Source organism: Desulforhopalus sp., from assembly GCA_030247675.1.
In the GTDB taxonomy this organism is placed as follows: domain Bacteria; phylum Desulfobacterota; class Desulfobulbia; order Desulfobulbales; family Desulfocapsaceae; genus Desulforhopalus_A.
Window position 1 is genome coordinate 230,687 of sequence record JAOTRX010000005.1, and the last position, 57,671, is coordinate 288,357.

Annotated in this window: 48 protein-coding genes (2 of these 48 running past the window's edge); 26 read left to right on the forward strand and 22 right to left on the reverse strand. The window is 44.1% G+C overall.

What is annotated here, in order from left to right:
* The 3 genes from OEL83_12545 to OEL83_12555 all read right to left on the reverse strand — a co-directional run.
* Positions 1-471, reverse strand: partial view of a trypsin-like peptidase domain-containing protein gene (locus tag OEL83_12545; GenBank protein ID MDK9707869.1) — the beginning only. Its footprint begins 621 nt before the window's first position; the window shows 471 of its 1,092 coding nt (coding positions 1-471); its start codon is at positions 469-471; its stop codon lies beyond the left edge, outside the window.
* Positions 472-513: 42 nt separating this feature from the next.
* Positions 514-1,896 (reverse strand): magnesium transporter, encoded by a 1,383-nt coding sequence (mgtE, locus tag OEL83_12550; GenBank protein ID MDK9707870.1) that lies wholly within the window; start codon positions 1,894-1,896, stop codon positions 514-516.
* A 234-nt stretch (positions 1,897-2,130) separates the two neighbouring features.
* Entirely contained in the window at positions 2,131-2,331 is a 201-nt protein-coding gene (locus tag OEL83_12555) for a DUF2065 domain-containing protein (protein MDK9707871.1), read from the reverse strand.
* 194 nt (positions 2,332-2,525) lie between these two features.
* Here OEL83_12555 and purM point away from each other — a divergent pair, with 194 nt between their 5' ends.
* Complete coding sequence (gene purM / locus OEL83_12560) at positions 2,526-3,581, forward strand: phosphoribosylformylglycinamidine cyclo-ligase (GenBank protein ID MDK9707872.1); 1,056 nt, start codon at positions 2,526-2,528, stop codon at positions 3,579-3,581.
* Positions 3,582-3,654: 73 nt separating this feature from the next.
* Here purM and OEL83_12565 read toward each other — a convergent pair whose 3' ends face one another.
* Positions 3,655-4,173 carry a MogA/MoaB family molybdenum cofactor biosynthesis protein gene (locus OEL83_12565; GenBank protein MDK9707873.1) on the reverse strand — a complete coding sequence of 173 codons (519 nt, stop codon included), beginning with the start codon at positions 4,171-4,173 and terminating at the stop codon, positions 3,655-3,657.
* Between the two features lie 15 nt (positions 4,174-4,188).
* Positions 4,189-6,252: an elongation factor G gene (fusA, locus tag OEL83_12570; GenBank protein MDK9707874.1), complete on the reverse strand. Its 2,064-nt coding sequence runs from the start codon at positions 6,250-6,252 to the stop codon at positions 4,189-4,191.
* 275 nt (positions 6,253-6,527) lie between these two features.
* On the opposite strand from fusA, the gene murJ reads away from it, so the two are divergent.
* Entirely contained in the window at positions 6,528-8,120 is a 1,593-nt protein-coding gene (murJ, locus tag OEL83_12575; GenBank protein ID MDK9707875.1) for a murein biosynthesis integral membrane protein MurJ, read from the forward strand.
* A gap of 27 nt (positions 8,121-8,147) precedes the next feature.
* Here the strand turns inward: murJ and OEL83_12580 are convergent, their stop codons facing one another.
* Genes OEL83_12580 through OEL83_12590 form a run of 3 tightly spaced genes read right to left on the reverse strand, consistent with a single transcriptional unit; the run spans position 8,148 to position 11,860 of the window.
* Entirely contained in the window at positions 8,148-8,459 is a 312-nt protein-coding gene (locus tag OEL83_12580) for a phasin family protein (GenBank protein ID MDK9707876.1), read from the reverse strand.
* Positions 8,460-8,487: 28 nt separating this feature from the next.
* On the reverse strand, positions 8,488-9,477 hold the full coding sequence (locus tag OEL83_12585) for a tRNA-dihydrouridine synthase family protein (GenBank protein ID MDK9707877.1): 990 nt from the start codon (positions 9,475-9,477) through the stop codon (positions 8,488-8,490).
* On the reverse strand, positions 9,470-11,860 hold the full coding sequence (locus OEL83_12590) for a cyclic nucleotide-binding domain-containing protein (protein MDK9707878.1): 2,391 nt from the start codon (positions 11,858-11,860) through the stop codon (positions 9,470-9,472). Before OEL83_12590 ends, OEL83_12585 begins: the two co-directional genes overlap by 8 nt.
* A gap of 325 nt (positions 11,861-12,185) precedes the next feature.
* Between OEL83_12590 and OEL83_12595 the strand changes: the two genes are divergently transcribed.
* The 13 genes from OEL83_12595 to OEL83_12655 all read left to right on the forward strand — a co-directional run bounded on the left by OEL83_12595 (position 12,186) and on the right by OEL83_12655 (position 24,377).
* Positions 12,186-12,944 carry an SH3 domain-containing protein gene (locus OEL83_12595; protein ID MDK9707879.1) on the forward strand — a complete coding sequence of 253 codons (759 nt, stop codon included), beginning with the start codon at positions 12,186-12,188 and terminating at the stop codon, positions 12,942-12,944.
* A 284-nt stretch (positions 12,945-13,228) separates the two neighbouring features.
* Positions 13,229-14,464 carry a beta-ketoacyl-[acyl-carrier-protein] synthase family protein gene (locus OEL83_12600; GenBank protein ID MDK9707880.1) on the forward strand — a complete coding sequence of 412 codons (1,236 nt, stop codon included), beginning with the start codon at positions 13,229-13,231 and terminating at the stop codon, positions 14,462-14,464.
* 156 nt (positions 14,465-14,620) lie between these two features.
* Positions 14,621-14,872 (forward strand): acyl carrier protein, encoded by a 252-nt coding sequence (locus tag OEL83_12605; GenBank protein MDK9707881.1) that lies wholly within the window; start codon positions 14,621-14,623, stop codon positions 14,870-14,872.
* 4 nt (positions 14,873-14,876) lie between these two features.
* The gene (locus tag OEL83_12610) at positions 14,877-16,268 is read left to right on the forward strand and encodes an FAD-dependent oxidoreductase (protein MDK9707882.1); all 1,392 of its coding nucleotides are present in this window, start codon (positions 14,877-14,879) and stop codon (positions 16,266-16,268) included.
* A 37-nt stretch (positions 16,269-16,305) separates the two neighbouring features.
* Positions 16,306-17,709 carry an FAD-dependent oxidoreductase gene (locus OEL83_12615; GenBank protein MDK9707883.1) on the forward strand — a complete coding sequence of 468 codons (1,404 nt, stop codon included), beginning with the start codon at positions 16,306-16,308 and terminating at the stop codon, positions 17,707-17,709.
* A gap of 9 nt (positions 17,710-17,718) precedes the next feature.
* Positions 17,719-18,459 carry a beta-ketoacyl-ACP reductase gene (locus OEL83_12620; protein ID MDK9707884.1) on the forward strand — a complete coding sequence of 247 codons (741 nt, stop codon included), beginning with the start codon at positions 17,719-17,721 and terminating at the stop codon, positions 18,457-18,459.
* A 2-nt stretch (positions 18,460-18,461) separates the two neighbouring features.
* Positions 18,462-18,899 (forward strand): beta-hydroxyacyl-ACP dehydratase, encoded by a 438-nt coding sequence (locus OEL83_12625; GenBank protein MDK9707885.1) that lies wholly within the window; start codon positions 18,462-18,464, stop codon positions 18,897-18,899.
* 219 nt (positions 18,900-19,118) lie between these two features.
* A complete protein-coding gene (tolQ, locus tag OEL83_12630; GenBank protein ID MDK9707886.1) occupies positions 19,119-19,820 on the forward strand; it encodes a protein TolQ in 702 nt (233 codons plus the stop codon).
* Positions 19,821-19,825: 5 nt separating this feature from the next.
* A complete protein-coding gene (tolR, locus tag OEL83_12635) occupies positions 19,826-20,242 on the forward strand; it encodes a protein TolR (GenBank protein MDK9707887.1) in 417 nt (138 codons plus the stop codon).
* A gap of 31 nt (positions 20,243-20,273) precedes the next feature.
* Complete coding sequence (locus tag OEL83_12640; protein ID MDK9707888.1) at positions 20,274-21,179, forward strand: TonB C-terminal domain-containing protein; 906 nt, start codon at positions 20,274-20,276, stop codon at positions 21,177-21,179.
* Between the two features lie 31 nt (positions 21,180-21,210).
* Complete coding sequence (locus OEL83_12645) at positions 21,211-22,500, forward strand: protein TolB (protein ID MDK9707889.1); 1,290 nt, start codon at positions 21,211-21,213, stop codon at positions 22,498-22,500.
* Between the two features lie 38 nt (positions 22,501-22,538).
* A complete protein-coding gene (locus tag OEL83_12650) occupies positions 22,539-23,612 on the forward strand; it encodes a tetratricopeptide repeat protein (GenBank protein ID MDK9707890.1) in 1,074 nt (357 codons plus the stop codon).
* A 21-nt stretch (positions 23,613-23,633) separates the two neighbouring features.
* On the forward strand, positions 23,634-24,377 hold the full coding sequence (locus tag OEL83_12655; protein MDK9707891.1) for a TlyA family RNA methyltransferase: 744 nt from the start codon (positions 23,634-23,636) through the stop codon (positions 24,375-24,377).
* A 260-nt stretch (positions 24,378-24,637) separates the two neighbouring features.
* Here the strand turns inward: OEL83_12655 and OEL83_12660 are convergent, their stop codons facing one another.
* Positions 24,638-25,567: a manganese-dependent inorganic pyrophosphatase gene (locus OEL83_12660; GenBank protein MDK9707892.1), complete on the reverse strand. Its 930-nt coding sequence runs from the start codon at positions 25,565-25,567 to the stop codon at positions 24,638-24,640.
* Positions 25,568-25,830: 263 nt separating this feature from the next.
* Between OEL83_12660 and OEL83_12665 the strand changes: the two genes are divergently transcribed.
* The 6 genes from OEL83_12665 to ettA all read left to right on the forward strand — a co-directional run bounded on the left by OEL83_12665 (position 25,831) and on the right by ettA (position 32,810).
* Positions 25,831-26,880: a hypothetical protein gene (locus OEL83_12665; protein MDK9707893.1), complete on the forward strand. Its 1,050-nt coding sequence runs from the start codon at positions 25,831-25,833 to the stop codon at positions 26,878-26,880.
* A gap of 29 nt (positions 26,881-26,909) precedes the next feature.
* Complete coding sequence (locus OEL83_12670) at positions 26,910-27,911, forward strand: TIGR00266 family protein (protein ID MDK9707894.1); 1,002 nt, start codon at positions 26,910-26,912, stop codon at positions 27,909-27,911.
* Positions 27,912-28,121: 210 nt separating this feature from the next.
* Positions 28,122-28,868: a putative metalloprotease CJM1_0395 family protein gene (locus OEL83_12675; GenBank protein MDK9707895.1), complete on the forward strand. Its 747-nt coding sequence runs from the start codon at positions 28,122-28,124 to the stop codon at positions 28,866-28,868.
* Positions 28,869-29,003: 135 nt separating this feature from the next.
* Positions 29,004-30,317 (forward strand): M18 family aminopeptidase, encoded by a 1,314-nt coding sequence (locus OEL83_12680; protein ID MDK9707896.1) that lies wholly within the window; start codon positions 29,004-29,006, stop codon positions 30,315-30,317.
* 17 nt (positions 30,318-30,334) lie between these two features.
* Positions 30,335-30,946, forward strand: a complete 612-nt coding sequence (locus tag OEL83_12685; protein MDK9707897.1) for a lytic transglycosylase domain-containing protein — start codon at positions 30,335-30,337, stop codon at positions 30,944-30,946.
* A 178-nt stretch (positions 30,947-31,124) separates the two neighbouring features.
* A complete protein-coding gene (gene ettA, locus OEL83_12690) occupies positions 31,125-32,810 on the forward strand; it encodes an energy-dependent translational throttle protein EttA (GenBank protein MDK9707898.1) in 1,686 nt (561 codons plus the stop codon).
* A gap of 249 nt (positions 32,811-33,059) precedes the next feature.
* Here ettA and OEL83_12695 read toward each other — a convergent pair whose 3' ends face one another.
* The 3 genes from OEL83_12695 to purD all read right to left on the reverse strand — a co-directional run bounded on the left by OEL83_12695 (position 33,060) and on the right by purD (position 35,953).
* Positions 33,060-33,383, reverse strand: a complete 324-nt coding sequence (locus OEL83_12695) for an Hpt domain-containing protein (protein MDK9707899.1) — start codon at positions 33,381-33,383, stop codon at positions 33,060-33,062.
* Positions 33,384-33,567: 184 nt separating this feature from the next.
* Positions 33,568-34,185 carry an L-threonylcarbamoyladenylate synthase gene (locus OEL83_12700; protein ID MDK9707900.1) on the reverse strand — a complete coding sequence of 206 codons (618 nt, stop codon included), beginning with the start codon at positions 34,183-34,185 and terminating at the stop codon, positions 33,568-33,570.
* Entirely contained in the window at positions 34,178-35,953 is a 1,776-nt protein-coding gene (gene purD / locus OEL83_12705) for a phosphoribosylamine--glycine ligase (protein MDK9707901.1), read from the reverse strand. Before purD ends, OEL83_12700 begins: the two co-directional genes overlap by 8 nt.
* A gap of 188 nt (positions 35,954-36,141) precedes the next feature.
* Here purD and OEL83_12710 point away from each other — a divergent pair, with 188 nt between their 5' ends.
* Positions 36,142-36,744, forward strand: a complete 603-nt coding sequence (locus OEL83_12710; GenBank protein MDK9707902.1) for a TetR family transcriptional regulator — start codon at positions 36,142-36,144, stop codon at positions 36,742-36,744.
* Positions 36,745-36,770: 26 nt separating this feature from the next.
* Here the strand turns inward: OEL83_12710 and greA are convergent, their stop codons facing one another.
* The 4 genes from greA to OEL83_12730 all read right to left on the reverse strand — a co-directional run bounded on the left by greA (position 36,771) and on the right by OEL83_12730 (position 43,823).
* Positions 36,771-37,256 (reverse strand): transcription elongation factor GreA, encoded by a 486-nt coding sequence (gene greA / locus OEL83_12715; GenBank protein ID MDK9707903.1) that lies wholly within the window; start codon positions 37,254-37,256, stop codon positions 36,771-36,773.
* An 80-nt stretch (positions 37,257-37,336) separates the two neighbouring features.
* Entirely contained in the window at positions 37,337-41,380 is a 4,044-nt protein-coding gene (locus OEL83_12720) for a hypothetical protein (GenBank protein MDK9707904.1), read from the reverse strand.
* A gap of 164 nt (positions 41,381-41,544) precedes the next feature.
* A complete protein-coding gene (locus tag OEL83_12725; protein MDK9707905.1) occupies positions 41,545-42,726 on the reverse strand; it encodes a DegT/DnrJ/EryC1/StrS family aminotransferase in 1,182 nt (393 codons plus the stop codon).
* Positions 42,727-42,803: 77 nt separating this feature from the next.
* A complete protein-coding gene (locus OEL83_12730; protein MDK9707906.1) occupies positions 42,804-43,823 on the reverse strand; it encodes an RNA polymerase factor sigma-32 in 1,020 nt (339 codons plus the stop codon).
* A 267-nt stretch (positions 43,824-44,090) separates the two neighbouring features.
* Between OEL83_12730 and lepA the strand changes: the two genes are divergently transcribed.
* Complete coding sequence (gene lepA, locus OEL83_12735) at positions 44,091-45,887, forward strand: translation elongation factor 4 (GenBank protein MDK9707907.1); 1,797 nt, start codon at positions 44,091-44,093, stop codon at positions 45,885-45,887.
* Positions 45,888-45,938: 51 nt separating this feature from the next.
* Here lepA and OEL83_12740 read toward each other — a convergent pair whose 3' ends face one another.
* Positions 45,939-46,826 carry a DMT family transporter gene (locus OEL83_12740; GenBank protein MDK9707908.1) on the reverse strand — a complete coding sequence of 296 codons (888 nt, stop codon included), beginning with the start codon at positions 46,824-46,826 and terminating at the stop codon, positions 45,939-45,941.
* Positions 46,827-47,091: 265 nt separating this feature from the next.
* Here OEL83_12740 and OEL83_12745 point away from each other — a divergent pair, with 265 nt between their 5' ends.
* Positions 47,092-48,843, forward strand: coding sequence for a FapA family protein (locus OEL83_12745; GenBank protein MDK9707909.1), 1,752 nt, complete (start codon positions 47,092-47,094; stop codon positions 48,841-48,843).
* A 270-nt stretch (positions 48,844-49,113) separates the two neighbouring features.
* Here OEL83_12745 and OEL83_12750 read toward each other — a convergent pair whose 3' ends face one another.
* From OEL83_12750 to OEL83_12760, 3 genes are all read right to left on the reverse strand, one after another.
* Complete coding sequence (locus tag OEL83_12750; GenBank protein ID MDK9707910.1) at positions 49,114-51,168, reverse strand: hypothetical protein; 2,055 nt, start codon at positions 51,166-51,168, stop codon at positions 49,114-49,116.
* A 158-nt stretch (positions 51,169-51,326) separates the two neighbouring features.
* The gene (locus OEL83_12755) at positions 51,327-52,244 is read right to left on the reverse strand and encodes a glycosyltransferase (GenBank protein ID MDK9707911.1); all 918 of its coding nucleotides are present in this window, start codon (positions 52,242-52,244) and stop codon (positions 51,327-51,329) included.
* A gap of 231 nt (positions 52,245-52,475) precedes the next feature.
* Complete coding sequence (locus OEL83_12760) at positions 52,476-53,141, reverse strand: Crp/Fnr family transcriptional regulator (protein MDK9707912.1); 666 nt, start codon at positions 53,139-53,141, stop codon at positions 52,476-52,478.
* 193 nt (positions 53,142-53,334) lie between these two features.
* Between OEL83_12760 and dinB the strand changes: the two genes are divergently transcribed.
* Complete coding sequence (dinB, locus tag OEL83_12765; protein MDK9707913.1) at positions 53,335-54,414, forward strand: DNA polymerase IV; 1,080 nt, start codon at positions 53,335-53,337, stop codon at positions 54,412-54,414.
* 240 nt (positions 54,415-54,654) lie between these two features.
* The gene (gene sppA / locus OEL83_12770; GenBank protein ID MDK9707914.1) at positions 54,655-56,508 is read left to right on the forward strand and encodes a signal peptide peptidase SppA; all 1,854 of its coding nucleotides are present in this window, start codon (positions 54,655-54,657) and stop codon (positions 56,506-56,508) included.
* Positions 56,509-56,682: 174 nt separating this feature from the next.
* Here sppA and OEL83_12775 read toward each other — a convergent pair whose 3' ends face one another.
* Positions 56,683-57,084, reverse strand: a complete 402-nt coding sequence (locus tag OEL83_12775) for a hypothetical protein (GenBank protein MDK9707915.1) — start codon at positions 57,082-57,084, stop codon at positions 56,683-56,685.
* Positions 57,085-57,202: 118 nt separating this feature from the next.
* Positions 57,203-57,671 carry the 3' portion of an insulinase family protein gene (locus tag OEL83_12780; GenBank protein MDK9707916.1) on the reverse strand. It continues 2,420 nt past the right edge of the window, so only the last 469 of its 2,889 coding nucleotides appear in the window; the start codon falls outside the window, past its right edge; it ends in the stop codon at positions 57,203-57,205.

The following is a 57,671-nucleotide window of genomic DNA, read 5'->3' on the forward strand; positions in this document are numbered from 1 at the left end:
CTGAAGATCTTTTGAACTTCCTATGGTTATCGGTCGCAGTTGGTAGCCCGGAGCATCAATCTGCAGTACCGCTATATCCTTATCGGGCGCAGCTCCGACCAAGATGGCCTTGTGAGTAGTGTTATCGGCCATCGTCACCTGTACCCGACTGGCATCACTAATTACGTGAAAATTAGTGACTATACGACCCATGTTATCCCAAATGAAGCCGGTCCCAGTACCTTGCGGTATCTCAACGGCGTTCATTGAGAAAAATCCCCGTCTCAGGGCGATACTGGTTACATGCACCACCGACTGAGAATTATTGCGGAAAATGTCGATAGTATTTTGCTCATCAGTCGCCAAATCACCCCTGGCTGCTACGACTCGGGGTTCAGCTTTCGAGGAATAATATAACCGCTGAACAGGATCGATCAGCACCCATAAACCCAGAAAAAGAACTACAAAAACAGCGATATAGGATTTATTCAATGGGCGAAACTCCCTCTAATGACCATCTTCATTAACATTTCTCTATAACTCCAGAAAAAGCTTTGCTACAGAGAAATACATCAGAACTCCAAGGATATCGATGGATGTGGTTACAAATGGACCGGTAGCAATAGCCGCATCTACGTCAAAACGTTTCAATACAAGGGGTATGGCTGTGCCTAAAGTCGCGGACATGGCCATGCAAAAGAAAATGGAAATACCAACAACGACACCAAGCAATGCGGGTTCAGAAAAGCCAAGATAGGCAATAACTCCGAGGAAAAGCCCATAGATCAAGCCCAGTATAAGGCCAATTCGCATTTCTCTGAACACCACTCGAAGAGATTCATCGAGATTAACTCGCCCGGTTGCAATACCCCTGACAATGATAGTCGACGACTGCGTAGCAATATTTCCTCCCATACCAATGACAATCGGTATAAAAGAAGCGAGTGCAATTACCTTCTGTAACTCGTGTTCGAAAGCACCAATAATAAACATTGCTACGATTCCACCAATCCACGAGGCAAACAACCAGGGCGCTCTGATAAATGCACTCTCTTTTGTCGACTTCAAGAGTATCTCCCGATCTTTACCGGCTCCGGCCATTTGCAGAAACTCTTCGGACGCCTCCTCCCGAATGACGTCAATAATATCATCAACCGTCACGATACCAACGAGAGTGTAGCTGGTGTCAACCACCGGTACCGCAAGTATATTGTATTTGGAAACGATCTGAGCGACCTCTCCTTGATCAGTATCTGTGGTCACCGAGATGACATGAGGATTCATAATTTCTTTCAACTTGCGGTCGGCAGGATGCATAAGCAGTTCCCGTAATGACACAACCCCGGATAGCTTGTGTTCACCGTGAGTGATATAGAGATAGAAAACCATCTCTTTTTCTTCACTGCGTTTCTGTACGCATTTGATGGCCTCACCGGCAGAAGATTCTTCATCAAGGTACATAAAATCCGGTGACATCAAGCCGCCAGCGGTCTCAGGATCATACTGAAGAAGCTCTTCTACTTCTTCTCGATCCTTCTTGGCCATGTGTTCTCGGATATCATTGGCGATTTCATGGGGAAGAACCTCCAGGATATCCACCGCATCATCGGAGGGCATCGCTGTAAAAATCTCGGCGAGGTTTTGCGGTGTCAGCCCCTTCACCAGATCGGTGACATGCATTACATCGAGTTCACTTAAAAATTCGCCAACCGCTTCGGTTTTTACAATTATTCCAAAAACGACAGTCCTTTCTTCTTCAGTCAGATGCCTGTATACCCATGCAACATCAGCAGGATGAGTTTTCAGAAGCAGTTTCCGCAAATGATCTGTGGCACCTCGCCTGTTCAGCCTGCGCACCATATCGAGGATAACCATACCCTCGTTACCTATCAGCTCTCTTTTGTCTTTCTCCGACATATGCGTTCCGAAAAGAATTCGTTATAATCTCATTGGCACAAAGTATATGATTTACCAAAGGCCTGGGTTCCGCTGAGATCAACAAAGAGTGGTCGACAAAAAACGGCAAACTTCTTGCCGTGGTCTGATACTATTTTGGTTTTGGAATTGAAAATTGTCTACGGTCGACAATGCTATTTAGTCAATATGGATGGTTCCGATGAGTATAACCACTTTGCAATGTAATAAGCCAACCTATTCAAACAATGAGGTTTTTTGCACAATAAAACAAATTATCAAACCAAACAGCATCGCAATCAGGCCCACAGCACGTAATTGACCCGGATTGATTTCGCTCAATTTTTTTAGCCAAATCTGCATTTTTTCCGGAGCGGCCACGTACGGTAGCCCTTCAATAATCAGGATAAGGCCCACGAGAAGGGTTAGAAGTTTCATGGCGAATCTATCTACCAGAATGGTTGCACTATTTCAATATTCTCATCCAGGTCGCAGAGCCCTTGCTTCCTCAGCATTTCGAAGGAACGGGTGTAATTGCATTGCATTTTCTGGTCTGCACTAATATTATATCTCGTCAATTGTCCTTGAAACACCTTTCTTTTTAATTTCTAGCTACAAACACAACAACCCATATGAGCAACACAAAACCAAGCAAATACAGCGAAGCCGGAGTAGATATTGACAAAGGCAACGCTTTCATTGAGGAAATTCGCGATATTGTAGCTTCGACACATCAACGCGGTGTCCTTGGTGGAATAGGCGGTTTCTCCTCGCATTTCGCCATCGACACGAACAAATACAAAAAGCCGGTTATTGTCAATTCGACGGATGGTGTTGGTACAAAACTCGTCATCGCCCAACTCTGCAACAAGCATGACACTATTGGCATTGACCTTGTTGCTATGTGCGTCAATGACCTGATTGTCGGAGGAGCGACCCCCCTCTGTTTCCTCGACTATTTTGCCGTTGGGAAATTGGACCTTAGTGTTGCAAAGGAAGTTATTCGCGGCATAGCCGAAGGTTGCCGACAAGCGAACTGCTCTCTGGTGGGTGGTGAAACTGCCGAAATGCCTGGAATCTACCAAAATCAAGACTATGATCTGGCCGGATTTGTGACCGGTATTGTCGACCGAGATTCCATTATTGATGGTTCAGATATTCGTGCCGGTGACAAAATTATTGGACTTACCTCTAGTGGCCTCCATTCTAATGGCTATTCTCTGGTACGAAAAATCTGTTTTGCCGATCATCAGCTGACTGTTGACCAATTCTTCGAAGAATTGGGATGTACTTTGGGCGAAGAACTTCTAAAACCTACCAAGATTTATGTGCAGGCAGTCCTCAATGTGTTGAAAAATTATCGCTTAAACGGCATGGTACACAATACTGGCGGTGGTTTTATTGACAACATCCCAAGAATTCTCCCTAAAGGTTACAAGGCAATTCTGGACACAACCAAGTGGAGTACTCCACCAATTTTCACATTTTTGCAACGATTGGGCGAGATTCCAGAGGAAGAAATGTATCGGACCTTCAATATGGGAATCGGTTTGCTGGTGGTAGTCGACGAGGCGCAGGCAATCGATATTTGTCACCACTTTGCAGCAGTTGGTGAAGAAGCCACCATCATCGGTGAAATCGCCCCCATGGAAGAGGGCGAAATTGAAACAGTTCAGATCATGAAATAGCATCGGGCAAGAGCCACCCAAACAGCCCGACCAAAAACACCAGGGGGCATGGTTACTGACCATACCCCCTTTTTTATTCAGTGGATATCCCGCAGTCGCTGGTCTCCCCACCGATTTTTTCCAAGGCGTGCGACAGTACCGGAAGGATAACTTCTAGATTCTCCTTCACTGCCTTAAGACTTCCGGGAAAATTCACAATCAGGCTTTTCCCTCGTATCCCGACTTTCCCTCTCGACAGCATTGCTCTTGGAGTTTTCAATAAACTCGCGCTTCGCATGGCCTCAGCCATTCCTGGAATTTCCCGGTCAAGCACTTCATTCATGGCTTCCGGGGTAACGTCTGACGGCGATACCCCAGTGCCACCCGTAGTAACAATGAGATCAACTTTCAAGTCATCGGCAAATTGTTTGAGATGAGCGATTATCTCCTGCTTCTGGTCCGGAACAATAGTATACGATCGAAGCACGAAGCCCTCCTCGGCGAGCTTCTTCTTGAGATACGGACCACTGGTATCCTCCCTTTCACCGCGAGATCCTTTGTCACTCATCGTTAAAACGGCGAAGGAGTAGCTTTCTTTCATCTTATCAACCATAATACCGGCAATGGATTAGCCATTTTGAACAGCTGCCTCGGCAATGATTTTTTCTGCAATCTGACCTGGGACCTCCTCGTAATGGGAGAAGGACACACTAAAACTGCCAAGGCCACCGGTCATAGAGGTAAGATCGGTAGCATACTCTAAGACCTCGGCCTGAGGTACCTGAGCGTTGATAATCTCCAACCCGTCGGCAGAATCCATCCCCATGACCTTGCCCCGGCGGGAATTCAGGTCTCCCATCACATCACCAACATTTTCCTTACCGACCCTGATCTCCATATTTAGATATGGCTCCAAGAGGACAAGGCCAGCTTCCTGGGCACCCTTTTTGAAAGCGAGTGATCCGGCGATCTTAAAAGCCATCTCAGACGAATCGACATTATGGAATGAGCCATCAACCAGGACCACCTTGATGTCGGTGACGGGATAACCCGCTAGCACTCCCTTTTCCATTGCTTCCTGTATACCTTTGTCAACCGCCGGCCGATAATTCTGAGGAATAACGCCACCTACAATTTGATCAACAAATTCATATTTCCCACCAGGAAGAGGAGAAATCTCTATCCAACAATCTCCGAATTGGCCGCGACCACCACTTTGTTTTTTATGTTTACCCTGAACTCTGGCAGAGGATTTAATTGTTTCCATATAAGGAATTCTCGGGGTACTAAGCTCCATCTCGACCCCGAATTTCCGTTTAATCCTAGCGCCAACAACATCAAGATGTACCCTGCCGACACCGGACAAAAGCACCTGTTTCGTTTCCTGCTGCCGGGTAATTTGCAAGGTCAAATCTTCGTCGAGTAATTTGGTAATCGATGAAAACACTTTCTCCTCATCACCCTTTTTGGCACTTACCGCAAAGGAAATGACCGGCTTAAGAGGCTCAGGAGCCTGGAATACAATCTGCTTTGCGGGATCGCAAAGAGTGTCTCCCGTTATGGTTTCTTTCAACTTTGCAACACCAATGATCATGCCTGGGCCGGCATATTCGACTGGTTTCTGTTCTTTGCCCTCAAGTACGTACAGTTGTCCAAATCTTTCAGAGGTCTTTTGCGTTGAATTATAAAAAGTATCCCCCTTCAGAACACCGCTGAACACCCTAAAAATAGTCAACCTGCCGGTGTAGGGATCAGCCATTGTTTTAAAAACCAAGGCTGCAAAAGGTGCCGTATCTAGAGGCTGAACTTCGATAGTTTCGTTGCTCCCTTCCTTTTTCGCTGAAATCGGCGCTCGATCAGAAGGAGATGGCATGTATGAATTAATAACGTCGAGAATGGCGGTGACGCCTTTGTTGAGGGTTGCCGAGCAGACACAGACAGGAGATATCGCGGCCTTCTTGACACCATTTTTCAAGCCGTTAAGAACTTCGTCAGCAGTTAATTCACCTTCTTCCAAGAATTTCTCGATTAAATCGTCATCGGTCTCAGCGACAGCCTCCATCAGGCTTTCTCGAAGAAGTGCAACATCATCCTCCATCTCAACCGGGATATCGGCAGGCTTGAGGTTGCCTTTATCGCCATCAAATAGATAAGCTTTGCCACTCGCGATATCGACGAATCCTTTAAAATTATCTTCCGCACCAATTGGCAGATGCAAAATTACAGGATTTAAGGGAAGCGTCTCTTTGATCTGGTCGACGGTCCCGAGAAAATCTGCCCGCTCTCTGTCCATCTTATTTACAACTATGACAGTTGGCAGATTTCGTTGTTTTACCATCTTGGAAAACTTGATAGTTTGTCCTTTGATACCCATGACAGCATCAACAGTAAAAAGAGCACTGTCACAGATGTGCGAGGCAAACATCGTTTCATTGAGGAAATTGTCATCACCGGGGGTATCGATCAAAAAGACGCTATGCTTTTTCCAGGTATAATTATGGAAACTGGTGTTTATGGATATCTTCCTGCTCACTTCCTCTTCTTCATAGTCCATCGCTGAACTACCGTCATCAACCTTACCCAAGCGGCTGATTTTGCCGGCACTGAAGAGCATAGCTTCAGCGAGGGACGTTTTTCCACAATTTCCGTGACCTATAATAGCTACGTTCCTTACTATATTTGTATCCTGCATTCGCATCTCCTCAAAATCATCGATTTTTCAATGCTCTCACCAAATACCTGTATATCCCGCCTGTCACCATCCCAGCGTCCGGACGGCATATTCATATATTCAATTTCAAAATACAAAGTCAAGAAAGATTAGCCAAGGATTGGGGTTTAAAAAGAAAAATTTCGGTGAGAAATTTTGAGTGAGAACAAAAGGATGATTTTGTGGCAAAAGTGACGTAATCAGGGTATTCTTCCGGCGCCGATTTTCTGTTTCAATTCCTCCAGGACAAACTCCCTTTGACAGAGCAAAAACAACAAAAACGAACCATTGCAAAATCTGCAGCTTCCGTTGGAATAGCTGTCATGTGCAGCCGTATTCTCGGCTTGATCAGGGAGCAGGTTTTTGCTGGGTTGTTTGGTGCGGGATTTATCTACGACGCCTTTGTTGTGGCGTTCCGTATTCCTAACCTGTTGAGAGACCTTTTTGCGGAGGGGGCTTTGTCCGCTGCCTTTGTCACGGTGTTTTCTGCTTATGACAAGCAAAGGACAAAAGAAGAGACCTGGCACCTTGCAGCTAACGTGCTGAATTTCATTCTTATTCTCTTAAGTACAATTACCCTTTTCATGATTTTTTTTGCCGGAGAAATTGTTTTCCTGCTGGCACCTGATTTTTCCCTGATTGACGGCAAAACCGAGCTCACCGTCCTGTTGACTCGGATCATGTCACCTTTTCTCGTCTTTATCTCCCTTTCTGCTGTTGTAATGGGAATTTTAAACACCAAGGGACATTTTTTTATTCCAGCCATTGCCTCCAGCTTCTTTAATCTCGGCTCGGTTATTGGTGGCACGGCCTTGGCGTTCATTCTTCCCCGTTATGGGCAACCGGCTATCGTTGGAATGGCTGTTGGAACACTTATCGGCGGTATGCTGCAACTTGGGGTCCAAATACCATCTCTTTATAGAACCGGCTTTCGCTATACGCCAAGGGTACGGATTACAGATCCAGGACTCAGACGAATCCTTAGTTTAATGATACCGGCAACCGTTGGTCTGTCTGCGACACAGATTAACCTGTTTATCAACACCAATTTTGCTGCTTCCTGTCCCGAAGGTTCCGTTTCCTGGCTGTATTACGCCTTCAGGTTGGTGCAATTGCCTATCGGCATCTTTGGCGTTGCCTTGTCCATTGCTATGCTGCCTGTTTTGGCAAAGCAAGCAGCAGACAAAGATATCGTGGCAATGAAAGATACCATGATATCTTCCCTCACCATGGTCTTTGCTCTGACTGTGCCGGCAACAGCTGGCCTCATTATTCTATCCCAACCCATCATCCGGGTTATATTTGAGCACGGTGCCTTTACCAGCATTGACACATATGCAACTGCTGAGACCCTAAGTCTTTATGCAATAGGTCTTTTTGCCTATTCAGCCAACAAGGTTCTCGTCCCGGCATTTTACGCTCTGGATAAAACCAGGTATCCAGTTATCGCCAGCTTCCTTGCAATTTTTTTCAATATCGCCATTATCAGTCTCAGTATTGATGCATTTCAACACAAGGCGATTGCGCTCTCAACCTCCTGCACCATGCTTATCAATTTCTTGTTTCTTATGGTTGTACTATACAAGAGTCTGCATGGGTACTCCATACGCTACTTATCAATTGGTTGCTTAAAGATCAGCATTGCCACCCTTGCCCTTAGTACTCTTTTGCTCCTTGGCCGATTTCTTTTGGCAAATTGGCTGAATGGCACAATCGTTCAGCAGACAACTGCCCTCTTTTTCGTTATATTCTCTGGAGTTGCTCTTTACACAATTATCCTGGATAAACTCCGACTGACCGAATTGAATATCCTCACCGAGAAGATGAAAGCCAGATTTCACAGGACATAGACGGGCAAAGGAAAATCTCGCTCCAAACTATTGCTTGTTGCGCAGAGCTTCTATCTCTTTTCGCAAACCTGCTATCTCAGTTTGCAATTTTTCCACATCGGTAACCCTTGCGAGCTGCATCCTGCCGATAGCTGCTTCGACCACTTTGTCGGTTTGCTTTTTCAGAGCCTCCTTTGACTCCTCAGCACGCTGTCGCATCTCCGAAACCAATTTCTCACCTTCCTGCTCGGAAAGCTTCCCCTTATCTATCAGCTCGCGAGAAAACTCGTCAATTTTCTCTTTAGTGAGAAAGGCTATTCCCATTCCAGTGAACACAGCTTTTTTTATTAGATCTATCATTGGCATACCTCCAGTACTTTTTTACAAATTAAACATTTTGGGCAAAAAATTCAGAAGCCCGTTGCTTGGCTTGATCAATTGTTATACTCGATTGAATGGATGCGGCGAAATGATGGCCAAAGGGAAAAGGAGATGCAAAGTAGGTGGCAAATTGTTTCAACCGTCCTAACCGCCTTTCTGGCGTAAAACGATCTTCCAAAAGTTTCAAAAACTTAAAGAATATATCTGCATCCGATTTTCGCGATTCAGGCACATCGATCCCGAAAACTTTCTTTGCAATCTCTGCGCACAACCAGGGGCGCTCTACTGCCCCACGGCCAACCATCAAACCATCAGCGCCAGATTGTTCAAGGCTCTCTTTCGCATCTTGAACAGAGAAAATTCCTCCATTAACCAAAAGCGGCACAGATATGTCCCTTCGAATTTTTCCAATCGCATCCCATCTCGGTCTTCGGCAGAACTTCTCATTATTCAACCTTGCATGAATAGTTATAAGATTAACACCCATATCTTCAAGTAACCGGCAAAACCCACTTAACTTTTGTGAATCCAATTGTTTGCCAAGACGAATCTTAACACTTATTGGCAGCTCTGTACTCTTACGAAGGCTGTGAAGTACCCTACACATCTCTGATTGATTTTCGACCAATGCTAATCCAGCACCCTGTTTTTTTTGCAGTGGGGCAGGACACCCGAGATTAAGATCAATTCCATGTGCTCCCAATTTATGCAGTTTTTCAATGGCTGGACCTATCGCTTGTTCATTGGCGGTGACGAGCTGGTAAAAAAGCGGGTGCTCATTCTCTCTTTTAATCAGAAGAGGCGAACAATGCTCGTTGTCATGGGGCAACCTTCTTGCCACGAGCATCTCCGTAAAAAGCAACCCAACTCCCCCTTCCTCCTGAACAAGAGTTCGAAAAGCTGAATGAGATAAGCCAACCATAGGGGCCAAAGCAATAGGGGGAGAAATTTCTATACCCTGAATCTTCAAGGTGTGCGGAAAACTTTGTCTATCCACGAGGCCCACTTTTATCTGCCTTACCACGGGAATTTTTGGCACGATTGATAAGGTTATCAAAAACAGAGGCATTAATTCTTTGTGAAAGCTTCACATGAACAGTAAAATCGTCAACACTGACATCTTTGCATTTCACTCCAACAATCACCCCGTTGCATTCCGTGAGTATTTCTCCTGAAGGACCCTGAACTATTGATTCAATCTGTCTACCGAGGAGAAGTTTTGCATTATGTTTACTTGAGATTTTTAAAATAAAAGCTAAACCACTTAGAGAAATGTCCTTCAACTCTCCGGTGAGTCTCCTTTTTCCCTTGTTGCCGTATGGGTCAAGGAGCACATTCTGGGTAAAAAACGCCACTGGAACACGTGGATACTCACGTCGATCCTCCCCGGACATTTTCAATAATTGTGGTATTATTTCATACTTACGACAATATCCATTTAATTTTATTTCTATCTCAGGAAATTTTTTAATGACCTTGAGATAAACATCCTGATGAAGGACCTGAAGGCTCACATCAGAAATCGCTCGGATGGTTACCGTCCAAACAGAAGATGAAAAGAACAAATCTCCACCAAGAATACTCCCGCCCCCCATTCTTTTGAGAAATTTCTCATTGCCTCCTGCCATACAGTTCATGCTGACATACCCTGAATTAACGAGATACAATACATTGTCGGTTTCCCCGGCCCGCACAATCATGTCGCCTTTTCGATACTCTTCCCGGCGAAGGACTGCATACAAAGCATTAAATTGATCAGTCGTCATCTCCTCATAAAGTTCACTCCAAATCTCAAGGTGATGACTGGCAAGAGGTGTGGCCCTGGCCTCTTCAATTATATCACCGAGTTCCACTGCATCATTAAGGGCCATCGGATTGATCTCTAAAAGTCGGTCGCGCAGCTTCTCTGCGACCATAAAATCACCATCCTTCGTTGCGGCTAATGCCTGGTCCTTTAACAACTTGCTGGCAACACTGATATTTCCGTCACGAACAAGTTTTCGAAGATTTTCCTCAATACCAGCCAGTTTGCTGAGAGCTTTTCTCTTCTCCTGCGGATCATCATCAAATGATATGCCCTCGGTTGTGTCTCCTCTGACTTGCTGGCTATGGCGGAGCTGTGGGCCAATTGCCTTCAATGCTTCATCAATCTGTTGAAGGATCTGCTCGCTTCCTGGTGACTTGCCATATTCAGACTGTAACCTCAATAGAATCTCAATACTTTTGTTACAAGGAAAGGATCGCAGGGCTGCAACAACGGCGCCCACAAGACGACTCTTTGATCGAGTTGAAAGAATATTTCTCCCATCGGTAACCCTGCATAATGCAGCAAAGACTTTTTTATTACTTCCAAAGTTCTCAACGAGAAACTGAATAATATGCCCTTTTAAATCATCATCGACTCGTTCAAGGCCATCCAGCAACCGATCGACCATCTCGCCGCCACCAATTTTGACGACACAGCTAATCATTTCGAGCTGAACTCTTTTGTCTTCGTGGGAAAAGCAATGCTGAGTAAATGAATAACATGAGTCAATGCGAATTTCGCCCAAGATGTACAAGATATTTCTGACAACCATCCAAGGAGGGCGCTTTTGCAGGTATTCCTCGAGAATTGGAAAGGCAGCTTCGCCAAATATCGGGATAAAGTTAATCAAGGTTATTCGTTCTTCCCTGCTCAAACTTTGTATGACTCTATTGAGCAGGTACGTCACCCCACGGGTCTCAAAATGTAAAAGGATATCCTGAAAAAGGGTTTGATTGTCATCTTCAAATAGATATCCATCTATCAATCTTTCAAGTGTTGCTTTTGTGGCAAATTTATTGAGGTTTTTAGGGATCACACTCCGGAAAGCTGCCCCTTTCGCAAGACCTCCAGAATGGATCCGGAGAAAGAGCGAAAGCATCTCTTCAGCTTCCTTCCAAAAAGAGTTCTCCAGAAGCCAGGCTGTTAATTCCTCGATCCGTTTAATAACCACGACCAGACCTGGTAATACCTCCTTCTCAAACCCAAGCCAATTTGAGAAACTATGAGCGACAAGTAACGTTTCATCTTTCATGCCGTACCGCATGAAATTCTCACAAGCCATCGACAAAACAGCCAATGTTCGCTCACGGATACTCGTATCTTCGGATATTACAGCATGATTAAGTATTGCCAGGAGTTTTTGCTTAAACATTCGCTCGTGCTCATCACGCTGCAATAGGTATTCTATTATGCCTTGAACGAATTCTACGTTTTTTAGAACCTGGATGTTGTTATTCGCCAACTGAGTCAGGTTGTATTCGAACCTTTGCTGTCGCCTCTTTTCTTCCGAAAGTGAGATGCTTTTCTTAACTATTTCGAGGATCTCCTTAGGTGATCCCGGTTTGTTTTCCATCAGATAGTCCTGTAAGAAATCATAATAAATAGCAATCAATTGCCCTACCAGCGTTTCAAATACTTTTATCCAATCAATACTATATTAGTTTTTCCTTGATTACCAACTTGTATTGCGATTTTCGCAGAGAGGATTGTTGTTGTGGCTCTTTTCTTGCCTTACTTAAGAAATTTGTAAACATCGATGTTTGACACAAACCATCTAACCCTGTATACAAACGACAAACAGCTCTATCGCAAGTTTTCGCAGGTAGAATTACAGAACAACTCACAAATTTTTTACAGACAGGAAGCAATAATTTCCAACTCGCTGTCGGAGAATTATTATGAACAGGTGTGGCGTCAATTTAATTTTTTTCGTCTCATTTCTTTTTTCCCAAATTTTCTTTCAATCTGAAGCCTCCAGTCAGGAAAACATCCGTTATGTCTCCGATGTTTTAGTAGTCAATATTAAAGATCGCCTTGAGAAACCATATGAAGTTGTTGCTACCGTCCAGTCCGAAGATCCCTTGAAAATCATAGAAGAAAGTGGGAATTATTTTCTGGTTGAGACCAAGGATGGCAAACAAGGTTGGCTGGCAAAACAATATGTAAAAAGCGAGTTACCTAAAACCATAGTGATACAAAAACTCAAACAGGATTTGACAGTTTTAATGGATCGAATCAACGCAAAACCTGATTTATCGCCCGACGGAAAGCCCGAAGAAAGGCAATCGGCTGATCTACTCTGCCAAGAGCTTCAAGAAAAATTGAACGACGCTGAAAAGTACATAGCTAAGCTCACAGAGGAACAAAAAAAATCACATAGCTCTCAGGCTGATTCTCCATCGAAATCTTCTACCTCAACAATAGAACTCAGCTCGTCGACATCTCTCGATCAATTGGAACAAACTCCTGAGAATTACGCCCTACTCATTTCCGAATTTGAAAAGCGCGGGAAACAAATTATTGAGCTGGAAAAAATTGTAGAAAAGAAAGACAATCAGACCCAATTTTTATGGTTTGGAGCAGGTGCTGCAGTTTTTTTGATAGGTCTGCTAGCTGGGAAAAGCGGCAATCGTAAGAAGAATAAACTTATTTATTAGAATAATAATAAAGAGTTTGTGATTACTCGGCCGAAAAATACGCGTGCAAGACCTACCTCTTTCTGAGAATGCAGGAGGAGTCCAAGAAACATCATGATAACGCCTATCAGAAGCGCGTTCGTTACAGAGCGATATTGGTTGAATTTTCTCAGAAATTACTCTAAATTTTGTCGCCATTTAATAAACGTACACCTTTAAGATAGAGTTTTTTCGTTCTGCTGCTCAAGTTAAGCCCGGTTCACAACTTTTTTCTTAACCTATTCTCCTAAAATATTACATCTATCATGCTAAATAGCAGAATCGTCATAACAGGTATTGGACTCGCTGCACCTAACGCTGCAAATCTCGATGAGTTCAGGCAAAAGCTGATTCATGGCGTCAGTGAAATTAAGGAAATTGAACTGCGATATTTTGGCAAGGCCCCGGCTGGTATCTGCTCCTTTCCAGAAACATTGTACAGAAAGAAAAAGGAAAACAAAAAAGGCACTCGCGCCGGCTGTTTAGGCGTGTATTGCGCCAATGAAGCACTGAGAAACGGTCAATTGGACCTTCATTCATACGACCTGTCGAGAATTGGTGTGTACATTGGCCTCACTGAACATGGCACTGTAGAAACCGAAAACGAAGTTTATAATATCAGCCAATACCAATATGATGTAAACTATTGGACCCACCACCACAACCCACGAACGGTTCTCAACAATCCGGCCGGAGAAATCACCATGAATTTGGGGATAACCGGACCACACTACGTCATCGGTGCTGCCTGTGCAGCAGGCAATGCTTCCCTTATCCAGGCTGTGCAGATGCTCAAACTCGGAGAGGTGGATATGGCCTTGGCCGGAGGAATCTCCGAGTCAGTAGGCTCTTTTGGAATTTTTGCCAGCTTCAAAGCTCAAGGGGCCCTTGGCGAAGCCGATGATCCGAGAATGGCATCCAGGCCCTTCGATCTTCATAGAAACGGTATAGTGATATCGGAAGGTGGCTGTATTTATATATTGGAGCATCTTGAGCGAGCCCTGGCTAGGAAAGCGCATATCTACGGCGAAATCGTCGGCTATGCAATGAATTCAGATGCTAAAGATTTCGTTTTGCCCTATGGTAAACGTCAAGCGGAATGTATGAGACTTGCTCTGAAAAGAGCAAACCTGCAGCCGGAACAGATAGACTTAATCAATACCCATGCAACCGGCACAAAACAAGGTGACATAGAAGAGTGTAAGGCCATTAATGAGGTTTTCGGCCATTGCCCTTCAACATATGTTAATAATACTAAGAGCATTATTGGGCATGCAATGGGTGCTGCCGGTGTCTTAGAACTTGCGGGTAACCTTCCAGCATTTGCCGATGGAATCGTTCACCCGACTATCAATATTGATCATTTGGATCCCGAATGCTCGGTGAAGAATTTAGTAACAAACACTGCTGTTCAGACAGATTCTATCAATACAATTTTAAATAACTCCTTTGGAATGGTTGGAATTAATTCGACTGTCATCGTGAAAAAATACGCTGACTGATTTTTTTTGCCCTTTTGCTTCAAATAACTATCAACAAGATTCTTTCGGTATGTTATAGGAAGTGTTTTGTTATCGATCCAACAACGCAACCTCAGTGCACCGAGGTCACTATAGTTTGACCTTTTTTCCATCACCCGCAACATCCGGAGATGTTTCATGACAAGTGAAGATATTAAAAATCTAATTCTGGAAATTATTAAAGATATTGACGATGAGGCAGATTTCGAAGGTCTTGACCCCAATCAACCTCTGAGAGATCAACTTGAACTCGATTCAATGGATTTTCTCGATATTGTCATGGAACTGCGCAAACGGCACAAATTGCAGATTCCTGAAGAAGACTATCCGCACCTCGCCACACTCAACAGCTGTGTTAACTATCTTCAACCATTATTGAAAGACGTCTAATGTTGTGAGTCTCCCCCTTCTCGTAATTGGTGGCGGTCTTTCAGGCTTGGCCGCTGCCATCAGAGCAGCACGGTTTGTCCCCGATATCCTTCTCGTTGAAAAACATTCCCGACTGGGTGGTCTCAACTCTTATTTTTATAGAGAAAACAGACTATACGAGACTGGCCTGCATGCAATCACCAATTACGCCGAACCAAATAATAAGCAGGCTCCTCTTAATCGGCTCCTCCGGCAGCTGAAACTGAAGCGAACCGACTTTTCTGTTTGCCAACAATTCCAAAGCGAGATTGTATTCAGCGATATTGAATCGCTAACATTCACTAACGATTTTCAAGTACTCTGCGCGGAGATTCAAACCAAATTCCCACGTGCAGTCGTACGGTTTCAAAAGCTTCTTCATTTCATTGCCGATTTCGATCCGTTTTATCCAGCTCCTTTTCGCTCAACGAGATCCTTCCTTTCGGAAATTCTGCAAGAGCCACTACTTGAAGAAATGCTTCTTTGCCCTCTTATGTACTATGGTTCAAGCCGTACGGATGACCTGGATCTTAGTCAATTTGTAATAATGTTTAGAGCAATTTTCCAGGAAGGCATATTTCGCCCACAAGGCACGATCAAAGATCTGATAAATCTTTTAACAGATCACTTCCTTGAACTGGGAGGGAATATAAGGAAGAGCTGTGAGGTTAAAGAGATCCTCATTAAGGACAAGAGAGCCATCGGTGTAGAACTTGACAATGGCGATGTAATAGAATGTAATCACATTCTCTCAACCATAGGCTATGAAGAGACCATCCGACTCATTTCTGATGCAGGTACTCCTTCGCCTACTCGCTTGCCAAGGCTTGGATTTGTTGAAACAATTTATCTACTGCAACCACTGCCACCCCTTGCACTTCCAAAAAACAAGACAATTATCTTTTTTAACAACGGCAAAAAATTTTCCTACAGAAATCCTTCTGATTTTGTCGATTTCTCAAGCGGAGTTATTTGTTTTCCCTCAAACTTTGATGGCCTTTCCAAATCGACAGCTCAGGAGGTTCGCTCAACGCACCTGGCCAACTACTATCGCTGGAAAGAACTCTCTAGCAGCCCAGACCGTTATTCTGAGCAAAAGCACTTTACTGCCCGCCATTCCGCCCATGTTCTAGAGAAATTGATTGGCAGATTCTCCGCAAATATTGTATATGAAAACACTTTTACTCCCGTTACTATCGAACGTTATACTGCAAAGATCAACGGAGCTATCTATGGCAGTCCTGACAAGATTAAGGATGGCTATATAGGCTATCCGAATCTTTTCCTCGCTGGCACGGATCAAGGGTTTCTGGGTATAATCGGTTCCATGCTCAGTGGCGTTTCGATCGTTAATCAGCACATCCTGCCCAAACTCTAATAATTCAACATTAAGAGAAAAACGAAGTCGCTAACCTATGCCAGTTCCATTTTCCCATCTCGCAGACAAATACGACGTAGTAGTGGTTGGCTCCGGCCTTGGTGGCCTTACTACCGCTAACCGACTTGCCTATTGCGGACACAAAGTACTTCTGCTCGAATATCACCATCGGCTTGGTGGACTGGCAACCTGGTTCAAAAGGCGCGGCCATATTTTCGATATTTCCTTACACGGCTTTCCCTATGGCATGGTAAAAACCTGCAAGAAATATTGGAACAAAGCCATCATGAGTTCTATTGTACAACTCACTAATATTGTTTTCGATAATCCACAATTCTCTTTGCGTACAACCTTTGACAGGGAGGATTTCACCCGACTTCTCCAATCCCACTTTAAAATCTCGCGCAGCACTATTGATCGATTCTTTGCCACAGTAGCAGGGATGAATTTTTATGATGATCAGACTATGACTACGCGAGAATTATTTAATGACTTCTTTCCAGGCAGGTCGGACGTTCACCGCCTTCTCATGGAACCGATAACTTACGCTAATGGTTCAACCCTTGATGATCCGGCAATAACCTATGGAATTGTCTTCTCTAATTTTATGAACAAAGGAGTATTTACCTTTGAGGGAGGCACCGACAAACTGATTGGCCTGATGACAGATGAACTGGAAAAAAATGGGGTGACAATTTGCACCAATTCTAAGGTTGATAAAATTATCATTGAAAAGGGAAAGGTGCGCGGAGTTGAAGTACGTGGAAAAACAATTACTGCAAAGGCGGTAGTTTCTAACAGTGGAATAACCAATACAATAAGAAACCTTACCGACCGAGATGCCTATTCAGAGGACTTTCTTGAAAAAGCGGACAAGATTCGAGTAAACAATTCAAGCTGTCAGGTATATTTTGGTATCAGAGAGAAGGAAACAATTGACGACATTGGAGACCTGCTCTTCACCTCTTCCGCACCCGAATTTGAATCTGATGAATTACTCGACAAAGATTCACACTCCAAGACCTTTTCTCTCTACTACCCTAAAACCCGCCCAGGTCAAAACCGTTACACAATTGTTGCTTCGATGAATAGCCGGTTTGAGGACTGGTCAAATCTTGAAGAAAATGTATATCTACAGGAAAAACAATTGCTGATTGCAAAAACTCTCAAGGATCTTGAACGTTATTTGCCAGATGTCAAAGAAAAGATTGATTGGATGGAGGCTGCCACGCCCAGGACGTTTAACAGCTACACCCTGCACACCAAGGGCACATCCTTTGGCACAAAATTCGAAGGATTGAACATTTCCCGTTCTATTTTTAAGGAAGTATCGGGATTATTCCATGTAGGATCCGTTGGAATTATCATGTCTGGCTGGCTAGGAGCGATAAATTATGGAGTTATTGTTGCCAATGATGTCGATAGCTATATACGGTCTTAGGAGTCAATAATGTCAGAGTTCAATGGCCAAAAAGTGCTTGTAAGTGGGGCAACGCGAGGGATAGGCAGGGCGATCTCTCGTCGATTTCTTGAGGAAGGTGCTCAGGTGATTGGTGTATATGCCGGAAATACCGAGGCTGCTAAGCATTTTGCCGATGAGCAGAAGCAGTATTCCGACAAGTTTGAACTCATTCAGTGTGATGTGTCCGATGAAAATCAAGTTGCTTCGTTGTTTGAGAAGATTTCAAAAGACTATCAATACCTTGATATCCTTGTAAATAATGCCGGAATTCGAAGAGATGCAATGCTTGCATTGATGAATTATAAAGATTGGCAAGAGGTTCTCAACACAAATCTTACCGGTACGTACCTCATGACTAAACAGGCTGTATTGCTCATGATGCAACACAAATTTGGGAGAATCATCAATATCACCTCCCCCGTTGCCCGTATCGGTTTTCCAGGCCAGGCAAATTATGCAGCCTCAAAAGCCGGTCAAGTAGCACTCACCAAGTCCCTTGCCAAAGAAGTTGCCAGGAAAAAAATTACTGTTAATTGCATTTCTCCAGGTTTTATTTCCACCGACTTCATAGCCGATCTTGATCAGGATCTGGTAGCCGATTATAAAAAAATGATTCCCATGCGGAGATTCGGCACGCCTGATGAAGTAGCTGATTCCGTGCTCTTTCTCGCAAGCAAGCGAGCATCGTACATTACCGGCGCTGTTCTTGAAATAAGCGGTGGACTGTAGTCATGAAACCTGAAATAGAGGACCTTATCCCGCATCGGCCACCTTTTCTCTGGGTTGATCGAGTTGTATCGTTTTCAGACGACTGCATTCATACGGAAAAATATTTTCCCCCGGATTTGGAATGTTTCCGCGGCCACTACCCAGGTAACCCCATCATGCCCGGTGTACTTCTCTGCGAAGCAATTTTCCAGAGTGGCGCTTTACTCATGTCAAAAAGAAATCCAGTAAATGAACCGAGAACGAATCAGATTCCAATCTTAACGAGAATTGGCGGCGCAAAATTTAAGAAACCCGTTTTGCCGGGAGATACTGCTCAAATTAAAGTGACATTAAATGAAATAATGTCAGCGGCCTTTTTTTTCCAAGGCACATTAAAGGTCGATAATAAGGTCGCAGTATCGGTCGATTTTGTCTGTGCAATGGTTACTTCCTCTCCTTGAAAGATCTGCAACTATTTCACCAGTAAAGGTTTCTCTCTGCGCAAACTCATTAATGCGCCAATTGACCGGTTGAATTTTTAAGAAAAGTGGGTAAGATACCTGCTTTGAAAAAGTTTGCTCAATAACAACAAATCCATCCATCCAATAACCGAGTAAAACCGGGTCATGAACGATCGCCTGCGGTTGAGGCGATTGCACTGATAAAAGAAGGATCACTCCGTGCAGTTATCAATTCTCGATATGGTTCGACATGCTGGCCCAGTCGGCCAGATGGTAATGCTTACCCTCCTCATTTTTTCACTTGTTTCGTGGACTATTGTCTTTACGAAGGCTCGCCTTTTCAGAAAGGTCCGCATTGATTCTGAAGATTTCCTAGAGACGTTTTGGAATTCAGCCAACCTCAATGAAGCTAATAGCGCTGCTGAGGAATACGACTACAGTCCACAAGCGGCTGTTTTCATAGCAGGCTTTAGCGAATTGCAAAAAATCAACAAAATCCGTAATCGTAAGGATGACAGTCGCAGCAGCGAAACCCTGGAAATGCAGCTTGCTACTATGGATAATTTAAAGCGTGCGGTTAGAAAAGCGGAAACCCAGAAATTAAGCGAGCTTGGAGGGGGATTGTCCTTTTTGGCGACTACCGGTAGCGCAACCCCTTTTATCGGTCTATTTGGAACCGTTTGGGGAATTATGGCATCCTTTCATGATATTGGCCAACGCGGTTCCGCATCTCTCGCCGTTGTTGCTCCGGGTATATCGGAAGCCCTAGTCGCAACTGCTGCAGGACTTGCTGTCGCTATCCCTGCAGTCATTTTCTATAATTATTTTTCCAACAAACTTGACATGGTAGATGGAAATCTCGCTAATTTTTCAACGGACTTCCTGAACCTTGTAGAGCGTGACCTGTTGAGCAGAGTATAGAGATCATGGGACCTACAGGCGGCAACAGCCGAAAAAGATTGGTGGCGGACATCAATGTCACTCCCCTCGTTGATGTTATGCTGGTGTTGCTCATAATATTTATGATTACAGCACCCATGATGACCCAGGGGCTCAATGTCGACCTTCCCGAGACAACTGCAAAGGCCCTCCGCCAAGAAGAAAAACCGATCATCGTTACCATCGACGACAAGGGAGTTATCAGCATTAACAGTGTTCCCCAGGTTAGGGCACTCATGGTTCAAGAATTGAAAAAAAGTTATTCTGTAAACAAAGACCAGCCTATCTTTTTGAATGCAGATAAAAAGGTTCCTTACGGCGAAGTTGTTAAGGTCATGGCCGACATACAATCCGTCGGCTTTGATAAAATCGGTATGATCACCAAGCCTCCGGAAAAAGAGTGAAAGAGTGAGTCTAGGTTACCGAGTGGTTTCTATGCCTTCAGGTGAATGGAAACTTCCATTGACTTTGGCAATTGGGATACATGTTATGGTGGTTTTGGGGGCAGTGTATCTCCCGGGCTTTTTTAAGTCCAAACCAAAATTTGCCGATGTGTATACAGTGAGTCTTATTAATATTGCGGAACCTACGCTAGCCCCTCCTACAGCCAAGCCTCAAGCAGCAACGCCTCCCGCACCGGCAAAAGCTCAGGACCCTGCGCCGCCCCCTCCTTCACCGCCCAAAGCAAAAAAAACCGTTCCAGTGGCTGAGATACCAGAAAAAGTAGAGCCTGCTCCTGCGCCACCACCCGCTCCGCAAAAAGCAATTTCATTAAAACCGCTGAAGCAGAAAATTGTGAAAAATGTTAAAGAGCAAGAGCCTCCACCTAAAAAGACTGAGCCGGACCTCAAAAAGGTCCAAAAAATTGCTGAAGCACTTAGAGAAGAAGCTGTTCTTGAAGAAAGGGCTCGGCTAGCTCAGGAAGCACTTGAGCAGGAAAGACGAGTGCTTACGCAGAGCAATAAAGGGCGAGTCGTCACCGAATCATCTGACTCTCCAATTGGAAAACAGACGACAAATGCGCCAGCTGTTGGTGGAAGCAGCTCAAATCTGCTGGAGAGTCAATATCAGGCAGCTATCGCCAGCAGACTCCAGCAATTTTATTCATTGCCTGAGTATTTGCAAAAAGATCCGAACCTTACTGCTATTGTTGTTATCACCATCAAGATGGAAGGCGACGTTGCCAATGTGGTTTTCGAAAGCAAATCCGGAGATAGGGTTTTCGATCAATTTGTCAGCAAAACAATAGAACAGGCCAACCCTATGCCGCCAATCCCACCTGCCTTAAAAAAACAACGGTATGAGATAGGTTTTCGCTTTAAGCCGGGAAGCATTCAATGATATCTATTCAAAAACAATGCGTGTACGAGCCATGATTAAAAACACATGTAAAATTTTAGCGGCTGTTTCTTTTCTTATCTTCTGTCTATTCGCTCAAGCTTCAATAGCAGCAGATCGAGTCTATCTGGATATCTCTGCCCCTGAAGTCCGCAAGATTAACATCGCCATCCCCTGGTTTCAAAACAAAAGTTTGAGTGAGCAAAAGCAGGGAATCAGTAAAGATTTAGCCGATATACTTGGACAGGCATTAGCTTTCCATGGGATTATTTCCGTTATTCCATCGGAGAAATATGGAGATAACCAGTCGGCTGATTGGAAAAGAATGGGTGCGGACTACGCTGTTTTCGGCCAATTTGTCATGTCCGCCGACACTCTGAAGTTAGAGATGCGATTACAAGATGTTGCCGGAGACGAAATTGTCATGGGTAAAACCTTTTCTGGCAGCATTGATCAAAAAAATCAAATGTTATTCAAATTCTGCGACAGCGTAATTGAATCATTGACCGGCAAACCTGGTATTGCCGCCACCCAAATAGCCTTCGTTAACAGAGACAATACCGTGAAAGAGGTATTTCTCACCGATATTTTAGGCAAGAGTCTGAGGCAAATCACCCGCCATAAACATCTCACTGTCTCTCCAAGGTTTGTCCCCGGTGGAGTCTATCTCTCTTACACATCGTATCATAGCGGTAATCAAAACCTTTATATTACGGATCTTCGCCAGGATAAAACCACTCAAGCCCTTTCACGACGCAAAGGTTTGAACCTTGCCCCATCATGGTCTCAAGATGGGGAGAGAATGGTTGTAACCCTCTCAAAAGATGGTAATCCAGACCTGTACCTTTTAGACAAAAAAGGTGAAATTATTGAACAATTGACCAGTAAGGCCGGAATCAATGTCTCACCCGCTTGGTCTCCTGATGGCTCGACAGTAGTGTTTGTCTCAGATAGAACCGGGAAACCGCAATTGTTCGCGTTAGATATGCGCACCAGGGGTATACGGAGATTAACCTTTGATGGATCCGAAAATGCCGAACCCAGCTACTCACCAACCGAGAATTTAATTGTTTATTCTAGTTTGCGTGATGGAGTGTATCAACTGTTTACCATGAATCCGATAACCGGCGGCTCTATTAAACAATTGACTCACGATCTCAGCCACCACGAAGCACCAAGCTGGTCGCCTGACGGCAACCAAATCATCTTCGCAAAACGTGATGGCAATAAACAGGGTATATACGGTATAATGAAGACCGGCTCCTTTGAGAGGAAGCTCTTTAGCTTTCCAGGTAGCCAGACATACCCTCAATGGTCACGATAATTTAACCTGACACCATCTTCTCAACAGGCAACATGAATATGAAGAAATCTGTTATTAACGCTCTTTTTGTTGTGGCGATTGTTCCTTTTCTCGTTCAATGCGCCTCTCAGTCCGATGTTGATGAACTTCGCTACCAACTACGCGTTGTAAACAAAAAGCTCGAAGACATGAAGTCCACAACTGTTCCAATCCAGAAACGGCAAGCCGCCGCTTCCGGCCAGATGGATCAGCTGGAAAAAGAAATAATGGAGTTAAAAGGGCAGCTTGAGGAAACACATCATTTAAATCAGCGGCTCAAAGACCAAAATAAAGAGTTGGAAACTTCAATATCCAACGTAGCTCAAGAAGAAGCTGCCAAAAGAGAAGAAGCTCTGCGTCGTTTCGAGGATGCCCTCAAAGAAAAAGAAGCAAAACTTGCGGAAAAGCTTAACCAACAACAGGAAAGTGTTAAAGCTATTCAAGAAGCTCGCTTAAAAGAGGCAGAACGTAAGGCAAAAGAAACTGCTCTTATGGCGGATCTAGCCAAGAAAAAAGCTCAGAGTGCTAGCTCCCCTGAAGGTGATAAAACCAAACCAAAACCCCAAAGCGACCAAAAGAAGGAAAAGAAAGACGCTACACCCCCCACTACCAGTTCTGATACCACCGCTGAACCTGCGACCAAACAAGCAGCACCTGCCGTTACTAAAGAAAAAGCTACTCAGCCAACTGCAAATCAAGAAAAACAGGCGCAATCAGCTGCGGCAGATCCTTCAGATAGCAGTATGAAAAAGGCGCAGAAGCTATTCGAGAAAAATAGCTATGCCGAGGCCTTGCCTCTTTTTGAGCAGATTGCTGGAAATTCATCGTCTAGTGAGGCAGTTGACGCCCGATACATGATGGGAGAATGCCTGTTTAATCAGAAAGAATATGATAAGGCAATCATGCAATATCAAAAAATAATCTCCCAATACTCGGGACATGATAAAGCACCCTCGGCAATGTTTAAACAAGGAATGGCGTTTGAAAAGCTTGCCGACAAGGAAACCGCAAAGGTCATTTACAAGAAGCTTTTGAAGAAGCATTCTTCCTCTTCAGAAGCAGCCAAAGCCCAGGAAAGGCTCAGCAAACTTTAGTATTCTTCCAGTCACTTCCTTTTGAAAATTCGCCTCGATCAATTACTCTGCAATTTAGGAGTTTCAATCTCCCTTAAATCCGCCCAAGCACTAATTGGCGCCGGTGAGGTGTATGTAGACGATAAGATTGCTGATAAGCCCGGAATCTTCTACGAACCAAATGTTTCAATTCGGCTCAAGAATCGATGTCCCTATGTTTCTCGTGGAGGACTTAAATTAGAGAAAGGCCTAAGCCACTTCAAAATTGATCCAACAGGCTGGGTTTGTATCGATATTGGGGCATCAACAGGGGGGTTTACAGACTGTCTGCTCCAACATAACGCCAAGAAAGTATATGCCATAGACGTTGCCTATGGCCAACTTTCCTGGAAGATCCGACAAGACACCCGTGTTGTCACACTTGAGAGATTCAACGCACGGAGCATATCTTCAAGTGATATTGAAGAGACCAGAATCGATTTTGCGGTAATGGATGTGTCGTTTATTTCCATTACTACTCTTCTCCCAGCCTTACTGCCGCTTTTTAAAGAAAAAGTCAAAATCCTCGCCTTAATAAAACCACAATTCGAGCTTCTTAAAGAAGAGGTAGGAAAAGGTGGAGTTGTCCACCAGCCAGACTTGCACCAAAAGGCTATTGGAAAAATAGTCGGATTCGTCGAAAATGCTGGCCTAACCAGTAATGGCGTAATTGATTCTCCGATTCTCGGGCCAAAAGGCAATCGCGAATTCCTTATCTCAATAGCATCAAAGCCCAACCATCAATAATATACTCCTTCTGGCAGCTGTATATAAACTTATTTGGCGTTGCCTGCCCCTGTTGTGCCGACATAGTTTATTTTGGTTTGGGCAGGATTGCTGAAAATCGATTCCCAGCGCGGTGTTAATTAATGCAATCTGTGTGCACAGATTAAAGGCACCCGTGCACGGCAAGATATCATATATGCTATTAGAAAAAAAATGGGTGGCTGCAAATGAATTGCAGCCACCCATCATTATTGGCTATTCGCCAACCTGAAAACTATTTTTTAGCAACCAAACGCTTTTTGCAAATTCGGGATGGTTTGCTTCTTGCGGCTCATCATTCCAGGAATCCACATTGAATCACCAGCAAGTTTAACACCAAAAGCCTTCTCTATGAGAGCAGGATCATCAGAAAGAACGACCAACTCAGTTCCTTCTTTGACAACATCGGTAAGCATAAGCAATACAGAATGACGACCTTCAGCTTTAACTGCTGCCATTGCCTTCACGAGGTCAGCACGTACATCTGCAACTTGGTCGAGGGTAGCAAGCTCTAATTGGCCAACGCCAACTTTGCTGCCTTTCATATCAAAATCTTTATAGTCGCGGAACAGCAAGTCTTTTGCGGGAATACCAGCAACAGCTGACTTTGCTTTGAGCATTTCCATAAAGAGCTCATCAGTGTTACTCACTCCGGCAACAGCCTTTAAATCATTTACAGCTGCTTTGTCTGCATCAGTACAGGTAGGTGATTTAAAGTTAACAGTATCGCTCAGAATAGCTGCCAACATACCGCCAGCTATATTTTTCGGAATGGCAACACCAGCTTCCTTAAACATTTTATTCAGTACGGTTCCAGTGCAACCAACCGGCTCAGCGCGGAACAGGATGGGATTATTGGTGGTTACATCACCAATTTTGTGATGATCAACGATACCAACCAATGTTGCTGCGGTTAAGTTTGCTGGACCTTGAGCGATATCACTAAAATCGACCAGGGCAATTTCTTTTCCAGCAGCATCAGTGAGCAACTCAGGTGCTTCAAGTCCAAAACGCTTGAGAACGGTGGTCGACTCAGGATTCAGATCTTTAGCTGCAATTTGCATACACGCTTTGGCGTCCATGCCTTGGGCTTTCAGCAGAGCGGCATAAGCGATCGCAGAAGTTACGGAATCAGTATCGGGGTTTGCATGTCCAACAACCAGAATAGCCATTAGTGTTCCTCCATGTGTGTTTGAATGATGATAGCCATAAACTATTTAATTTTTCGCTTTTATTTCATATTCCCAGACCAAATAGACATATCAAAATAGTGTTTTCGTGATTATGAGTCAAGTAATAAAAACAGTTGGCCATTTTCTTAGGCTAGCAGGAAGAGAGAAAATTTCTCTCACGTGACTTTGTCAGTACTTTGAGGTATCCTTGGCCAGTGTTGATAATCCACGGTTATTCTCCCTGACGAGTTTTTATTACAACCATGAAAGAATCTAAACAATCGGAACGGCCTCGTACACGGGTGAAGGCCAGAGCAAAAAGAGCCGGTTTCGTTTGGTTTTTTTTAATTGCTGTCTCTGTCCTCATTGCTCTTCTTTATCATTATAAAAGGCCTGAGCTTATTCGTCTTTTTGATGACAAGGCAAGTATCACATCGTTCATTTCTTCTGTAATTTCGCCCCAAGTAAAAAGTACTGACACAAAATCCTCTGCAAACGGCCAGCTCTCCTCAACGTCTCCCACCAGTAAAAACGTCCAACCTGCTACCGAAAAGAATCAAGACGCGACCTCACAAGAAAATATTCAAACCCAAGCCGACAGCTCTGTCGTGAACCAGGAGATTAGTGGCAAAGAGAGCTCCGCAGCAACTGCTGATTCCCCAAAACCATCGCTACAGGGAGCGGGGCAAAAACAATTGGTTGACGAATTGAATGCATTTTATGCACATCTCGATCAGCAATCGTATATGCATGATTTCCAACTAAAGGAACCAAGCAAAAAACACTTCTCAAAACTCTTGCAAGTGTTAATCGACAATCCCCCCGCTATCACCAGGGAAACTGATGACTATTTTACCCTTTTGAAAAATACTGCGCATTTTTTTAGAGTCCTAGGAAAAGATAATATTTTTATATTAAAGGGGATTCTCGATCGTGAGAAAGACTCATTTGAAAGGATTATAAAGACATTTTATCTCCTTACCGAACATCCCGAGTCTCTGAAAAGCGAATTCTCCTTAACTATTCCAGAGGAAAACCTTTACGATTATGCCGGATTTTTCCTTAATACCATTGGTGGCCGCCTCTATCTCTTTCGACGGGATTCCGCCTCGAGAATGACAATCAGCTATTATGCTGTATTAGTCATTGATAGAGCTAACAGAAAAGGCAATAGCCGCCTTGGCATAGATCTCCGTCCTTCCATTGATTCACTTATCGAAGAAATTGAAAATGCTGGGAAAAACCTAAAATTAAAAGACGAATACCTGGATACCCTCTACGATTTAAAAGAAAATTATGGTAGCCGCGGTTAGACTACCCGAATGTATTGAGGAGTACGCTCATGGGCGACAACTGGTTTGTAGCTATAGACGGTAAACAAGAAGGGCCTTTTTCCAGCGAACAGATTCTTGCAAATTTGCAACAGGGCGTTTTCAACCCAAACACCTATGTGTGGAAGCAAGGGTTCGCCAATTGGAAAGAAATATCACAATGTCCCGACCTGTCTTTATCTCCAGCGTCACCTCCCTCTACTCTGCCTCCCAGAATGGGTGTTGACCAAATTGATTACGAGATTTTTGGGAGCGAAATGCAATTCGTCGAAATTGAGTTAGATCCTCAGGAAAGTGTTGTGGCTGAAGCAGGATCGATGATGTACATGTCCAATTTTATTCAAATGGAGACAGTTTTTGGAGACGGCAGCGAACAATCAGGGGGTCGCTTTTTAGACAGAATGCTTGGTGCCGGAAAAAGACTCATTACCGGCGAAGGTTTGTTCTCCACAATTTTCACCTACAATGGCTCAGGTAAGGGTAAGATTGCCTTTGCCGCTCCATATCCTGGAAAGATTATCGCCCTTGACCTGAAGGATTTCAGCAACAAACTCGTTTGTCAAAAAGATGCCTTTCTCTGTGCAGCCAAAGGCGTTTCAATAGGAGTAGAGTTTCAGAAAAAAATTGGTACGGCTCTTTTTGGCGGAGAGGGTTTTATCATGCAGAAACTTGAGGGTGAGGGAAAAATCTTTGTGCATGCTGGCGGTACCATTGTCCAAAAAGAACTTTCAGCTGGCGAAACTTTGCGGATTGATACTGGATGTTTGGTTGCTATGACCAGGGATATTAATTACGATATTGAGTTTGTTGGCGGGGTTAAATCTGCCCTTTTTGGGGGAGAAGGATTTTTCTTTGCAACACTGACCGGCCCCGGTCATGTTTGGCTCCAGTCCCTGCCATTTTCCCGGCTTGCCGGAAGAATTTTCAAGGCAGCGCCGCAAAATAACGCCGGTTTCTCTTCAAAAGGCGAGGGTTCGGTGCTTGGAGAACTCGGTAATTTGTTCCAGAGATAAAATAACCAAGCAGATTTAGGATATACCTTTCGAAACTGGTCTCAATATATCAGCCAACGCTTCGCGTCAAAGACTCCAAGATGTGACCATCTTGGAGTGAGCCTTTGTCTGAAAAAAGTACCGCGAATAATAGGCTTAGCCTTAGGTTTTATTATTGCCGGATGTTGTGATACAATACATCTGCATTGAGAACCATCAAAAGGGCATATTATGGAAAATTCTATTGCGACTCAAATCGGATCATCGAGCATATATCCAAAGATCCTGACTGCGAATCAGGCACAAGCCGAAGTACGGCCAGGTAATGCGAAAGAGGAATCTCCACGACAAAACGACAGGGACTCTGTTACCCTTTCTTTAGAAGGGTTGGTATTGTCTCGCGACCAATCTTCCGCCGATCTTCGGTCTCCAAGCATTTCTGGCTCAAATGACGATGCGCAATTGGATCACCAAGAAATTCTGCAACTCCAAGAACTCAAACAACGCGATACGGAAGTGCGTACACACGAACAGGCACATCTGGCTGCTGCTGGGCAATATGCACGGGGAGGTGCAACCTTCACCTACCAAAAAGGGCCTGATGGCGCCTCCTATGCGGTTGGCGGGGAAGTTGGAATAGATATGGGTAAAGAAAGTTCTCCAGAAGCCACAATACAAAAAATGCAGACGATCAAACGAGCCGCGCTTGCACCCGCCTCACCATCTGCCGCTGATCGAAGTATTGCCTCCCATGCAACCATCACAGAATCCCAGGCTAGACAAGAAATTCTGTTGCAACGCCAAGAAGATCTTCTCCAATCCGAGGTTGTTACAGTAAATTCTGCTGCCGAGCTCAAACCAACACCAGAGAGTATAAAATCTCAGGATGCACCAGCAACAGCCCCCTCTTATGGTGCCTTGCGAACAATGATTGCTGCATATCAAAATAATATAAACATCACTGTTCCATCTGCATAAACACGTGTCTTGCCAAGGTCCCAAGGACAGCGTTAGGAACCGTATCGAAAATATTAAAGCTGACAATTCTCCCTATTTTTCGGTCAGTTGCCTTTATTTTTAATACTAATTTTTTATTAAGTTCTTTTTAAACTGATGGAATTTACTCACTACAACAAAAAGCTTTTCTCTTTCATTTCCTCATCACCTACACCCTTCCATGTGGTTGCCAGAATGGAAGACTATCTCCTTCAGCAAGGCTTTAATCGCCTTGAGGAAAATTCAAAATGGCAACTTCAAAAGGGACAAGCCTACTTTCTCAGCAAGGAAAGTGGAGCCACCATTGCCTTCATCCTCGGCAACGATGAGGAAGGAGAACAAGGCTTTAGGTTGTTGGCAGCACACACCGACAGCCCGTGTTTGCAGATAAAACCCCGTGCGGATATTCGAACGGGGTCATACCTGCAACTCGGTGTCGAAGTCTACGGAGGAAGCTTACTCTCGCCCTGGTTTGACCGCGACCTTTCTCTTGCTGGGCGAGTTTGTTGCAGATTAAGCAATGCTCGCCTCGCTGTTCTGCTTGTCGATTTTCGTCGCCCACTTCTTACCATTCCAAATATCGCTATTCATTTTGACCGTGATGCGAATAAAGGCGGCGGTATAAATCAACAAAAACATCTTCCACCTATCCTTGGCCAAGCAGTGGACCAAAGCCTTCCAGATTTCACCTCCATCCTCATTGAACAAATTCATAAAGAGCATAAGGGTCTGACAGTAGAGGAAATCCTTTCCTTTGAGATGTTTTGCTATGATGTTCAGGAACCTGCTTACACAGGGGTAAGGAATGAGCTGATCAGCTCTGCCCGACTTGACAACCTCATAAGCTGCTATGCCGGGGTATCTGCCATAGGGAAAGCAACTCGGAAAAAAAATGCTCTGCTGCTCTGTGCCAATCACGAGGAAATCGGTTCAACCTCAGCTGTTGGCGCACATGGTTGTTTCCTTGAATCTGTTTTGGAACGGATCGTAACAGAATCTACCAGTCGACGGATAGCGCTCAGCAATTCCTTTCTTATTTCCATGGATAATGCCCATGCATCACACCCGAATTTCATGGATAAGAGCGATTCTGCGCATGAAATCCACCTCAACAAGGGTCCGGTTATAAAAGTCAATGCCAATCAACGGTATGCTACCAACAGCATTAGTTCGGCAATATACAAGCAGCTTTGCAAGGAAGTTGAAATAATTCCCCAGGAATTTGTCATGCGGAGTGACTTGCCTTGCGGCAGTACCATAGGTCCGATAGCCTCTTCTCGCCTCGGAGTTCGAGCTGTAGATATCGGATGCGCCAGCCTGGCAATGCATTCTATCCGCGAGCATACCGGGGCGAAAGACCCCTATATGCTTTATCAAACAATAGCCCATTTCCTAGAAAGCGATTCGCATAAATTTCTCCAATGCAAATGAGCCTACTGAGACTGCGCTTGGGAGTATTTTTACTGCTGGCCATCTTTTCAATTACCGAGGTAAAGAGTAGTTGGGGGAGTTTGCATAACTCGGTTTCTAAATATCAAAACACCGCAATACATGGACAAGATATTGAAAAATTAGCAGAATTTGATGAATACATTCGGTACTTCTCAGGCTTTAGCTACTTTCTGCCCAAACATAAGGTCAGTGCCGACTTTGTGAGAGCTTTAATTTTGGCAGAATCCAGAGCAAACCCCAAAGCAGTTTCTGAAAAGAATGCCCGGGGACTTGGCCAGATACTTTACCCAACGGGCGCACAAGCCGGTAAAGAACTGGCACAATCCCTTACCTTTTTTCGTCATGTTTCAAAGTATAGGCTGAACTCCCTGCGCGAAGAAGATCTCTTTGATCCTGCCATCAACATCCTCCTCACCTGCTATCTTATTGCTAAATATAATTATAAATTTAATGGTCGGCTTGATCTTGTAGTATCTGCCTGGAATGCGGGAGAAAACACGGAATCCCTGAGCCTTGGCAAGCATGCACCATACAGAGAAACTGAAGACCTCATTGGAAAAATTAACGCCTATTACGTGTATCTCCTGAAAACCAGAACGTTCAAGTAACTGCCCCCCTCCCTCCAGCTCTCACTCAATTACCCTTACGATATCCATCCTCCTGCTACAAGTGACAATCTGCGGTTTGACAGATTAGGACCTTTTTGTGTAATATCGGCCTGAAAATCCCCGTTGGACAGATAATTGCTTCTGTTCATTTTTGTTAAAAAATCAAAGGAATCCCAAAATGACCGTTGACGACAAAAAAATCATCTATTCGATGATAAAAGTTAGTAAATATTATGATAATAAACCAATTTTAAAGGATATTTCTCTTTCTTATTTCTATGGAGCCAAGATAGGTGTCCTCGGTCTCAATGGCTCAGGAAAGAGTACACTCCTAAAAATCCTCGCTGGAATTGATAAGGAGTTTAATGGAGAAACCCATCTCGCTCCTGGTCATAGAATAGACTATCTCGAACAGGAGCCGGCTCTTGATCCTGATAAGACCGTTAAAGAAATAGTCGAGGAAGGTGTTCAAGATACTGTTGATCTTCTTAAAGAATTTAATCAAATTAATGAGAAGTTCGCAGAACCGATGTCCGACGATGAGATGCAGAAATTGATCGACAGGCAAGCCTTTGTCCAGGACAAACTCGATCATCTCAATGCGTGGGACCTCGACAGTCGCCTTGAGATGGCAATGGATGCCCTTCGGTGCCCTCCATCTGACGCTAAATGTGGTGTATTGTCCGGCGGGGAGAAACGCCGGGTTGCCCTTTGTCGAATTCTGCTCAAACAACCTGATATTCTTCTCCTAGATGAGCCGACCAACCACTTGGATGCTGAATCGGTGGCCTGGCTTGAACAACATCTACAAGCCTACGCAGGAACCATCATTGCAGTTACCCACGACCGGTACTTTCTCGACAATGTCGCCGGATGGATTCTCGAACTAGATCGAGGCCTTGGCATTCCATGGAAGGGCAACTACTCTTCTTGGCTTGAGCAAAAGGAAAAACGTTTAGCAATAGAAGAAAAGAAGGAAACGGACCGTCAACGCACCCTTCGTCGTGAGCTTGAATGGATTAAGATGTCACCAAAAGGCCGAAGGACTAAGTCCAAGGCTCGCATCAGTTCCTATGAAAAACTGATTTCACAAGAGACTGACAAACTTGCAAAAGAGCTGGAAATATATCTGCCACCAGGACCAAGGCTTGGCAAACTAGTTATTGAAGCCGAAAATGTGACAAAATGCTTTGGCGACCGCGTTCTTGTAGAGCAAATGAATTTTAGTCTTCCCCCAGGCGGAATAGTCGGGGTTATCGGACCTAACGGAGCCGGTAAGAGTACTTTATTCAAGATGATTGTCGGTCAGGAGACTGCCGATACCGGAGCGATCCGCATCGGAGATACCGTAAAACTTGCCTATGTAGACCAAAATCGTGACGAACTCGATCCTTCACAAACGATATGGCAAGCAATTACCGATGGCCAAGAGAGTATTTTGCTCGGTGGTCGGGAAATCAACAGTCGTGCCTATGTTGGTAAGTTCAATTTCTCCGGCACAGATCAACAAAAACAGGTGGGACTCCTTTCTGGTGGTCAGAGAAATCGTGTCCATCTGGCTCGCACTTTAAAAAAAGAGGGTAATGTTCTCCTGCTCGACGAACCAACCAACGATTTAGACGTTAATACTCTGAGAGCACTTGAAGAGGCTCTTGAGAATTTTGGCGGATGCGCAGTAGTTATCAGCCATGACCGGTGGTTTCTCGATAGAATCGCCACCCATATTCTGGCCTTTGAGGGAGATTCAAAAGTGGTGTGGTTCGAAGGAAACTACTCAGACTACGAAAAAGATAAGAAGGCTAGGCTAGGAAGTGTTGCCGACCAACCGCATAGGATAAAATACCGACAACTAACCAGAATCTAATGAAAAATCATCCACCTTACTTATCCCCACCGATTCTCATCAGAAAGGAGTTGGCTGGCAACGGCTTTTAATAATTGATTTCTTCACAACCTCCTGCTCCTAAAAATATCTATCAGCTATTATTAGGGGCAGGAGATCAACAAATTTACCCCAACTAATTAGAATTGCCGGAAGTGTACCGGAATATTCTTCACTGGTGAAATAGCTTGCCGCCATCCCAGCACGGAAAACAATCCGCGGTTCAAGAAATCAAAGATCCTCCAATTCCTCTCTCATGGACTTTAGAAGCGGGAGTTTGGCGCGAGCAATTCCAAGTCCCCCACCCCTGCTTTCTTCTTCAATATCTAGAGCGACTTCGTGGATTCCCAATATCCCAAGGCTTGCGGCTGCTCCTTTAATTGAGTGAGCCGCTCTACATACCTTGGCGGCCCCATCCTCTGCCAGGCCTTGCTCTATCAAATGGATATCGGATTTTAAGGATTGTTTGAATATTTCAAGCAATTCCTTCAATAAATCAGCATCATCGGCAGCTTGTTCCAGGGCAAAATCCTTGTCCCATTTAAGTGCATTCATCTTGAGATCCTTAGGTTAAAATATACCATCAAACCACCTGTGATCATCATGTCTACATCCAATCTAAGGGTTGTGGCATCATGGTATCATAAAATAAGCATACGAAGCAACCAGCCCGGGGCTCGTTTCCGTTGAAGAATTCAAGAAGAATAATCTCCGGATTGCATTAGAGCTACCTAGAAAACTATTCCCTCAATTCACCAGACAAATCAATCTGCCCAGGCCGCAGCACAATACATCTTCCTTGACGCACACCCAACACAGTCGAACAAAGTCCTCCCGGAGTTTCACCTCCATCAATTATGTAATTAAGATGTGTGCCAAACATTCTCAACACTTCAGATGGCTTAGTCGGTGGCTGCAGGCCTGAAATATTGGCACTTGTCGCAGTTATTGGTTTGCCAATCTTCTTTGCCAAGGCATTGGCAAGGGGATGGGAAGATATCCTCACCCCAATGGTGCCGGTCTCTCCGGTAAGTTGCCGGCAGACCTCTTTCTTTGCAGGGAACACCAAGGTCAATGGTCCCGGCCAAAATTTGTCCATCAACGGTATAAATTCAGGTGGTATCCTCTCGACGAGGTCATTCAGTTGTTCCCTCTCGGCAATGAGTAGAAGTAAGGGTTTGCCTGCCTCGCGATTTTTAATTTTATATAGCTCTGAGATTGCGGAGCAAGAATCGGGATCAACTGCCAAGCCATAGTAAGTCTCTGTAGGAAATGCAACTATTCCTCCATTTCTGAAACAGTCTACAGCCCGTTCGAGAGAAGAACCTATCAAATCTGGCATAGAATTCTTAGCCATGAATTTTTTTGGCCTTCTCTTCTACTTCTTTTACCATATCCTCTCGGAATGTTACCAATTTCTCCCCGATACTCGGATCAGAAAGAGCGAGAATCCGCAATGTGAGAACCCCGGCGTTCTTTGCTCCTGCCTTGCCAATTCCCATCGTCGCCACTGGAATTCCAGGTGGCATCTGTACGGTAGCCAGCAGCGCATCTAAACCATTTAGAGATGATGCATCGAGAGGAACACCGATAACCGGAAGATCCGTATGAGAGGCAAGAACACCAGCGAGATGCGCTGCCATACCCGCCCCAGCGATAATTACTTTCAACCCTCTTTTTTGGGCGGTTTTCGCATATTCAGCTGCCCTTTCGGGCGTTCTATGGGCCGAAGCAACAGTCATTTCACAACTAATTTCCATTGACTTTAAGAAATCAGCAGCTGCTTTCATAATAGGCAAATCTGAATCACTACCCATAACAATACCAACGACCGGTTTGTTCACTGCTCCTTTGCCTCTTTTTAGTGCCTTAAAACCTATATCTCGACGAAAATAACAATCAGTCCATCGTATCAAATCAGCAGCATTATAAGCTCGCTTAATGGCATCGGCCAAGTCTCTTCCGACTGCGGTTACACCAAGAACCCTCCCTCCGTTGGTAACAAGCCTGCCATGCTTTCTTGCTGTTCCTGCGTGAAAAACCTCAACGCCACTGCATTCACCAGCTTTTGTAAGTCCTTTTATTGTCTTGCCTTTCTCGTAAGAACCAGGATAACCTCCGGCTGTCATAACCACACAAACGGTAGGCCTTGCGTCAACCTTCATCTCAACCTGATCCAATGTTTGATCGATCGAAGACTCGAAAATATCGACAATATCACTCTTTACCCGCAGAAGTAACGGTTGCGCTTCCGGATCACCGAATCGACAATTAAATTCCAAAACGTTAATTTCCGATCCGGAAATCATAAGCCCAGCATACAGCATACCTTTAAATGGACGGCCCTCAGCAGCCATACCCTCAATGGTTGGCCGCATGATACGTCTCATCACAAAATCAGCAATCTCGTCAGTAACGACTGGAGCTGGCGAATATGCCCCCATACCTCCAGTATTTGGACCTTGATCATTATCAAAAACTGCTTTGTGGTCTTGGGAAGATGGTAAGGGCAAAATGGTTTTGCCATCTGTGAATGCAATGAAGGATGCCTCTTCTCCGGAAAGACAGGATTCAATGAGAATTCTTTCCCCTGCACTGCCAAAGGCCTTATCGGCCATCATAAGATCAACTGCCTGTTTTGCCTCTTCAATAGTTTTAGCGACAATCACACCTTTGCCGGCCGCCAGACCATCAGCCTTCACAACAATGGGAGCACCACACTTATCGATATACTTTTTTGCCTTCTTACTGTCCGAAAAAACCGCAAATGCTGCAGTGGGAATATCATATTTTTTCAGAAATTCTTTGCAATACACCTTACTGCCTTCAAGCTCCGCAGCCCTTTTGGTTGGCCCAAATATCCGCAAATTATTCTTCTCAAATTCATCTACAATCCCAGCCACAAGGGACGATTCTGGGCCAACAACCGTCAGATCGATTGATTCATTTTTTGCAAACCGTACCAATCCATCAATATCGGTCACTGAAATATTTACACACTCGGCAATATTAGCGATTCCAGCATTGCCCGGAGCGCAGTAGATCTTCTCAACTCTTTTGCTTTGTTTAATTTTCCAGACTAAAGCATGTTCGCGACCACCAGAACCAACAACTAGAATCTTCATAATTTCACTCCAGTATCAAATTATTATTGTAATGCGTATTTGAATTATTTAAGCATGTTAGATTTGCCAGTCTGTATTGGCAGATTTGAATGATCGTTGACAAATCGGCGACGAAATATTACATGAATGAATGGTCATTCATGTAATTTGGTGCTTTTATCTAATACGTAAGGTTGCTCTTTTCGAGAATGAAAGCTGAAAATAAGCACTCAAAAATTATTGCTGCAGCAACAAAGGTCTTTGCCAAAAAGGGCTTTTTTACCGCCAGAATATCCGATATTGCAAAAGAAGCCAAGGTGGCTGATGGTACAATCTATCTCTATTTCAATAACAAGTACGATATACTTTTATCAGTATTTGAAGAGGAAGTTGGAAAGATTATTGAAAACACAAAAAAGCAACTGAGCACAGAACCTGACCCCAACAAACAGCTGGAAATCTTCGTCACTGAACACCTCTCAGCTATGAAAAAGAACAAGAATCTTGCCGAGGTTATCCAGATAGAACTCCGGCAAACACACAAAGTGATTAAAGACTACCGTGATAACAAATTTTGCAACTACACTGGAATTATTACAGATATTATTAAAAATGGCCAGAATGCCGGTATTTATCGAAGCGACATAAAACCTGACCTTGCTAAAAGAGCCTTGTTTGGAGCGCTCGACGAAGTCACACGCGTATGGAATGCTTCCCTTGAAACAAACTATACAATTGAAGAAACCACGTATCAACTTTTATCGATCTTTTTAACAGGTATTCAGATCACCCAATCGGGTTCATCTTACTAACCATCCTTTTCCAAGTACTCCTGAAGTTACTGAAAATCAGAAGTACCTATGGCTATCACTTCAAACTCTCTAGTTCCACCCGGGGTAACTGTTCGTACCTCATCACCGACCTCTTTACCAAGCATACTCTTTCCCAAAGGGGACAAGACTGAGATAGAGCCCTTTTTGACATCAGCCTCCTCTGGCCCTAAAAGCTGATACGTAACTTCCTCTTCCGTGTCAAGGTCGAGCAGCTTTACAATAGTGCCAAATACAACCGTTTTGGAACTTACTTTTGAACAGTCGATAACTTCTGCCCTAGCAAGCTTATCCTTGAGTTCGATAATCCTTCCCTCTATGTGCCCCTGGCGATCTTTAGCGGCATGATACTCAGCATTCTCCTTTAAATCGCCATGCTCTCGAGCCACCTCAATTGCTTTGACAACCACACCCCGCTCAATTCGTTCTAATCGGTGTAACTCTTCACGCAATTTTTGATTGCCAGTTTTTGACATTGGTATTCTTGTAACCATCTACTCCTCCATAAAAAAAATCCTGCGAGAATCCGGTTGAAACAGAATCTCTGACAGGAACCATAGTTTAAAAAATAGTACTACCATCGATAGTGAAGAGACAGAGACAATCCTCTCTCTTCAACGAGGTCACTCTTCACAAATGTAACGTTGCCTTTTAATAGGAAATGCGGATTCATTTCAAGGAAAATATCAAACTTACCGGTATAAGTTACGGTTTCAAGATCATCATAACCGATGGTGTTGTCTATTGCATAATAGCTCACACCTCGCTTGGTATCTTGCTGATACCCAAAGAAGTCGTGCTGAAAATGCAGTGTAAAGAGATTTTCTGAAAATGAAGCAGGGCTCCAATATAATAATATTTCGTCCTCGTGATCTTGAACTGAAATTAAATCTGATGGATTTGTATTGGTATTCTCGAAGAATTGATAATCATATCGAAATAAGAGATGCACAGACTCACCGAACAGTCCATATGATGAATATCCGTGAAATCTGTTCTGAGTGTTATCATCACTATTGCTACGATGGTTGAAATCGACACCAAACGTCAGCCCCAACGGGGTTTCGCAGTATAATCCAGCACCAAGTTCCTGCTTGGTAATTCCTTCCTTGAGTGCCAATACTGTGTCATTGACTAGGCTCTTCTCCCATCCAATAAAACTATGGAAATACTCATCAAGCTGGCCTTTAAACTCAATTTTATAAAGAAAGTTTGTGCCATTCCCTCCATCAAACTTCTCAGCTCCCCCGCCAAAGCTTATCTCATAGTCCTTTGTAAACTCATATATCGTAGAACCATACAATAAATTACTTGTAGTCGACGCCGGAGAATTAATCGCTTCATATCGATTATGGGAGTACGCGAGTCGAACGTCTTTGTCGAGTCCAGGAGTAAATCGAAAGGCAGTGCCAGAGCTTATGCTCGCCAAGTCAACAAAGCCATTGTGGCCATCTTTTGATAAATATGCAACATCGATTATATTTTGCGGACTTAACTGAAGGGTACTTCGTTCAATTGACTGTTTTAGTTCCGTTGATGTAGCTCCTGTGGTCTGAATAGCCTCATATACCTGTGCTTCTTTACGATATTTTCCTATCCTGCTATAGACAGTAGCCAGGTCAATTATTCCTTCAGTTGGACCCTGTTCTTCCAGTAATTTTTTATAACTCTGTTCAGCGGAGTAATAATTCCTCTCAAAAATTGCCTTTCTTGCCAGATACTCCGTTGCAATCATTTTTTGCCAGCTATACATTTCATAGTAATCTGCAACAATCTTCCCAGACTCATTTTCCAAGTTGTCGACAAGAAATGCGGGTTCCATCAATTCTGCAATAACCTCAGGTTCAGACTGCAACATCATCATGACGGAATTCCAGAGAGTTTTTTTTCTAGTGAGATAGAGATAATTAATCTTTTTTTGTCGAAATTTTTCTATCAATAATTCGTGAACTGGAGGCGATAAAAGTTTTTTATACACCTGCAAGGCTTTTTCATGTTGTTTTTCGCCCCAGAGAATCCTTGCCAGAGTAAGTAACTCTTCGGTAGCTGCAGGAAGAGGGAGTTCAGTGATGATGATATCGGCACTCTGTATTCCCCCCTTTATATTCTCTAAATATGCTAAACCATTTCCATAGTTACCTTGACGAATCTCAATTTCAATCAGCCGTTTTTGAAAATATGACTCGTCTGGATAACTACTCAATAACTTCAGAAATAATTCCTTTGCCTCAGAGAACTTTCCTCTAGCTATGAGAAGTTTTGCAAAAAGAACGTTGCTAACCACCGAGTCCGGACGATATTTGAGAGCAGCATTGATATGGTGTTCTGCTGAATCTAATTCTTGATGTTCGAGATCAGTTTCTATAACTTCAATGCGTTTGTTGACTTTCGTTTTTAATCCAACTATAAAATCGCCGATTGGCGTATCTTCATTTTTCCTCTTCTCAACTTTCCTTGAAAGAATAGTGCGCAGAGTTAATATTTCAGGATCAAAAACTCCGAACTCGGAATGTTTTTCCAAACGAGCTAAAGCTTCTTTATAATCACCAAGATAATAACTCAGCCAACAACGCTCCTTTTCGAGCTCAGCAATAAAAGGTATTAATTCATTTTTCGATTGTGTTGCCGATATTTCAGCAAAAAATCGTCCGATAAGTGTATCGGCAGCCTCATATTCTCCATCAGCTTTGAGGATCCTTGCTTTAACGAGAAGTCGACGACAGCCATCAGGATCATGAGAAAATTCGAGTTTGCCAGGTGCACTAGTTTTAACTATAAAACTATACCATACTTGGGCGTTTGAAAGATTTTTATCGGCGAGATTATTTTGGGCAAGCAGAAAAAGAACCTCATTAACTGAACGTTTATCTTTTAATAGTTGTCTCAACAACTGCTCTGCTCTTCTTGCCTTTCCTTCACGGCGAAGGCTAACAGTAAGTTGCACATCCATTTTATCAAGGGTTTTCCTATCACGAGCAAAAACCATTCTATATCGTTTTCTTACCTTCTCATACTCTCGAAATAAGAAATTTTTCGACAATTGATCAAGGTAGGCAAGAAACACTTCGCTACTTGGCTGACGCTTATTAACTTTTAATCCATTTTCAAAAAGGATTTTCATTCTCCCGACTTCTCCAAGCGAACCAGCTAATACTATGCTGGATTTACACAATTCAGCGTCACCTGGATCGAGTTGCAAGGCTGCTTCACTTGAAGCAAGAGATTCAATGAGCCGCCCCATTTCCAACTCCACCTTGGCCCGTAAAAGATAATATGATTTTGTTCTCTTATCCTTTTTTAGAACCTTATCCAGATAGACTAAAGCATTTTCATATTGTTTACCTTCGTAATACTTTTGTGCCAACTGCATCGCAATTGTTTCATCTTCTGGATGATGCTTGTGAATAATTGCCAAAACCTCAAAATACTCTTTCAACATACCCTTCTTTTCTAGCATCTCAGCCATTTGAAGATAAATTGCTAACCGATTCGACGTCACTTTAGCAAGATCACTCCACAACAACCAAGCACCATCGTTTTCAACAATCGAAAGAAAATCGTTTGCAAGAATATGTTGAATATTTGCTATGATGTTTTTCGTTTCATTATCGTTGGGATGTTTCTGAAAATATTTTTCAAAATAAATAAGTGCTCTGTCAGGTCTTCCGAGTTTATAAAGACTGATTGCACCAGCCTTTTTAAGAAAAGAGTCATTGTTATCCATCTTCTCAATAAGGTATCCTAGATGCCCAAGGGCTGCCTCATAATCACCTTTGATGAGATAATATTCCGACAATTTATGTCGAAACGGTAGATACTCAGGATGCCTTTTCAGATATTGTTCTAACAAGACACTGCCTTCTTTTTCATCACCAGGTTTATCAAGTAGTTTAATAGCCTGATTTAGAATGTTGTCGTTGACATCTTTTAAAGGTAATATCCTTTTTAATAATTTTAGAGTTTTGTCGTTCTGACCTAATTTATTGGCATCCAGCGCCACTTCTTGTTGTAAACTGAGACTCTCTGGTTGCCTAACAATTAGTAGCTCAGAGAGTGGTAGGGAAAGCTCAATTTTCCCCATGCTCCGCATACTGTTTGCCAATCCTTCCAAGGCTTCAGCAGAAAGCGCTCCTGTCGGATCTTTTTCAAGAACTCTACCAAAATATTTTGCTGCCGATTGCCAATCCTTTTCGTGGATTGCAATCTGACCACACACATACATGTATTCAATATTGTTTGATTTTTTTTCAATTAACATTATAACGATTTTCTTCGCATTCTTATAGTCGCCAATCTTTAAGAGTATTTTGCAGTATTCCCAATTGGCCTCTTCTAAGTTTGATTTCACAGTGAAAAGTTCGGAGTAAACGGCAGCAGCCTGGCGAAATTGTTCCGCCCGCACATGATTCCTGGCTTTATCCCAAAGTATTTTCCATTGGGGTAGCTCTTCCTCATAATCAATGAGATTTATGCTTTTCTCAGGAACAATCAATTCACGGGAATAAGAAGAACTCAAAAGAGAAAAAACCGTCATGACAACGAGGCAGGGAACGAAGATGCGACGAATAACAACTGTCTTCAGTCCAGCAATAGTCATGTCTATCAAAATATTTGCCAAAAGAGAGCCCCTGGTAAAACCTGATCTACTCTTTGCCAATTTGAGGGGAAATGCGTTCTCCTGCCTCAGGATAGATAACAACTATTTATTGAAAATCTATTGGAGGCAGAAAACAAGAAAGAATCACAAAAAACGGGACATAGTCACCTGAAGCAAGCAACCGTTTAGCGGTAAAACTGCATTATTTTCTCGACAACATACCTTTGCATATCTGAAGTGAGTTCGGGATAAATGGGTAAAGCAAGAGTTTCTTCGGCGGCCTTCTCTGCTTCAGGACAACACGCCTGATTTCCAAGTTTTCCCAAACACTCCTGTTTATGCAACGGAACTGGGTAGTAAATTTCACAACCGATATCATTTGCAGACAGCCATTGACGCAGAGCATCACGCTTTTCAACCCGGAGGATGTATTGGTTGTATATGTGTACATTTTTTCCTGGCTTTCCACCACCGGCTTTCTCAGCAAATACGCTTGTTGGGAGCTGAATCTTCCCTTCGGCGGTAAGTCCTGACTCAGTGAAAAGGCGTTTATACAATTCGGCATTTTCAGCGCGCCTTCTGTGCCATCTTTCAAGATAAGGAAGCTTTACTCGCAGAGCCGCCGCCTGAATGGGATCGAGTCGGAAATTTCCACCGACCAATTTATGAAAATATTTTGGGTGAGCACCATGATTGCGTAAAAGGACCAATTTTTCGGCAAAGGCTTTTTCTTGAGTAACGACCATACCGCCATCACCAATTCCCCCTAGATTTTTGCTTGGGAAAAAGGAAAAACAGCCGGCAGTTCCCATTGAACCGGCTTTTTTAAATTCTATTTCTCCGTTTTTAAGCATTGGATATTCCGCCCCAATTGCTTGAGCAGCATCTTCAATAACTGGAAGATCGTATTGTCTCGCTAGATTAAGAATTGCGCCCATATCAGCACATTGGCCATATAGATGAACAGGAATAATCGCCTTAATTTTACGGTCTTTGTCGTCCGCTAATATCTCACCAACTTTAGAGGGATCGATATTAAAGCTAACCGGGTCAATATCCGCAAAAACAGGTACGGCACCAAGCCGTAAAATGACACCCATAGTGGCAAAAAATGAGTAGGGCGAGGTAAGCACCTTGTCCCCGGCCCCAATTCCAAGGCCCATCAAACACACCAAAAGCGCGTCTGTGCCACTCGTCACACCGACACCATGGGCAGCACCTGAATACTCGGCAATCTCCTTTTCTAAGCCCTCAACTTCAGGACCTTGAATATACTGCGTCGACTTAACAACGCGGGTAACCGCAGCAATAAGATCATTTCCGAGGTAGTCTAACTGCGCTTTTAGATCAAGTAGAGGTACTTTCATAATATAACTGTTTGGAATATAATAATCTTTCTGGATATTTTGGGATGAGTGATAGCCACTCGATGTCAGCACGCCAATCAGGGCCTTGAATTAATTACAATCTTCTCTCCATCAAAATAATCAACAATATCAGGCATTTCAGCCTCAAGATACTTTTTCATTTTCTTAAGCAGATTCACTTCTATTTGTCGAACTCGTTCCCGAGATATTTCAAAACGATCAGCAATATTTTGTAGAGTCAATGGCTCATCTGTCAGTAAACGATGTTCAAGGATCATCTTTTCCTTATCGTTGAGCTTCTCTTTAAGAACTTCTATAAGTTCTGACAACTTAACTTTGATCTCTTTCCCGGCGACCATTGATTCAATACCTGGTCCCTCACTGGGAAGAAAGTTTTTCTGTTCATCTTCAGAATCAGATCTTACCGGGCTTTCAAGAGAAACATCCCAGTTATCCATGCGCTGCCCCATCTCCACAACTTCGCGCTCTTTAACATTCAAGCGCTCCGCCAGCAATTTTGGTTCCGGATTAAAACCCTGACCTTCGAGCAGCTTTCTTTCTTTATTGAGACTAAAAAACAATTTGCGTTGAGCCTGAGTCGTACCGATTTTAACAAGGCGCCAGTTGTCCATAATAAACTTCAAGACATACGCTCGAATCCAGTAGGCAGCATAATAGGAAAATTTGACTCCTCGATACGGATCAAATTTCTTTGTAGCCTGCACCAAACCGACATTGCCCTCCTGGATCAAATCCATGAAATTTTGCATCCAATACTTTTGGAAATCCATGGCAACTTTTACAACCAAACGCAAATTGGAACTCACCAGCCGATAGGCAGCGTCTTGATCCCCCTGTTCGCGAAATCGTATCGCCAATTCGTCGGTTTCTTCCCGAGTCAACAACTCATATTGGCTGATTTCCTGAAGATAACGATGTAAAGCTGGATTACTGAGAGCCGGAAGATTTTCCTCATCGGAAACTGCAACAAGCGAATTGTCGTAGGCCTCGTCGATACCATCGACTTCGGTTTCTAAATCTGGATCCTCTAAAGGATCGATATCTATTTCAGGGTCTATAAGGGTATCTTTATTCATTAAAATCTTTCTCCGGAAATTGTGCCCAGAAAATTTTGGCAAGATTTTAATATTACCTTACACGTACGAAAGTGCAATCATATTATGGACAATGTAAGTCAACACCTGGAGCGGTTGCTACATTCTGCTGATCTTATCATAGGTCTCATTGGTTTGAGAATTTTATTTTATTCATCGAACATATGTGCTAAGTATCCGTCAACTTCTTACTCACAATTCATACTGCAGGCAGCAAACCCCGCTGTTTCCGTTTACACCCCCTAACCAATGAATAATATTAGAAACTTTAGCATAATTGCGCATATTGACCACGGCAAATCGACCCTCGCAGACAGGATGATTCAATTTTGCAATCTGGTTTCTGATCGGGAATTCAAGGATCAGCTTCTCGACAATATGGAGATTGAGCGAGAACGTGGAATTACCATTAAGAGCCAAACAATCTGTTTGCCGTACACCGCCAAAGATGGTCAAGAATATTATCTGAACCTAGTCGATACCCCAGGACACGTTGATTTCAGCTATGAAGTATCCAGAGCGCTCAGCTCTTGTGAAGGGGCCTTGCTGCTCATAGACGCTGCTCAAGGCGTAGAGGCGCAAACCCTGGCAAATCTCTATTTGGCTATGGAAAACGATCTGGAAATCATCCCAGTTATCAATAAGATTGATTTGCCCTCCGCAGAGCCCGAAAAAATCGCTCTTCAGATAGAAGAGGATCTCGGTCTGGACAGCGAACTCGTACAATTTTGCTCGGCTAAATTAGGGACTGGAATTCCGCAGCTATTTGAAACCATTGTTACAAAACTTCCGGCCCCCAAAGGTGATGCGAATGCTCCACTGCAGGCGCTTATTTTTGATGCTAATTACGACTCGTTTCGGGGAACACTGATTTCCGTGCGAATAATCAACGGCACTGTTAAAACCGGAGACGTTATTCGTTTCATGGCTAACGGCCGCGAATACAAGGTCGATGAGGTCGGCTTTTTTAAATTGCATAAAGAACCGCAAAAACAGCTTTCCGCAGGACAGGTCGGATATATTCTGGCAGGAATTAAAACGGTTCAAGATACTCGGCCAGGAGATACGATAACCCTGCGGGATGCTCCTGCCTCGGCTCCACTTCCAGGATTCAAAGAAGTTCAACAAGTGGTCTTTTCATCAATTTATCCAATCGACACCGATGAATACGAAGATCTTGCAACAGCTCTTGAAAAGCTTAAGCTAAATGATGCCGCCCTCATCTTTGAAAAAGATTCTTCGGCGGCCCTCGGTTTTGGTTTCCGATGCGGCTTCTTAGGCTTATTGCATCTTGAAGTCATCCAGGAACGACTCGAACGTGAATTTGATATCTCTCTCATCCTGACCGTACCTTCGGTGCAGTACATTTTTCACCTGGCGGATGGAAGTATCAAACATGTCGACAACCCAGCCCATTTCCCCGATCCTAGTCATATTGCCAAGGTCGAAGAGCCCTTTATCAAAGCCACAATTCTCATCCCAGAAAAGTACATGGGAGTGGTGATGACCCTTTGCATGGATCGGCGTGGTGAGAACACCAGTTTCCACTACCCAACACCGGGAAGGATAGAACTCCAATGCGAATTGCCTCTGGCGGAGGTTATTTATGACTTTTATGACCGATTAAAGTCACTTACACAGGGCTACGGGTCATTCAACTATGACATGCTGGACTATCGCAAAAGCGACTTAGTCAAGCTCGACATCCTTGTAAATGGTGAAATCGTCGATGCTCTCTCGCAACTGGTGCACCGAACTAATTCAAGGGCCAGAGGTCTCCACGCCTGCGAGATGCTCAAAGAAGAAATTCCCCGACAGATGTTCAAGATAGCTATTCAAGCAGCAATCGGCGGCAATATAATAGCCAGAACAACCGTGTCTGCACTTCGAAAGGACGTTACCGCCAAATGTTATGGTGGCGATATATCCAGAAAGCGCAAGTTGCTGGAAAAACAAAAGGCAGGAAAAAAACGTATGAAAACCGTAGGCAACGTTGATATCCCCCAGACTGCCTTCCTTGCTGTCCTGAAATCGGAACAAAAGTAACATCACAGCTGAAACGAAGGCATAAAAGGAAACAGTACTGCAGTTTTACTATTATGATTTTTTAGTGACGAACACCGATTGCAGAACCAATCCCCCCAGGACCAATACCAACCCCACCACGGTTGAGAAATATATCTCCTCGCCTACCAGAAAACGAATGAGGAAAAGAGAGGTAATGGGGGCAATAAAAATTAAGTTGGCAATCTTTGCCGTATTATCGGAGTATTTTAGAGCCATTAACCAAAGCACAAAAGAAACCCCCATTTCGAAAACCCCAATATACACAGCTCCCATTAAGCCAGCCAGGGCAACTGTACGAAAACCTTCGGTAAATAGCACATACCCCGTGATCAACGGAACCGCGCAAATAAAATTTAGAAACAGCCCAATCACCGGCTGTCTCTTATCCCGAGTATTCAAAATCCAGTAAAGCGCCCAAATTACGGTCGACAAAAGAGCCAACCCAACGCCTAATGGATTATCAAAATGCAAATCGAGCAAATTTCCTCGTGTAGCAATAACCAGCACACCGGCATAACTCACTGCTATAGCTAGCCATTGCATCCTCCCTACCCGTTGTCCAAGAAGTGGGATTGACAGAATACTTAGGGTTATCGCCCAGGTATAATTTATTATCTGTGCTTGTTGGGCAGGTAGGAGGTCATATGCCTTAAAAAGAATGAGATAATAAAGAAAGGGATTCAAGCTCCCAAACAGCAACGACAGCAACCAATCCTTCCTACTCAAAGCCAGTAGATCCTGTAATTTCTTTTGCAGAATAAGCACCAAAAACAGGACAAAACAGGAAACAACAGATGCGTACATAAGGAGCTCAGCGGGACTGAGGTGCCGCAGACTCAGTTTACTGGCGGTGGCGATCGTCGACCACAATCCAACAGTAATCAGCGCACAAATATATGCTTTTTTTTGATTATTCATCCTGACATCATACGGGTGAAGCCCGCAAAAGTAAACAGTATTGACAAGTTACAGGGTGTTGTTCACTCATCGTTCCCAATCAAAACCGCCTCTTATTAAAAATGCTTAATACTACGAAAACAATGTGATATTATTGAATTGACCACATTGTAAGAGAATTCATATACCTTTCGCTGTTTTTTTCTGCCCTTGCGTGAGCGAAAAAATCTGTAATACAGTGAAGACCTTGCGAGCGACCTAACCTCTCTTAGATACGAGCAGCAACATGAGCGACAAACCTGCAGTTACTGGTGATAGCAGTGAAAAGAAAAAATATCTCGAGCCTACTTTTCATTTTCTCACCCAACTATTAAAAATCGGAGACGATTACACAACCGACAAAATTCCTGTTACTGAATTGGTCAATGGAGGGCAACTGCTTGCCGATTTCCCTAACTTCCATAGATTTGCGGCAAAAGGTTTTGCGAAGACCCCTCTCGAACCAGGTGATTTCACACAATTTTCAGAAGATCAAGATGCGATTATTGCGATAGTCCCTGGTTATCCACGGGTAACAAAGGTCCGTCACGGCGACAGCCCCGATCCTGTAACGGTCATTTCTATTGAGCCCCTTTTCAAAATCTCTCCTAACAACATGCAAGTCACCCTTATCATCCACCCGATGTTGGATGAAGGACATTCTTTATTAAATGAAGATCTTGAAGCCCTTATGGCAGAGCAAAAGATTGTTTTCGGTATCGATCAAGAAGCAATAGCAAATGCAAAAGCCTTTTTACAAAGTGGTGAAAAGGAATTTAACAGCTTCATTATCGCCCGTGGTCAGGATGTCGGTAACAGTTCAAACGCCTATCTCAGATATGACATGGAAATTGGACCTATTGCCGGAAAACTTCTTGAAGACGGTTCTATCGACTTCCGTGAAAGGCGTATAATGGTTGGCGTTCACGCCGGACAGTGTATCGCCACGAAAATTCCTGCAATTCAGGGCGCTCCGGGCATTAATATATACGGCGAGGAAACGCCGGCACCGCCTGGAAAAGATATAAAAATCAATGTACTGAATGATGTAAAATTCTCAAAAGAAACCATGCAGGTCACTGCCACCAAAAATGGCGTACTCTCGATCGTTAACAACAATGTCATCAAGGTGTGTTCCCATCAAGTATTGCTGGGCGATATCGACTTCGAGACTGGTAACGTCGAGAGTATGAACTGCCTAACCATAAGGGGATCCGTTCAACCTGGGTTCAAGGTCTCGGTTAGCGGTGATTTAGAAATTTCAGGAGAAGTTTCCTCAGCAAAAATTACCTGCCATGGAAACATGGTCGTCAAAGGGGGGATTACCGGAAAAAACAGTCTGCTCGAAACGAACGGGGACGCCGACATTAGTTTTATCGAACAGGGCACTCTCAAGTGCGGTGGAATGATCGTTATTCGAAAACAGGCGTATTTTAGTTATATTACTGCCGGTCACGATATCCGTTGTCACCAATCAAGCAAAGTCATGGGTGGCAATTTAATTTCGGAAGGAAATGTCACCATTGGCGATGTTGGTTCCCCCAATTGTGCCCCGGCATTTATTGCCGCAGGTGTAATTGCTGAGCGTGTGCAGCATTTCAACACCCTGAAAACGAGCATCATAGACCAGCAGGATGCAATTATTCGCTGGCTGCAGCGATATCATGGCAGCTCAACCTCCAAAAAAGTCAAAGGCATGGAAAAAGACCTTGCCGATACCAAGCTTCTTTTGTTGCGATTGAATATGATTCCAGGAACGGGTATCTATTCCAAGGCAGGTGGACCAGAAGACAACATAACTGAGCTCACCGAGGAATACGATAGTTCAGGCGGGATAGCTATTGAGAAAATCAAAATAGATGTAACCGGCACCATCTTTGCCGACACCAAAATCCAGATTGGCAATTGTATGATGGTTATTGAAAAAACCGTATCATCAAGGCAATTTAAATTGCATCCAAATAAACGGAGTATCCTCTCGGTGCCTCTGAAAAAATAGCATAAGGACAATAGAACACCTGGGTATATACCTAACAATTTCTAAATCTTGCGAGTATTCTTTTGAGCGGACGTAGTTTTTCACCGTAACGAGCGTGAACATAATAGAGCGGATACCCTAAATAATGAAGAAGCAGTAACACAACGAGGCATCTGGCCCCGGGACCACCGCGAAAGTTGCCCATGGGAATGCATTTCGCCATGAGCGAAAACCTTGCCAGCCTTAAAATCTCTAATCCTTTCAGATCATAACGTTTACCCAGGACTCCATTCATTCGTTAATCTTCCTCCGCAAATGCTTTAAAAAGAACCTGATCCGCAATAGCGGGTCGAATCGCAACCGCAACTGAGGATGGCCCCAAAGTTCGACAATGCCCTTGCCATAAGCCGCTTTGGGTTTTTTGCTGCCGTGAAAGTCATCAAGGTGATGACGGTGCTTAAGATCTGCCACTTCTCTTGCTCTTGGAAAAGCAAGCTTGCTGACGAAGAGATAGTTGAGCCACGGTTTCCAGTCATCAAAAGAATATCCCAGGAGCGCCGCGGCGGCACCAAATCTCCCTGCCGAATCTATTATCCCCTGCTGTAGAGGGGCAAAGTAGCCATCCTGTTCCTGTTCTGCTTTGCCGATAGCATCGTGTGTTTGTCTGAATTCCAGCTCAAATCCGTCCTCGGTCAATCGATAGCCATTTAAGGTCGGATGCGGTGCTCTACACGCTTCTTCAAATATATCCTGGGCATAAAAGAGTGTGCTGGCAGCAAGATCAAAGCGATTTCGATCATAGAGTATTCCCTTGATAATGTTTTTTTCACTTTCAGGATAAGGAATACCCCGGGTAGCACCGAACAGGAGTCCGTGACAGGTAGGACAGTCAGGCCTGTGGGCGATCGCCTCGAAGAGAAAACGTTGAATGGTTCCCAACCAACCGATATCTACCAATGCGACATCCCTGTGGTCGAACAGGCCAACCTTTGCAAAGTACCTTTGCATAGCCAGGCTAGCCGCCTGGGTTTGCCGTTTAACCTCCTCTTGAAACAGAAGGTCATCAAGGAGTTCCTCAAATCTTTTTCGGTCTTCGGGATCATATCCATCGTGGATGTGGCTGAGACAGGTATCAATCTTCAGGGCATACCTTGCCAGATGAGATGAAAAGACCTCTGGCTCAAGGCTGAAGATCCGGCACACATCACGGAAATCGCGGTTTCCGGGAGGGAGAAAGGCAATATCGGCATTATTTCTTGTTAGCCCCTGATGGGCACAAGAGGCCCCGGCCAAGGCCATTCTGCTGACATACAGATACTCTATTTCCGGCAAGCCCCCTTCTGGGTACAGGAGCGGCATCATTTTCTCCCAATAGCGTTTGAACGTCCAACCCTCCCGAGAAAAAAAGAATACTTTCGTTATTCCCTTTTCCAGACAGTATCTGGCAACCTGTTGCACAAATATCCCAACCAGAGGTCCAATAAAATTGTACCCTTCCGAATATAGCGGTAAATTTTGGGTAACTTCGGCCTCCAGAGGCGCCATGATCTGCTGCAACGCCCTTCCCCGCCAAAAGGGTTTCCCATCACTGTAGTTGAAATAGCGCTGCATTATTGACTTCCGCTGCGCCTCACGGGGATCCTCAATGATCATCGCCTCAATGCCCGCTTCAACAGGCCGCAATCCATCAGAAATAGGGTTGTCTCCGATATGTAACCACGCTTTGGGGTTGAGGGTGTATTTTTCACTCATCATCGGATAGGCTTTGCCGGAGGCCTTTGCCAAAAATGTATCTGCTGACGAAATGACATCCTCTACCAAGGTACCTATCCCAGCATGATTGACTAACTGTTTAAGATAGACAGCAGGCAAATAAATATCAGAAATTATAAATATTCTCTTTCCAGCTTGATAGAGTTCACCCATCCAGTCTATGAGCTGTTGGCGTGGAACCAACATCGAGTTTTCCATGGCCATTTCGTAAGCGGCCACCTTCTCCAACAGCTCGGGATAGTAGTCGGCCTGAAATATTTCTGCCAAGAGTTCACCCATGAAATCGGGATAGCAGGCCTCATGGTCGATAAAATTCTTGCTGGTTTCTACCCGGTGTCTTTGTTCAATACTGTCACGAAGTTTCTGGACTCTGTACCACTTCCAATCCAGGCCATTTTGTGAGGCAAGATCAGCAATATATCGAGCAACGGGCAATTTGACCAGATCGGGATTATGTATTCGGCGAACCAGGAGTGTGTCAAAAAGATCAAAGGATACAACTTCTTTGTCCTTTGCCTTTTGCCGTCCGGATTCAACTAGAGACTTCAAAGAGTAATAGGTAGTAAATTCCATATATTTTCAATATGTTCTGTATTGCAGACAGATAAAATCGCTGTCAACAGCTATCATTTATCAAAAAGGATCTGATCGCTTACCAGCAGCCCAACAAACCGACGTCCAACACCCCATGCAAGTTTTGGCATCGGTTCATTTAGGCAATTACGATGGATCTATCTGGTTTTTTTTGAGATCCATACCTTCAAACTCTTCATCAATTCCTTGAAGGCTGGACGTACACCTAATAGCCGCTGTGGTTCAAGAATTCTCTTTACCTCATGCAGCTCATTGCCAAGCTCAATTAACCGCTCGGCACCGGCATAAATATATTTTTCACAGGATTCTGGAACCTTAGCTGCCATGTATTTCATAATAAGCTCCTGATCCTGTATCCTCCCGGTTATGGCAGCTTCACCCAGGGTATTTCCCGAATGAATACGGTAATACAGAAGTTTCTCCCCATCGAGATACTGCACCCCATCAGGAAAGGCGAGCATCATTCTGAATATGTAATCGTAGTCATGCAGATATCTTAAAGAACAAAAATTACCAACAGTCCGCATCGCCTGGGCAGTCATAAATAGATTCGATGTCGTCACCATAAAGTTACCTTTCAAAAATGCCGCATAGATATCTCGACAGTCAAAATACCAGGCTCTGTTTTTCCGGTGCCAGACATTCCAGCCAAATTGAGGATCGGTGTATTCATCACCAACATCGGAAATGGGTATGACATCCGAGAAAATGCATTCTGCCTTTCGCTTCTCGCTTTCCTTAAGGAGCCTTTCCAAACGATTCAACGCATAGACATCATCCGAATTCAAAATGGCAATGTATTTACCTTTTGCCAGGGACAAACCACGATTGATTGTGTTGTAGGCATCCTTGTTTTCTTGATGAAGATAGGTCAGACGCGTATCGGAATAGCCTTTTACGATCTCGCCAGTATTATCGGTAGAACCGTCATCAATAACAATCAGTTCAAGGTCAGATAGGGTTTGCTGCAGAACACTGTCAACTGCGGCCCCGATGAATCGTTGATGATTGTATGCCGGGATGATGACCGTTATAAGTGGTTTGGTTGAAGTCATCTTAGGTATTGTATTCTCAATGCGATGGTTTTGTGTTAATGCATGTATCTGAAAATGCAGGGACTTTCAGTGAAAACACGCCGTGTACTCCTGCGGTAGCGAAATCAAAAGTGTCCTTTCCTAATGAAATAGACCTTTCTCGTCAAGGAATAGTTTGTCCTTCAGGTACGGCTTTCGATGATTTATCAATTCTTTGCCGCGTACTCAAGTGATCTTAGCTCACACCAGCCACTACTCCTTCTCACTTAACGCCTCTTTATCAAGGAGGTGAATCGTTCTCCCGTTTACCTTGATCAACCCCTCTTCACTCATCTTGGCAAAGATTCTTGATAAGGTTTCTGGAATAGTGCCTAAAAGACTTGCCAGTTGTCCTTTTGAAATGTCGAGTTCAACGACATCCTTTTCCCCTTGCTCACTGCTTAAATACACAAGATAATTAGCTAACCGCGCCGGTACTTCTTTTAGCGACAGGCTCTCGATTTGGCTGGCGAATCGCCGCAGCCGCATCGACAATACCGCCAACATATTCAGAGAAATTGAAGGGTTCACTTCGACCAGTTGGACAAAGCGGTCACGAGGAAAGAATATGGTTTTGGTCTTCACCAGCGCCTCAGCGCTGGCAGGAAACGGTTGACCGTAAAAGACCGGAACCTCACCAAAAGGCTCCCCTTCCCCAAAAATATGGAGAATATGTTCTTTACCGGCCGGCGACACCTTGAAAATCTTGACCCTCCCCTCACCAACCATATAGAAACCAATGCCTTTGTCACCTTCAAAAAAAATTGATTCCCCTCTTTGAAAGGTTTTCTCGACAGCTATTGCTGCAATATCTTCAAGCTGTTGGGAAGGGAGTCCGCCAAAAAGCAAACTCGTCCCTATGATCTGTTTTTTATCCATGGTAAATGATCTTCTGAGTTGATTGACGGACAATTCGTCCAGGTATGCCACCGTAAACGTCCCGGTATCTGAAGACGTACTCCAGGCGACTTTACCAATAATTGTAGATAAAAACACCCTTAGATAGCTTAAATGTGGAGGCGCATAATCTGAAAAAGTGGCCGTCAGGCATCACTTCCTGTCTCAATACCGTATGATACCTCCACGAAAAATCATTCATATCGATATGGACGCATTTTTTGCCTCCATCGAGCAAAGAGACAATCCCTCTTTCCGGGGGCAACCTCTCATCGTAGGAGGTAAACCGGCTAGCCGGGGAGTAGTCGCTGCTTGCTCCTATGAAGCTCGCACATTCGGTATACATTCGGCGATGCCTTGCTCAAAGGCAGCACGGTTGTGCCCTGCAGCTATCTTCACCCCTCCCCGAATGGAAAGATATCTGGAGGTTTCCAGACAACTCATGGAGATTTTTCATCAATACACAAACCTTGTCGAACCGCTTTCTGTTGATGAGGCCTTTCTCGACGTGACAGGCTTTGGTGCCGACTCTTCAGCAACTCTCCTGGCAAAAGATATTTGTATGAAAATACAGCAAGATCTGCATTTGACGGCATCTGCGGGAATTTCTTTTAACAAATTTTTGGCAAAGGTGGCTTCCGGCTTCAATAAACCAAACGGCCTGACCACCATTGCACCGGAACATGCACAGCAATTTCTTGATTCACTACCGATCCGTAAATTTTTTGGCGTCGGCCAGGTAACCGAAAGGAAGATGCGCCAAATGGGTATCCATAACGGCCATGATCTTCGTCAGTGGCAGGCAGAAAAGTTGGTCTTCCATTTTGGCAAGATCGGGTCTTTTCTTTATACGATGGTCCGTGGCATAGATGATCGTCCGGTCGAACCGGCAAGAATCCGCAAATCGATTGGCGCTGAAACCACCCTCCCTCACGACACCACTGATCTTACTGAAATACATATAATCTTATACGATCTCGCCGGTGAAATAGAAAAATCATTAGCAAAGAAAAAAAAAGCCGGTTTTACCCTGACGTTAAAGGTGAGATATAAAAATTTTGCAACAATTACCAGATCTATAACCATCCGAAATGCTATGAGTTCTGCCGACGACATCCTTCCTCTCCTGCCCGGTCTCCTCTCTGCTACCCAAGCGGGAATTCTGGCAATTCGCCTCCTCGGCCTCTGTGTATCAAAACTTACCGACAAAAACAATCTGCCCCGCCAGTTGAAATTACCGTTCAAAAACCGATAGGGAGAGATTACTCTGTTGTTCTTGTATGCATTATGGTTATCGTTACCCACAAATATTAAATTTACGGAAGGGACCTAAGCCAATACGTGCTTCCCTGGATACTGCTCCAGCCTTTTCAAGCTCATGTTGGTTTTTTAATAGATTCTCAGACAGGTTATTGATTCAGTTTTTTTGCCTCGGTTTTACGTCTGGAGCGCCTCTTCTCCCACCCTTATCTCAATTGAATTTTTGAATAATTGTATGAAAGATCTCATTCTGGCAATCCTGAATATCTTTAAATATGTTGGCAAAATATTCACATTTATCAGAAATCTTTTCTTCAACACCTTGCTCTTTGCAGCATTGGCGATATTCTTGCTCACCTTTATCCCAAAAGAGGTAGCGCACATCCCTGTGCAAAGCATTCTTCGGCTTGATATATATGGTGATATCGTCGAGGAAAAACAGATGGTTAGCTCAATTGAACAAGTCCTCGGAGATTCTGTTGATCCGGAATCGACCCCAGCGGAAACCGTCCTGCAGGATATTCTTGATATCATCGACAGTGCCGCAACTGACAACCGAATTACTGCCCTATTGCTCAACCTTAAGCATATGGACAGTGCCGGCCTGAACCAGTTGCAGATGATCGGCCAGGCCTTGGTCAAATTCAGAAAAACGGGCAAGACCGTTGTTGCCGCCGAAGACTACTACACGCAAGCACAGTATTATTTAGCATCCTATGCCGACAAAATTTTCCTGAACCCGATGGGTGGTGTAGATATCCACGGATTTGGCGTATATCGCCTCTACTTTAAAGAGGCAATGGAAAAACTGGCCATCAATTACAACATTTTCAAGGTCGGCTCCTATAAATCGGCACTGGAGCCATTCACCAGGAACGACATGTCACCGGAGGATCGCAAGCAAAATGACATCTGGCTTTCAGCCCTCTGGAAGGTTTACAAGAATGACATCATCCAACAGCGAAAATTATCGCAGGAAACCCTTGATAACTATACTGCCAATATTACCCAATCCCTGCAAAACACCAAGGGTGATACAGCACAACTCGCTCTCCAAACAGGTTTGGTTGACCAGCTGGCAACCAGAGAAGATGTCACCAAACACCTGACCACTTTGGCAAAAGCTGTCCATAATGAACCGCCCTTGGTTGCTTCATCTGAGTACCTGAGCACCATCACCCCTTCCTACGGACAAATCGACTGGCAAGGCGATAAAATTGGCCTTATCATCGCTGAGGGCAATATCCTTCCTGGCAAACAGCCGCCGGGTGTTATTGGCGGCGATTCTCTGGCGACACTGATCAAAAAAGCTCGTGAAGACAAGCAGATTAAAGGGCTTGTTCTGCGAATAAATTCTGGTGGTGGCTCTGCATTTGCTTCTGAGATTATTCGCCAGGAATTATTACTGTTTCAGAAGAAGGGCAAACCGGTAGTAGTTTCAATGGGGGCTGTTGCTGCCTCCGGTGGCTACTGGATTGCCGCCGATGCAGACGAAATTTGGGCCTCCGAAGCAACCATTACCGGCTCGATAGGCATTTTCGGGGCTATACCAACCTTTGAGAAAACCCTCTCTTCCCTTGGTATACATAGCGACGGCACCGGAACCACCCCGCTTGCGGCAGGTCTCGATCTTACCCAGCCCCTGCCGGAATCACTCAAAGGCGCTATCCAGTTAGCAATTGCTTATAGTTACGATCAATTCTTACAAATCGTCGCCACCGGCCGAGAGATCGAGAAAGCTCGGGTCGCCGAGCTAGCCGAGGGCCGGGTATATGATGGCAAAGCGGCCTTGTCTCATGGCCTCGTTGACAAGCTAGGCTCCATCGATGAGGCCGTTGAGGCGGCGGCCAAATTAGCTGATATTACCGACTATAGTACCGAGTACATACGCTCTGCACCAACTGTCAAGGAGCAGCTGCTGCAATTCTTTACAACTCATATCGGGTCACTAATCTCCGTCTTTGCTGCCCATGAAAATTCACTGCTCAATAAGATCAATAAAATAATGGCAGACAAGTTTGACGAGCTAGCTTTCCTCGATGATCCCCGCGGAATTTATGCGCACTGTCTCATAAAACTGACATTCTGATTTTAGTACCTTTAGGGGAAAATAAAAATGACTGGGTAGTGTCTTCGCTCAAGCACTTACTGGGATGGAAATGGAATAGGCAAAAAAATGGAGCAACGCCTTCAATAGTTTCAGACGCTGCTCCATTTTTAGATTTTCTTTCGCGCAGAATGAGAGTCCGGCGCCAGCTCTCATCTAGGATTGAAACCCAGACTCATCCTCGTAATCGAATTCCGGAATTGCATTCATCGTGAGATCAAGCCACTCCCATGGGGCATCAAGGATTTTGAACCCGATCTCAACACGCCCATGTGTAGCCTCTGTCTTTTTCCAACACGGCTTCGCCAGCAAACGGTAATGCTTACCCCCTCCCGACAAAATAGCCGTATAAGTGTGTTTTTCGGCATTAAACGAATCAGGAATTCCAGTCATCCTAAACCCGCCGATCGAGAGGTCCTGAATATTACCACCGATTACACTCTTCCCATCGGCAAGATCACCAACAAATCCGGACAACCCAGCCCTCCGGTATTTCCTTCTCATCTGACCAAACCGAAAATCGCTACCCGAATTCGTGAGTTTTTCCAATTGCTCCATGGCGCTCTCCTTCCATCACATAGCAAAATGTTGTGTAGCAACCCTGCATTTATTATATCTTTGCTAAAATTATATAGCATCTCCATCTGGTAATAAACACAGAAAAACATACCGGACGTCATTCTGTAACAACTGAAACCCGTTTCGACATCTTTTTGGAATCTCCGCTAGGGAGGACTTTGGCCACTGCCAGCCGTGAATTATCGAAATATTTTTCGGCAAGTTGATGAAGGTCCTTCTCATTGACTGCCGAATAATCACTGAGGATTGTTTTCGGCCACTCGAATAACTGGGGATATCTGCTGGAAAGGGCGAGCACTGACGACAGCCAATAGCGATTGGTTCGGATTGTGTCGGTGATCGAAGTTACCATGGGTCTTTGCGCTCGAACCAGCTCATCGGTACTTATTCCGTCGACTTTTAATCTTTCTGATATTTCGATAATTTCCTTGATTATTGCTTCTTCTGTGCCGGGCTTTACAATTACCTGCGCCATCAAGAAGCCGAAACCCTTGTATACCCGACTATTATAACTCGACACAGTCGGCGAATAGGCCGCTCCCATTTTTTCCCTGATAACTTTTCTA

Excerpts from the sequence above, each read along its gene's own strand:
- OEL83_12725 (MDK9707905.1), bottom strand. The coding sequence starts at position 42,726 with ATGAAAGTACCTCTACTTGATCTAAAAGCGCAGTTAGACTACCTCGGA.
- OEL83_12590 (MDK9707878.1), bottom strand. The coding sequence starts at position 11,860 with ATGGAAAACAAACCGGGATCACCTAAGGAGATCCTCGAAATAGTTAAG.
- OEL83_12595 (MDK9707879.1), top strand. The coding sequence starts at position 12,186 with ATGAACAGGTGTGGCGTCAATTTAATTTTTTTCGTCTCATTTCTTTTT.
- ettA (MDK9707898.1), top strand. The coding sequence starts at position 31,125 with ATGACCGTTGACGACAAAAAAATCATCTATTCGATGATAAAAGTTAGT.
- OEL83_12605 (MDK9707881.1), top strand. The coding sequence starts at position 14,621 with ATGACAAGTGAAGATATTAAAAATCTAATTCTGGAAATTATTAAAGAT.
- OEL83_12625 (MDK9707885.1), top strand. The coding sequence starts at position 18,462 with ATGAAACCTGAAATAGAGGACCTTATCCCGCATCGGCCACCTTTTCTC.
- OEL83_12755 (MDK9707911.1), bottom strand. The coding sequence starts at position 52,244 with ATGACTTCAACCAAACCACTTATAACGGTCATCATCCCGGCATACAAT.
- OEL83_12775 (MDK9707915.1), bottom strand. The coding sequence starts at position 57,084 with ATGGAGCAATTGGAAAAACTCACGAATTCGGGTAGCGATTTTCGGTTT.
- fusA (MDK9707874.1), bottom strand. The coding sequence starts at position 6,252 with ATGCAGGATACAAATATAGTAAGGAACGTAGCTATTATAGGTCACGGA.
- mgtE (MDK9707870.1), bottom strand. The coding sequence starts at position 1,896 with ATGTCGGAGAAAGACAAAAGAGAGCTGATAGGTAACGAGGGTATGGTT.
- greA (MDK9707903.1), bottom strand. The coding sequence starts at position 37,256 with ATGGTTACAAGAATACCAATGTCAAAAACTGGCAATCAAAAATTGCGT.
- OEL83_12615 (MDK9707883.1), top strand. The coding sequence starts at position 16,306 with ATGCCAGTTCCATTTTCCCATCTCGCAGACAAATACGACGTAGTAGTG.
- lepA (MDK9707907.1), top strand. The coding sequence starts at position 44,091 with ATGAATAATATTAGAAACTTTAGCATAATTGCGCATATTGACCACGGC.
- OEL83_12695 (MDK9707899.1), bottom strand. The coding sequence starts at position 33,383 with ATGAATGCACTTAAATGGGACAAGGATTTTGCCCTGGAACAAGCTGCC.
- OEL83_12670 (MDK9707894.1), top strand. The coding sequence starts at position 26,910 with ATGGGCGACAACTGGTTTGTAGCTATAGACGGTAAACAAGAAGGGCCT.
- dinB (MDK9707913.1), top strand. The coding sequence starts at position 53,335 with ATGATACCTCCACGAAAAATCATTCATATCGATATGGACGCATTTTTT.
- OEL83_12620 (MDK9707884.1), top strand. The coding sequence starts at position 17,719 with ATGTCAGAGTTCAATGGCCAAAAAGTGCTTGTAAGTGGGGCAACGCGA.
- OEL83_12640 (MDK9707888.1), top strand. The coding sequence starts at position 20,274 with ATGCCTTCAGGTGAATGGAAACTTCCATTGACTTTGGCAATTGGGATA.
- sppA (MDK9707914.1), top strand. The coding sequence starts at position 54,655 with ATGAAAGATCTCATTCTGGCAATCCTGAATATCTTTAAATATGTTGGC.
- OEL83_12650 (MDK9707890.1), top strand. The coding sequence starts at position 22,539 with ATGAAGAAATCTGTTATTAACGCTCTTTTTGTTGTGGCGATTGTTCCT.
- OEL83_12710 (MDK9707902.1), top strand. The coding sequence starts at position 36,142 with ATGAAAGCTGAAAATAAGCACTCAAAAATTATTGCTGCAGCAACAAAG.
- OEL83_12680 (MDK9707896.1), top strand. The coding sequence starts at position 29,004 with ATGGAATTTACTCACTACAACAAAAAGCTTTTCTCTTTCATTTCCTCA.
- OEL83_12565 (MDK9707873.1), bottom strand. The coding sequence starts at position 4,173 with ATGGTTGATAAGATGAAAGAAAGCTACTCCTTCGCCGTTTTAACGATG.
- OEL83_12645 (MDK9707889.1), top strand. The coding sequence starts at position 21,211 with ATGATTAAAAACACATGTAAAATTTTAGCGGCTGTTTCTTTTCTTATC.
- purM (MDK9707872.1), top strand. The coding sequence starts at position 2,526 with ATGAGCAACACAAAACCAAGCAAATACAGCGAAGCCGGAGTAGATATT.
- OEL83_12660 (MDK9707892.1), bottom strand. The coding sequence starts at position 25,567 with ATGGCTATTCTGGTTGTTGGACATGCAAACCCCGATACTGATTCCGTA.
- tolR (MDK9707887.1), top strand. The coding sequence starts at position 19,826 with ATGGGACCTACAGGCGGCAACAGCCGAAAAAGATTGGTGGCGGACATC.
- OEL83_12665 (MDK9707893.1), top strand. The coding sequence starts at position 25,831 with ATGAAAGAATCTAAACAATCGGAACGGCCTCGTACACGGGTGAAGGCC.
- OEL83_12555 (MDK9707871.1), bottom strand. The coding sequence starts at position 2,331 with ATGAAACTTCTAACCCTTCTCGTGGGCCTTATCCTGATTATTGAAGGG.
- OEL83_12730 (MDK9707906.1), bottom strand. The coding sequence starts at position 43,823 with ATGAATAAAGATACCCTTATAGACCCTGAAATAGATATCGATCCTTTA.
- OEL83_12675 (MDK9707895.1), top strand. The coding sequence starts at position 28,122 with ATGGAAAATTCTATTGCGACTCAAATCGGATCATCGAGCATATATCCA.
- OEL83_12760 (MDK9707912.1), bottom strand. The coding sequence starts at position 53,141 with ATGGATAAAAAACAGATCATAGGGACGAGTTTGCTTTTTGGCGGACTC.
- OEL83_12580 (MDK9707876.1), bottom strand. The coding sequence starts at position 8,459 with ATGATAGATCTAATAAAAAAAGCTGTGTTCACTGGAATGGGAATAGCC.
- OEL83_12740 (MDK9707908.1), bottom strand. The coding sequence starts at position 46,826 with ATGAATAATCAAAAAAAAGCATATATTTGTGCGCTGATTACTGTTGGA.
- OEL83_12600 (MDK9707880.1), top strand. The coding sequence starts at position 13,229 with ATGCTAAATAGCAGAATCGTCATAACAGGTATTGGACTCGCTGCACCT.
- OEL83_12750 (MDK9707910.1), bottom strand. The coding sequence starts at position 51,168 with ATGGAATTTACTACCTATTACTCTTTGAAGTCTCTAGTTGAATCCGGA.
- OEL83_12745 (MDK9707909.1), top strand. The coding sequence starts at position 47,092 with ATGAGCGACAAACCTGCAGTTACTGGTGATAGCAGTGAAAAGAAAAAA.
- purD (MDK9707901.1), bottom strand. The coding sequence starts at position 35,953 with ATGAAGATTCTAGTTGTTGGTTCTGGTGGTCGCGAACATGCTTTAGTC.
- OEL83_12700 (MDK9707900.1), bottom strand. The coding sequence starts at position 34,185 with ATGGCTAAGAATTCTATGCCAGATTTGATAGGTTCTTCTCTCGAACGG.